Below are 57,671 nucleotides of genomic sequence, written 5' to 3' on the forward strand. Positions count from 1 at the left end.
GTTCGTTAGCATAAGGAAGCACCTCCTTCAATTGATACATCTATCGTACCGGAGGTGCCTGGTTATTTATATGCGTTATTTGAATACGGGCTTACTGTCTACTAATCGAAAAATAGTTCAAATGGGCATTATATTAGAAGTTAACCCATATTCAAAGGAAGCAATGACCATTGTAGAACGAGTTGAACAAGAGGTACAAGCTATCATTAAAAGTGGTGAGCTAAATGGTGCAAAGGTAGCAATCGGCGGAAAAACATCTCAGAACGTGGATCTTGAGGAGCTTGCTAGTGGTGACTTCACTCGAACAGCAACGATTATGCTGATTGGAATTGGAATTATTCTAATGATTATTACTCGTTCATTATTGAAACCGTGTTTTATTATAGCATCTCTAGTATTAACTTACTTTACAGCACTTGGAATGAGTGAATTATTAAGTATTAAGCTATTAAATGTAAGTGAGCTAGGATGGAATGTACCGTTCTTTAGCTTCATTATGATTGTAGCGCTAGGCGTTGACTACAGTATCTTCTTAATGATGCGTTATAGAGAGTTGGATGGTAATCCAACGAAAGCGATTGTGGATGCAGCACGTCATATCGGGGGAGTTGTTATATCTGCAGCCATTATTCTTGGCGGTACATTTGCGGCATTGATTCCTTCAGGGGTCATTACACTGATTGAAGTAGCAATGACTGTTATTTTCGGTCTTTTCTTACTAAGCTTTGTTATATTACCGATCTTCATACCAGCATTATTAGGCAGCGTGGAGCGTATTCGCCAAATAGGACAAAAGAAAAAGTATAAAACTAGGATTAGTGATAATAAGTGATCGTGTTGTTAAGATACCATTCATACTGGTGAAATAAAAGAAAAGAACGTGTTTGCATTAAGCCTTTTTCAAATCACGTTCTTTTCGATAATCATAGTATTTCTATTTGCGTAAAATTAGATTCGGAACTATACGAATATAGATAATTTCCCCTATAATTTCAACAATAGTTTGTGTGACAATAATGGCAGCTACTAATGAATTTAAATGATCTGGCAAAGATAAAGCTAGGGGAAGAACAACAAGTGAATTACGTGTAGAACCACTAAAAATTAATGCTCTACCAGACTCAATATCAAGTTTGAACCATTTTCCAATTAATTTAGAAATAAACGGCATAATAATCATAAAGGCAATATAAATGGGAATGACCCTTATAATCCAATCAATGGATGTAGATAATTTTCCTATTTGAGAAGATACAACAACAAAAAGAGTTAACGCCATAAAAGGAACAGGAAGCCACGCAGAAAGATTAATTAATTTATCTCCAGCAGATGATTTTTTTGCAAATAATTGGAGGACAATGGCAAATAATAGTGGTATAATAATTAGTTCCAAAAATGCCTCTAGGAAAGGCTCAGGTTCAACAATATTTGCTGCTTCATCACCAATGAACAACCATAAAAATAAAGGGAGTAATAGCATTTGAGTGATGAAGAGAATGGGTGTAGAAATAAGCATGGCTTTTTCATTACCACGTCCAAGTGCCGTAAATACTATCACATAATCAATACATGGTGTAAGTAGTACTAAATAGACACCAAGTAATAAAGGTGGATGGTCAGGTAATAGCATTGTTAACAGCCATACAATAATGGGCACAGCAATATAGTTGACAGTAAGTAGAGCCCAAATAAAATGACGGTTAGAAAATGATTCCTTTAAAGACGTAAATGGGATTTGCGAAAACATGCTATACATTAAGATAGCAATTACAAATGAAATCGTAACGTCTAACTGCTTTCCGATAGTAGGTGCAAATAATCCTACTCCTGCTGCTAACAATAAAACAATTACATACAGGAAAACTTGATTATTTTCTAATTTCTCTCTTGAAATCATTATTTTGATAACTCCTATTTTAGTAAAGTTAAAAGAGATTAAATTATACTAAATTAGTAAAATTTCTATACAAGAGTACCATATCTTGTTAGTTAAAACTAGTTTGAAAAATAGGAGAAAAAAGAAGTGCATTTCAATCGAAGTAAAATATTTTTCCATTTTAGCTGCATGTATTTACGTTTCCTCTCAGCCCAAAATTTAATAGGCATAGTGCTATTTATCACAACCATGCCTATTCGTGAAATAATTCTACAGTTTAGTTACTTCTATATATCTATACATTCCATTTAACATAACATTCTCATCTTTTTCAATTTTTATCCTTTCGCTATTTTGATTAATCAGCTCCTCAAAACTTCTACCAATATCAGTCCCTAACATGCTTATAAATGGTCTAAACAGTTTTTTTGGAAGTGTGCTTTTTTGATTCTTAGGAGCAAATTTATCAAAAATCAGAATTTTACCTTCCTTTTTTAGAACGCGTAACATCTCTTGAAAACATTTATTTTCATCCGGGACGACAGAAAGTAATAAGCTAGCTACAATATAATCAAAAGTATCATCTTCAAATAGTAATTTTTGAGCATCCATTTCCAAAAAATTAATTGAAGAGTGCTTGAATTTACTTTTAGCTATAGCAAGCATATCAGGAGAAAAATCAATTGCTGTTATATCATAATCAACATAATTAATTATTTCTAAGTCTGCGCCAGTACCAATACCCACGTATAAAATTTTTTGTTTGCCTATAAAAGGGATTTCTTGAAAGATCTTCTTTCTAGCTTTTAAAAAAATACCTGTGTTAAAAAATTTATCATAAAAGGAAGAGCCAATTTTATATATAATCTTGTTCCACGTATTATTCAATTTACAACCCCCTAACATTGAGTTTATTTCCAAGATTTTTGAATTTAAAAATAAGGAAGCATCCTTAAAATCCTGTGAACCCACCGAAAATAGGAGTGGCGCATGCAATGATTTTAGTCATCTAATTGATTTGAGCGTAAAGACCGTTAATGCTAAGAAGGGGATAGTAACCAATTAATATATTGGATATTACATGGTACACCACTTACACAAGGCTTAAATCCACCAAATCCAGATATTTTCTGTTCAAGATGGTGAATGAGTGATATACTGCCTCCGATAATAGAAAGATGCAAAACAAATTTTTTCACTATAACATCATGCTGAAACATCGCAATCCCTAGAATAAAAACCAAGTGGATATATTAAAATTCTCTGATACCAACATTTTTCACAAGGGATAAATTCTCGAAATTCACTAAAATATAAGCTGCCAAATGTAGCAACTAATGAAACAAGCCAGGCAAAGTAAAGTAGATAAATGTCTTTGAAAATTGCTTTAATTATAATTAAATTCTAAAATTACAATGGAATGTTTAGTTTTACGCAATAAATCTAAAAAACATTTGAAATGAAATATGTAACGATCTAATCCTTAGCGAAAGGGACAGATTTAAAAAGCCATTCTTCGTAAAGAACTAAAATATTTTGTAACACTGCAAAAACTAGAAGATAGCAATACTCGTTGTAGTATTATCTTTTTAAAAATGGTGATAGTAAGCACTATTATTTTTCCTACACATCAATACAAATATCATTCTGACCCCCAATGAACTTATTTTTTGACACACTCAATTAGATAATGCTAATATGTGTGTCAAACATATTAGTAATATCGAATATGATAATAACAAAACATATTAGTAAAGTCTAATATGAATTGGAGGAGATTTTGTGACAGATAATTTCTTTGATTTAAAAATTAAATTAATACATGGATTTTCAAATAAGGTAAGACTTCAAATTTTGGAGTGTATTAAAGGGAAGGAAAAAACTGTATCTCAAATTGTTGAGGAACTAGAGGGAAATCAATCTAACATCTCACAACACTTAGCCTGTTTGAAAGGTTGTGGCATTATTGTTGGTCGGAATGAAGGGAAATATTGCTACTATAGTTTGAGGAATGAACGTATTCAAGAGCTTCTTAATATGTTCGACACCGTTTTAAATGATGTTCAATCGGATGTTGCAAGTTGTGCAAACCATATAGATTAGCTTGATTGAGATGGCAGAATAAAGATCAAATTGAACAGGTAATTAAAGGTTGTGTGATTCAAATAATCATTATGAAAAAAATCAACAGGGGGCAAGATGCAAGTGTTGCTGGGATTTAACACAAAATTCCTCCAAGCCTACTGCAAATGTAGCAACTTCAAAGATTGATGTTCAGTAACAGCTCGAGTTGTAGAGTAGGATCATACTAGATGTTTATTTTATTTGATATATTTTCATCAAACCTCATCAATTTCAATTAAATAGAGATTGAATATATCTAATATGCTGTGTTCGCTAAAATCAGAGATCGAACGTAAGGTGAAAAAATAGGATCTACTGTTATAAAAATATGGTGTTGCTGTTGGATGGATTGCAGTAGTTGAACGAAAAATATCGAAAAACAATAAATGATCTTACAAACAGTTTAAAGGTTAACGTAAATTTTCTAGAGGTTGGAGCTTCAGAAAAATGATGAACTAGCAAATTTAAGCTTTACTATTGGTTGTGTAGATACCGATACAATAAAGACCCAAAAATTAAACTATGGGTCTTTATTGTATCGTTTCATCTCACTATTAGTAGTATACTTTTCATTGATACATAACTTCCTATAATTTATATTATGTAAACTAAAAATATTTGGCGTGGAGGAGGGCTTGGATACGTCAACTACCCATAAACTTTTGTTGTATATGGACAAGAATCTCCAGACAACGCACATTTTTCCGGCTGTCTTAATATTTCTTCTCCATGTTCTGGTACTGTTCCACAGCTATGCACATTAGTGTTGGTTTGGAATAAAGTTTGATTAAAAGTTTGCTGCGAACGTTGATTTTATAATAGAAGAAACCCACGTATTTTGAAAAAGGTTTGATCAAAATGCGTGGGTTTAAAAACCTAAAAATGAATTTAAGCTTCTGTATATTGTCCAATCTTTCTGAATTTCTCATAACGATCCTTAATTAATTGTTCGCCATTTAAAGAATTCAATGCTTTTAGTGTGACGCTTATACATTCTTTTATATAAATTGCTTGCTTCGCAACATTACGGTGTGCTCCACCAGTTATTTCAGGGATTATTCCATCAATAACATCAAGCTCTTTTAAGTCAGGTGCTGTTATACGCATTGCTTCTGCTGCTTGCTTCCCTAGACTACCATCTCGCCATAAGATCGATGCAGCTCCTTCAGGTGAGATAACCGAATACGTTGAGTTCTCTAACATAAAGACTCGATTAGCTACCCCTAATGCAATTGCACCACCACTTCCGCCTTCCCCAATAACAATACTAATAACTGGTACTGTTAGAATCGTCATTTCAGCAAGAATTCTAGCAATGGCTTCACTTGGGCCGCGTTCCTCGGCTGCCTTACCTGGATAGGCACCTTTCGTATCAATAAAACAAATAATTGGGCGCTTAAATTTCTCAGCCTGCTTCATTAAGCGTAATGCCTTACGATATCCTTCTGGGTGTGGCATGCCAAAATTTCGCCGAATATTTTCTTTAGTTGATTTTCCGCGTTGGTGTCCAACAATTGTTATGGGCTGTCCTTCAAAGAGAGCGATTCCTCCAAGAATAGCCGCATCATCACCAAACGAACGGTCTCCATGTAACTCTATAAAATTTTCGCACATAGCTTCTATATATTGTAATGTTGTTGGACGTTCAGGATGTCTAGCAACCTGTACACGATCCCATGGTCTCATATTGGTATAAATGGATTGTTCTAGCTGAGTAAGGCGTGTTTCAAGCTTTTCGATTTCGTCTGTCATATCTACTTTCGCTTTGGTAGCAATTGTTTTTAACTCATCAATTTTTTCACGTAATTGTACTACTGGTTCTTCAAAAGCTAAATTTTTAGACATGTTGCACGCCTCCTTTTGTATGCATTTTTACAAGCATAGCTACTTGGTTTCGTAAATCTTTTCGATGGAAAATTGCATCAAGCTGACCATGCTCAAGTAAAAATTCTGACTTTTGGAAATTATTTGGTAGTTTTTCTCTTAACGTTTCTTCTATTACACGGCGACCAGCAAAGCCAATCAATGCTTGAGGTTCAGCAATATTAATATCTCCAATAGAAGCAAAGCTTGCCGAAACGCCACCGTATGTAGGATGCGTCATGATAGAAATAAACAATAGTCCTTCTTCACTATGATGTTTTAATGCTGCACTCGTTTTTACCATTTGCATTAATGATAGAATACCTTCTTGCATGCGCGCTCCACCACTAGTAGAAAAGATAATAACCGGTACACGTAATTTAATAGCTTTTTCAACGGCACGTGTGATTTTTTCTCCTACAACTGAGCCCATTGAGCCCATACGGAAATGAGAATCCATAATTGCTACAACAATTTCTTCTCCATCAAGAGTACCTAACCCAGTTAGTACAGCATCGCTTAATCCCGTTTGTTGTTTAGCCACTGAAATTTTTTCTACATAATCAGGGAAATTAAGTGGATTACTTGTTTGTAAATGATCATCCATTGAAACAAATGAACCTTCATCTAAGAAATATGTTACGCGCTCCCGTGCAGTCATTTTGAAATGATAATCGCATTTTGTACACACTTTATGATTTTTTTCTAATTCCTTTGTTAACTGAATGTGACGGCATTCTGGACATTTTGTCATAAGTCCTTCAGGAAATCCCTTTTCCTGTCCGTCCTCTTTCTTTTTACTAAATAAGCTACGTATTGCCATGTTCGTCTCCCCCTTTGTTGTTTACATGCTTTGTAAAGTCTTCATCCACTGCTCGTAAGCTTGCAATGCTTCTTTTTCATAGACAAGCTACATCGATTTAAACATAGTTTGAATGATTATTTTTTCTTCTTCTGTTGAGCTTTGATTTACACGCTCACCATCATAAGCCGCTAACTGAAACCAGATTTTTAGTGAAAGACGATTTCCCGCCGTGATTATTATTTCTCGTAATACATCTTGACAATTAATCGTACCTTCTATTTCTAGCCTTACAAAAAAACTGTCCCACACAGGTAGTGTTCGCAGAGTCTCTGTACAACTTATTACGCGAATGGCTTCCTTTTCATGAATTTGTCGCGTTAATTCGACATCTTTTTTCGGTTTTTCTCTTCTAATATAAACATTGACAGTATTTCTACGAACTGATGCATATGTGTAGAAGCTAGAAACGTACCTCTCCCATGTTTCATTTCAATAAGAAAACAATTATAAGCTTGACAATGCCTCCCTCACAGAGGATTGCCCGACACCTAGACGCTCTGAAAGAACTCGTTCAGAAGGAGTTTTTCTCCAGCCTGAATTTCTTCCATTTTAATAAGTTGTTGTAATTGTTGGACGATATCTAAAAACACTCTCTTTTGTTCGGTTTTTTTATCCATACGATCAACTCCTCGTTCTATCGCTTTCGCACAGATAAACATGCGTCCAAAGGCTTTATCTTCATTCAGTAGGTGTTTGGATACTTACTATAAAGAACGAAATCCACTACCTTTAGAGGATGGTGGCTCTTACTGAATAAGTACAAAAGTGGTCTGACCACTTTTGTGCATTTAATCTATCTTACAAAATAGTTATTTAAAAGTAAATAAAAAACTGGATAAAAATTTATGAATTTCCTCCAATTCTATATTCTTTTCGTCGTTAGTGCATGTTTTACTTTCACTTGATGTCTACCAAAGTGCTTTTTAAGCGTCCCCTCAATGTAAAGCAATTCATCTTCTAGTCCATTGAGCCAATACCCAGGGGTATTGATCGTCGCGACTTTATGGGTATTGGTACATCACTAAGTCGCTATTTAAATAGGGATAATAATAAAAAAGTTGATAAGGAGAAATACTCCTTATCAACTTTGTATTCTATATTAAGATATAGTATCGACCAGCTTAGTTTGTTCACTCTTATGAATAATTTTTATGAATATTGGACAAATCTACATTAAACGATAATTAGCATTATTTAAACGAATAATCCCCTTATGAACGATAAATTATAGGACCAACTGATAATAAGAAAGTTGTGACCAAGGTATTTATATTATGTAAACTAAAATTATTTGGCGTGGAGGAGGGCTTAGATACGTCAACTACTTGTACAAGGACACAAAGATGTCTCACTTTGGGACACAAAGTTTACCCAGATATAATTTATTCGTATTTTTTAAAAAATGGGACACAAAGTTTACACAATTTGTTATTCCGAATATTTTATATTTAAAATTAAGTCCACTCTATTTACATTAATTTAAGTTCTTATAAGATGCATAAAAAATGTATATGCTTCTGGATGGTTGAAAAAGAATAAATAGATTAGTATAGATTCTAATCAGTATTGTTAATACATTTATTATACGCATTCGCTTTTGGTAAATTTAATTTATATTAGAACAATTAAATAACAACATTAATCTTTAACAAAGCCAATAAAAAAGAGCATGTTTTAAAACAATCAAAAGCATGCTCTTAAATATTATACAATACTAATCCCTATTTATTAGATTGATTTAAGCTTTCTTCAAGGTTCATTAAAGATTTTTCTAAAATCGATCTAGGACAAGCAAAGTTTATTCTTTGGAATTGTTCTCCCCCTGTACCAAAAATAAAGCCATCATCTAAAGCGAGTTTTGCCTTTTTTTGTATCAATTGCTGTAGTTCAATATCAGTAAAATTATAATTACTAAAATCAAGCCAAGCTAAATAAGTTCCTTCTGGTCTAATTATTCTTACTCTTGGAATTCGTTCATTTACAAATTCCTCAATGAAGTCTAGATTATTTTGAAGATATACAATTATTTGCTCAAGCCACTCTTCCCCATTATTGTATGCTGCTATTTGAGCTAAAGATCCAAATGAACCTGGATCAATATCTATGGTGCATATTAGCAATTAATACACTAATTATAATGAACAATAACCTTAATATCTTGTCCCCATATTTTCATTTAAGAAGATAAAAGTAAATACGGCTGAAAAGAGTTTCAATAGAATGTACTTTCAGAAGTTGTAACTTTTGAGCAAATGGCTTTATTACAAATCCAAAATTTAAGTGTAATTTATCAGCGCTACTAAAAAGCAATCCCTGACTATTTTCTGTAGCTTAGTGATTTCCTTTTTTAGTTAATCGATTCTCGTTGAATTAATATCGGCTTAAAGCGATATAATTTTTGCTCATTGGATATATCCTCTTTTTTAATTTTTGCTAAGAGAAGTGAAGCCGATTTTTGAGCCATGGGTAGAATAGGTTGTTTTAATGTTGTGATAGAAGGATTTACGAATTTTGCATATGGTACATCATCAACAGCTATCACTTGTAAATCATTAGGTACATGCAAGTTTCGTTTTTTTATAAAAATCATTAATTCTTGGAAAATACGATCATTTGCTGCAATTATTCCCTTTGGAGGTTGTTCCAATGCAAATAATTGATTGAATATCTCTTCCATTTCAGGAGGTTCGCCATTTCTTATATATCGTTCATCAATATAGAAATTTCTATTTCTTAAAGCTTGACGAAACCCTTCTAAACGCTCAACACGAGGAGTAATTGGTAGGGTTAAAGATGTTGTCACAATGGCTAATGGTTGTTTTTGAAACATCTCAACTGCCATATCCATTGCTGAATAATTATCAAGCAAAACAGCTGGAATATTTACTCCTTCTATAAAACGATCGATAAAAACGATTGGTATTGCTTGTTGTTGAAGCCTTATATAGAGGTTCTTATTTTCTCCTGTCGGGAAAATAATCAAACCATCCACTTGTTTTTCAAGTAAAGTTTCGATATGTTTTTTCTCTTTTTTTGAATTATCCGCAGAGTTACAAACAATCATATGGAAACCTTCATTATCAAATTCCTCTTCAAGTGCATTAATAATTTTTGTAGAAAAATCGTGGATAATATTTGCTACAATAATACCTATAGTAAAGGTAGATTTCTGTTTTAAACTACGAGCCATTAAATTAGGACGATAATGTAATGCTTCAATAGCTTCTTCAATTTTTTTACGAGTCTCTACACTCATATATTCATATCGCTTATTTAGATATTGAGAAACGGTACTATTAGAAACATTTGCATACTGTGCAACATCGGCAATTGTTGTTTTTTTCACTAAAATCAAACTCCTACCTATATATAAAACTCTCTTTGGTATTATGTAGCATAGCATATTTTTTGGTTAAATTAACTAGTTAATTTAACTATTCAAATATTTATACATTTGTTTAAGTTAATCTATAATTTTTTCATAGTTTCTTACTCAGTTTTTGATCAAAAAATACTGTACTTTTGGTCTTAAATTAAACTTTTTCTTTTGACATCTAACAATTATTTGAAGCATAAAGATAGCCTTCTTCAGATGAGAATTGAAGGAGGCTAAAGGCTCTAAAAAATTATATATTTGAATTTTTGTTTTGATTTATATCCTTATTTTTATCTTCCCAAAAAGTAGCATTCTTTATTCCTAGTTTAGTCGGATTAAAGACTGGATCAACTCCTGCTGCTTTTTGCTGTTCGTAATCCTTAAGAGCTTTTAATACTGGTTTTCGTAAAAGGAAAATTCCAATTACATTAATCCAAGTAATAAGTCCAACTCCTATATCAGCTATTGACCAAATTAAATTAGCTGATACAATTCCACCGTAAAAAGTAGATAAAATGACAATGACCCGTAATACATTCTTAAATATTGCATTATCTCCAAAAATATACACAACATTTGTTTCTGCAACATATGCAATAAACAGTAATGTCGTAACAGCAAAGAAAAATACCGCAATAGCTACAAATACATTACCAAATCCATTAAGCGCAGAATCTACTGCTAATTGTGTATAACTGACCCCAATTTCAACGTTACCTATGTGGTTCACTACAAAGCCACCAGCTGGATTTTCAACATTATATTTTCCTGTTATCAAAATCATAAATGCAGTTGCACTACAAACAATAATTGTATCGATAAATACACCCATTCCTTGTACTAAACCTTGTTTAATTGGATGTGAAACATCAGCTGTTGAAGCAGCATGTGGTGCAGTCCCCTGACCTGCTTCGTTTGAATAAATTCCACGTTTTACTCCCCATGCAATCGCAGCGCCGATAAGACCTCCAAATGTTTCCTGGATACCAAAGGCACTGGAAAAAATTAAAGTGATAATATCGGGTAATTGATTAATATTCATTATCACAATAATTAAAGCTATTAAAATATAAGCTAGTGCCATAAAAGGAACGACAACTTCAGAAAACTTAGCGAATCTTTTGACGCCGCCAAAGATAACTGCAGATACAAGTATACAAATAAATACAGCAGTATAAATAGGCTTAATGTTAAATGCTGTGCTAAAAGATGCAGTTATTCCATTAGATTGAATGCCAGTTAAGAGGAAACCATAAGCAAAAGCAATGGTAATCGCAAACAATGAGCCAACCCATTTTTTCCCTAATCCTTTAGACAGATAGTAGGCAGGACCTCCACGAAATTCATCTCCAACCTTTTCCTTAAAAATTTGTCCTAATGTACTTTCAAAAAAAGAAGTAGCCATACCAATAAAGGCCATAAACCACATCCAAAATATAGCTCCAGGGCCTCCTAAACCAATAGCGGTTGCAACTCCAGCTATATTACCAATACCAACACGTCCAGCGATGGACATTAATAATGCTTGATAAGAGGATACATTATTTTTCGTTACATTTCGGTCAAGTGTTCTTTTGACCATCTCTTTAAAATGCCTAATTTGAACAAATCTAGTGCTAAAAGTAAAATAAAGACCTACTACCAAAATTAATCCGATAAGAGCATAACTCCACACAATAGAATTAATAGCATCAACAATTGCTTGCAAGAAATTTCCCCCTTAAATAGACAATTTAATTAAACTTTTAGTTTATAAATATCAATACTTTCTTTTTACAAAATCTTTAATTCGATTAATAGCTTCTATTAAATTCTCGTCTGAATTGGCAAACGAAAAACGTAAATATCCTTCGCCCATTTTTCCAAATGCCGACCCGGGTGTAACAGCGACCTTTGCTTCTTTTAAAAGTTCTAGAGCAAATTCTTCAGATGGCTTTCCAAATTCTTTGATGTTTGCGAAAGCATAAAAGGCACCTGCTGAATTAATACATGAAAAACCTGGAATTTCATTTAATCCATTTATTAAAATCCCACGTCGACGTTTATAGTGGGTTACCATCTCTTCAACAACGGATTGTGGACCATTAATCGCTTCTACTGCCGCCTTTTGAATGAAGGGAGGTACACAAGAAGCCATTCCTTCTTGAATTTTTGGCATAACAGAAATAATATCTTTATTACCGATGACAAATCCCACTCTCCAACCCGTCATTGCATAAGTTTTAGATAAACTATTTATAATAAGCACATTTTCTTTCACTTCTGGAATTTGAGCCATGCTAAAATGAATTTCATCATCGTAAATAATCTTTTCATAGACTTCATCAGAAATAACGATTAAATTATGTTTTAAAACAACTTCTGCTAGTTCTTTAATATCTTTTTTATTCAATACTGAACCTAATGGATTGCTAGGGGAATTTAAAATAATAGCTTTTGTTTTTGAAGTGATTGCTTTTTCAACGTCTTCAGCTTTCAGTTTAAATGCATTTTCTTCATAGACAGGAACAGGTACTGCTTTTCCACCAAGCATTAAAATTTGTCCTAAGTAATTAGGATAAGCCGGATCAGCAATAATTACCTCATCACCTGGGTTGATTGTTGCCACTAAGGCTAACATAATCGCTTCCATTCCTCCAAAAGCAACCATTACTTGTTCAGGAGTAAATTCTTCTCCGAATTCAACAGTATACTTTTTGGCTACCGCCTGACGAAGTTCATCAGTTCCTGCATTTGATACGTAATGTGTAAGATTCGAATCTATTCCAATCTTTGCAGCCTTCTTTATATAATCTGGAGTTTCAAAATTTGGTTCTCCAACAGTTAACTTGATAATATCTTCATATTGATTAGCCAATTCGAACATACGTCTAATTGCTGATGCGGGATAGTGTTTTGCAACATCTGATAAATAATTCATTGTGAACCTCCTATAGGAAATAAGTTAATTTTTTTTTTGAAAATGGGCTTCGTGAACAAATGTTTCTGCTCGCTTTGTTATGTTTTCTAAAAAATCATTTGAATCTTTTTCTAGAATCGCTTCCTTTGTCAATACTTCTCTGGCTGGTAAACGAAATGTGCACACACTCCCTTTCACATTTAGGATTTGTTTTCCATCCTTCAATGGCTCTGTATCACTGCCATGACCATAACATCTAAATGCCATACTCATTATTCAGTACTTCCTAGTTTGCGAGGTTCTCCATATACGCTTTTGCCCGTTCAACAACACCTGCAAAGCCATTTTTTGCATAGGCTTTATTGAGATCACTGCCAATACCTACTGCAACAGCGCCTGCGTCTAGCCATTCTCTCATATTAGTTAGACCAACACCGCCTGTAGGCATAATTGTTACATTTGGTAAAGGTCCTTTAACGGTTTTTATAAAGCTTGTTTCAAATTGACTTGCTGGGAATATTTTAATAATGTCGCTTCCACCTTCTAGCGCTGTTACCATTTCTTCAATCGTCATACAGCCTGGTAAATATGGTATGCTATAGCGATTACAAATCGTTGCAATAGCAGCATTGTAGCTTGGACTAACAATAAACTTTGCACCATTTAAAATCGCGTGACGCGCAGTCTCAACATCCAATACTGTCCCGGCACCAATTAAAGCATCACTATTACGTAACAATTTAAATGTTTCTTCTACAAAAGGCGTTGTATAGGTTATTTCAATTGCTCGAATGCCTCCTGAAATTGCACCTTTTGAAATTGCGGTTGCTTCTTCAGGTGAATTCCCTCGAATGACAGCTATAACTTTTGCATCTGATAACGCTTTCAAAATTTCAATTTTTTGCATTCCTACCAACTCCTATCGCTCAATTAGTTTTTCTTCACCAATAAATTGTTTTATTTCACTTAATGAAGGAAGCCCCTCATTATCCCCTTTAATGGTAGCTACAAGTGCACCTGCACCATTTGCTAAAAGCAGCCGTTCTGGAATATCATAACCATTTAAATAGCTATATACATAAGCTGAATCAAACGCATCTCCTGCTCCAACTGTATCAATCGCACGAATTGTGAATGCCTCTTGATCATACTGTTCAGTAGTTGTATAAACTGAGGCCCCATGTTCACCCTTCTTAATAATGATTTCATCTATTTTGTAACTTTCTTGAACGTCTTTGACTGTACGCCCTTCAAATAAAAGTTCAAATTCATCCTGTCCTGTTAGAAGTAGATTGATTAATGGATACACTTTTTCGTATGCTGCACAGGCCTCTTCTGTAGTCCATAACTTTAATCGTAAATTCGGATCAAAGGATATAGGAATATTTTTTGCTTTTGCTAAACTAATCAATTTCAATGCAACATTAATGTTATGTTCACACACCGCTAAATACACACCGCTAATATGTAATAAATCAACGTCATCCAGTACTGATTCATCTAAACGATCTGCTGTTAGTTCAAGTAAAGGTGATGGTTTACGGTAATAAAATGATTTACCTGAACCATCTCCCCTAATTTCCTTAAAATAAATAGAGGTTGGAATATGTGGTGTACGTATAACATGCGATACATCAACACCTTCACCACGAGCAAAGTTGTAAATAACCTTGCCAAATTCATCCTCTCCAATACAACTAATCCATCTTGCTTCCATATCTAAACGTGTTGCACCAATAGCAAAATTTAATTCAGCTCCTCCGACAGCTCGCTCAAAGGTAGGAACAAATCGTAGTGGACCAGTTTTAGATGGATTAAACACAACCATTGCGTCACCAATCGTTGCAATTCGTTTATTTCTCAATTATATTCATCCCCTTTAATGGTAAAAATCTTTACTAAAACGATTTAGTAAAACGTTTTACTAATACTATCACAATGTTTTTTGTGTTGCAATAACAATTTGATTATTTAGATTACTTAAAAAACGTTTCCTCAAATGCTATTAAAGAAAAAGCTGAAAGAATCTTCGTCCTAAGATTCAATTTGTACTCTGTCCTTCTTTAAACTAAAAAATCTCCAATTGATATAAATCCATCTAGATTGTTTCTAGCTCCTAGGCAGACCGTGTTTCATAGATCACACTTCCTTTAGATTTTGCATCACTACGAACACTTGTGTGCTAGGCAACATAAAATAAGAGGCTGGTTTTATAAGTCTCTTTTGAAGTAAAATCGCATAAAAGCGAAAAGCAGAAACGCTGATTTAACAACGTTTCTGCCTTTCACTTTTATTTATTTTGGCTAAAAAAACCCTTCTGGGGTAGCCCATTAAAGAGTTAAAATATTTGCGGAGCAGGGTTTAAGTTTGTGATTATAGTATTCAATATACAGTTCAAGTTCACGCTTATTACTCAACAATATTGCCCGATTGTGGAATAAGAAAAAAGCCTACATATCAACACAGGATTTTTAATCAAATTTTATTATAAATGATCAATCTTTATTTAAAATTATCGACCTTTGTTTTAAATAATCAAACTTTTTTATAAAAACTACATCTGTACCAATTTGGGTATTTGTGTAGCCTTTCTTCACAAGATTCATCAACACTACACCACAGAAAATGAAAGATTATTATGTTCTTTCATGGGAGTTTAAGTATATTTCTTCACCATGCCATGTGTAAAGAGCAATACTTTGTTCAATTCGCATTTTACTACCTCAGGATACTGATAGGTACGCTGTAATTGATTAGCTGTTAGATTCTTAAGTAAATATATCCAGCGTTCATGTAGACAATCTTTTTCTTTTCAAACAGTACGACTTTATTTCAAAGACACAACGATCTTACTACCCACTTTTTATTTATCCCACACTCTCATCTGCTAGTACTACTATTTTTTATTACCAAATTAGCCGTTTCACTCGGATGGTTAAGAGGAAAATGATGACCATATGGAACAAAATCAACCTTACCCAGATGCGAAGGAGCAGAATAGCCTCTGTCATAATCCCCCCAAATAATGCGAAGATTATACTTTGTTACTTCATTGAAATCACCTTGAACGTTTTTCAATAGTAAACTGTTAAGCTGAACCGTAGTATTTAAAATTCTAGGAGAAGTAAAACTTTTACTTATTTTTTCAATATAATTTTCAGGGATGCTTTCCGTACTTTCAAATAAACCATTACTTAATAAATAACGCTCTATCAAATTAGTAGTTGCCAATTTCAATGTCCATTTGTTCATAAATTGAGGAACATTTATCGATTTAGCATTTTTTTTAGCAACAGGTGGCTGAAGTAAAGTAATTGTATACTTCTTATCTATGTACTTTTGTACTAATGCTTCCAAAAGAATATACGCACCAAATGAATGGCCAATTAGATGGGCACCATTAGTAGCTTTCTCCAATAACATTTTCAATACATTCAAATAGATATTTAAAAGATTTTTCTCTCGTTTAAAAGGAGAACGTCCCAAACCTGGAAGGTCCATGATCCATACAGGTCGACCTGTTTTTTCATGAAGCTCTTTTCCTAAAGGAAATAAATCCTCTCCATCACTTAATAAACCATGTAATAAAATAAACGGTTTACCCTCTCCTTGTGATTGGTAAATGGTAGTATTATTACATAATGTTCGTTTAAATAAATGACTGTACTGGCCATTTTGATACATCATGCGATAATCCAGATCAGCTATTACGGCTGGGAAAAATTTCATTACATTTGTCTCCTTAAACCAATCTTCTCCCATAATCTTCTTCGCTGAACCATTTGAAAATGTTCGATTTGTAATAAAGTTCAGCCCATCAGCAGGAATTTGGGTTATTTTGCTTACGCCACTATTCATAAGTGCTTTCATAAATGGCAATGGAGCAGAGATTTTAGGTGCAGTCATATTCATACTTTCTGACATAGCATCTAATAATTCTGAAATATTCTGATCATGTTGTTTATCTTCAACAAGTGTATATGTTTGTATAGTTGGTTGCTCCAATCTGAAAACCTGCACAATAAACTTTGCTAGTTCATCGTTTGCAATAAGTGGTAATCTATATTTCTTACCTCCAGGGATCACTGGCAAGAGCCCTTTTCGCATACTCATCACAAGCAAGCCTAAGCCTCCTGTTTGCTCCGTACTCCCTGTTTTACTACTACCAACTACAGTTGGTGGATTAATTACTGAAAGCGGATAACCTACTGTTGATGCCTGCTGACGGATATAAAGATCTGCTAAAAACTTTGTTCTCTCATATGGATTTTTTATTTTCAAAAAATTGTTTCCTTCTTTAAACACATCTATCGCAATCTTGCTATTTTTATCATCAAAGGGACTCATATAGCCTACAACATGAATAAATTGTTGCAATCCCTTCAATTGATGAATATTTTTAGCGAATTCACTAATATGTTGGGCACCATTCAAAAATACGGAAGCTGCCTCTTTGCTTGTCGCTTGAATATCCATGGGGCCTCCTGCGTGAATAATCACATCCGTTTTCAATACCAACTCCTTATCTTCAGCACTTAGACCTAAGTCTATTTTCGTTAAATCACCTTCAATAAAGTGCATAACTGCCTCTTTTAAGATGCCTCTTTCTTGATAAATGCGGGTTGCTTTACTTTTCGATCTCACTAATAGAAGAATTGTAACTTGCTCTTTGGCTAATTCCTTCACTAATTGCTTTCCAATAAAACCTGTTCCACCAGTTAAAAATACTGTTCTCATAAAAATCCTCCTTGTAGTACTATTCAGTACTAATTTGATGTAAAAAAAATGCTTCTTTTATCGAAGCAAGTTAAAAAAATGATCTGCTGTTTTCATAATTACAGTTGCATCCTCCAGTGTTTCTGAAATAAATAGCGCTCCTTCAAGATTTGTAATAAAAAGAGATGCAACCTCGTCAATATTAATTGTCTTTCTAAATTCACCATTCTCTATCCCTTGTTTAAGTAATAGAGAAACTTTCGTTTGTAATCCTTTAAAAAAAAGACCTATTTTTTCTTTTACTTTTGTGGCATTTGTAGGACTTTGAATATAAAGCGTAATAAATGGACAGCTCCCCTTATATTCTCTCGTCTGAACTCCTTGTGATATTTGCTTTAAAAACAGTTGGATACGATCTTCAACTAATAATTGGTTTTGAGATAGTAAGCCATCAATTGCAGATTGATACATTTCAATCCAATAATCAACAACCCCTTCCAACAATTCTTCCTTATTAGAGAAGTGATAATACACATTAGACTTTGAAACTTTGCTTACACGAACTAATTCATCCATGCTTGTATAAGCAAACCCTTTTTCTAAAAATAATGTTGCAGCTACTTCAATCACACGTTTTTGATTCATTAATTTTCCCCTTGTCATAATTAGTACTATACAGTACTATAATAGGTGTTGCAAGTATTTTTGTTAGTTTAATAAAAAAATTGATCAAAAAAGCTATACTTTAATTGATTTTACTGCTAAAAATTAATCTCATTTTGAGCAAAGTTGAACTGAACCCCAAAACTGTTTTGGATGGCTTGCAATTTTTCACTTGTGTTTTAACGCTAGGTTCATATATTTTTAAAAAGAAAACAAATATGTTTTTTTGGAAGATACATACGAATATATTTTTGTAGTCACTAAATTGTTTAGAGGAGATGCTTTTATGCCCATTTCAGTACAGCATATTCGACATGCTACATCAATTATCTCAATAAATGGAAAACGATTACTGATTGATCCGATGTTGAGTGAAGCTGGTAAACTTTCACCTGTCCCTTTCACTAGAAATTATCGCAGAAATCCATTGACTTCATTGACTGTTTCACTTCACATTTTCGAAGATGTAGATGCTATCCTTCTAACACATCGTCATTTTGATCATTGGGATACGAAATCTATATCCATCTTAAATAAGGAAACTCTTGTATTTTGTAGCCCTAGGGACCAAAGCTTTGTTCAAAAAGCTGGATTCAAGAAAATAATAGCAATTAATGACTATTATGAATGGGAAGGAATTCAAATGAGGAGAATTGAGGGACCGCATGCTCCTGGCATTACTGGTAAGATACTCGGGACAGTTTCTGGTTTTTACTTGAATACGATGTCGGAAGGTTCTATTTATATAGTAGGTGACTGTATTTATACACCAAATATTGAAAAAACCTTTCGAGATTTATCGCCTGATGTCGCTCTTTTGAATGCCTCAGAGGCAGAAATGATATGGGGAACTATTATTACAATGACACGCGAGGATATTGCTCGCATTGCTCAGCTATCTCCGAAAACTAAGCTACTTGCAGTGCATCTAGATACTATCAACCACTGTAAATTGAGCCGAAAGGAACTATCCGATTTTCTTAAGGAACAGGATCTAAGTGGTTCAGTATTGATTCCTGAAGACGGTGAAATTATTTCTTTTTAATTGTTTCCATCATTTTTGAAAACTATATTATCTGTCGTAGTACATAAAAATGAAAGAAAAAGACGGCAATTAAGCTTCTTGGTCTTCGTCGTTTATTCATTTGCTTACTTATTAGTAATTCTTCGACCTGTGTTTTTTAAGGCTTAGTTAATCGTTACTTAATTTTCTGAAGTTCCGATTCGCATTTTATAACGAAAAGGATAATGTTTCATTAGTTATATCTGTTGAACTGTTTTTGGTTCTTCTTTGATATGACTTTTAACTTGATCCAAAGTGGAATGGTTAAATTGAACTGAATTATTCACTTGTTTTATAAGAAATTTAAGATTAAATAACTTAATAGGGTTCATTTTTATTTCATCTTCTATTCTAATGAGATGATTTGTTTTATTAACCTTACACCAAACTTCTTGAATATAAATTTGCTTCCTTACTGAATTTTTTAATAGATCTTTTCTATACTTTATGAAGGTTTCCTTGCCATTTTTATTTTTCATCCACATATTAAATAATAGATGAAAGAACTTTTCCATTATGAATTATTTCCATTTTTATTGGTTGTTCACAAAATTCAATAATATCTGGATCTGATTCTATCTGTAACCAATGTTCATATTCTAAATCACTAAATAAATAGACAGTTCTTTTTAATTTATTACTGTATGCCAACCATCTATTATTTCCATATTTTTACTATAATCAGTAATTAAAGGTTTAAACAAAAAATCACCACCTTGTATATTGAATATTCAGAAAAAAGAAGTTCTTGTCCACGTACAATTTATATATGGATAAAAACTATCTACCTTCTTTTTTACGAAATCCCCCTTAGCATTGCGGATTTCGTAATTACTAACTAAAAAATTTTAAGTATCTCTTTACGATAAGCATATTAGACAGACATAAACACTCTTAGTTAATTGTGCTTATGTCTGTCTTGTTATTTTAAACTAGTGTGTTTTAATAATTCCTCTCTAATCTCATTATTTATAGGCATAGATTTCTTATCCTCAAAATTGAAATTAACTAAAACAGCCTTTCCACGAGCAATACAATTTTTATTTTCATCTTCAATTGAATGTTCTACATCAAGGCTAGATTTACCAATTCGGCTAACCCATGTATATACTTTAATTTTTTGAGCATATCCAATTTCCTGAAGAAAATCACAATTAGTCGATGCAACAATAAGGTTCCACGATTTTATACTCAAATTATGATTGAAAATATGAAATAGTCCCTTTCTTGCTTCTTCAAAATAAGTAAAATAAACAGAATTGTTAACATGTCCTAAAGAATCACAGTCATTAAAGCGAACATTCAAATTAGTTTCAAACATATTACCACTCCCTTTTTAAATTATTGAATAGTACTCCGCCCTTTTTCCTCCAGAGTCTTTTGCTCAGGAAGTAAAAAGGTGAAAATTGCACCAATTAATAAAATAATTATCGATAGATAAAAAGAAGAATTATAATTGGCATGGAAATTATACATTAGACCTGGAACATATGCCCCTAATGCAGATCCTATTTGATGACTAAGAAATAGCCAGCCTATAATAAAACCTATTGAATAGTTTTTAAAATGTTGGGTTGCTAATAATTGAGTAGGAGCAACAGTTGCAAAATCAACTAAACCAAAAATCATAGCAAATATTATGAATAGATAAGGATTACTATTTTCTAAAAGTATTAGGAGAGAAAGTGGACGGATTATATATAATACAATTAGAAACTTACGACTACTCCATCGATCAGCTATAACACCTGATATTAATATTCCAATTATATTAAATGCGGCCAAAACACTGACTGCTATTCCTGTTATGCTTGTTGAAAAACCACATAACTGTGCAATAGAGATTAAGTGAGTGTCCATTAATCCTGTTGTAGTAAAACCACAAATCCCGAAAGGTAAAATAATGAACCAAAATTGTTTTTTTCGATAGACTTCCCAATTAAAGAGTGTGTTGTTTTTTTTCTTTTTAATATTTGTAACTTCTTCTTTACTATGGCCTCCTATAGGTTCCAACTCTTTGTCTTCAGGATTATTTCGTAAAAAAAATAAGACTATTGGAGAGATTACTATGGCCAAAGTTAAGCCTAATACACTAACAGTTCCTTTCCATCCAATCCAATGTATTAAAGCAAGAGACCCTGGTACAAGTATCATTTGCCCTGCACCAAACCCAGTTTCTACTATTGCTAAAGCAAGTCCCCTTTTTTTATTAAACCAGTTTGTAACAATTACAGTTGCAGCTACATTTGATGCTCCTCCAACCCCAACTGATACAAAAAGTCCGTAAATAATCAACAATTGCCAAAACTCATTAACAAAAGCCATCAATAAAAAGCTAATTGCCACTAGAATAGTACTTAATGAAAGTATTAAACGCGGACCAAACTTATCAACTATTGTTCCAATAAATGGTTGAGATACCCCATAAACAATAAAGCTAATTGTTGATATAAGTGAAATTGTTCCTCGGTCCAATTGAAAGTCATTTTCCCACGGCTCTATAAATGCACCAAATGATAAACGAACGCCTTGAACAGCTAATAGATTTATAAATATGACTAGTACAATTATCCACGCATAATGAATTTTCAATTTCATAATTTCACTTCTTTTCCGTTGTATAAATATTTTATAAAATATCCTTATCTATGAATCTTTTAATTCGTTGCATGGCTTCATGTAAAAGTTCAAAATGAGTAGCGTAACTACATCTTATATATCCTTCACCACCTTTACCGAATACTGAACCTGGTACCACAGCAACTTGTTCATCTATTAGTAGTTTTTCAGCAAATTCTTCGCTTGATAAGCCTGTAGATGAAATGTCTGGGAATACATAAAAAGCTCCTCCTGGTAAATGACATGAGAGTCCCATTTCATTGAATTCATTAACAATATAACGTCTACGGTCGTTATAACTTTGCACCATTTTTCTAACTTGCCCCTGACCATTTTTTAAAGCTTCTATTGCTGCAAATTGAGACATTGTAGGAGCGCACATTATGGAATATTGATGTACCTTCAACATTCCCTGAATAATATTTGGCATTGAATTTATTGTATAAATAATCAGAAATTTCTTTCCGAAGTTGAATAAGCGCTGCATTAGGAGAATAAGCAGTATAACCTTTCTCTAGTGATAAAATGCTTGCTTCACGAAAATTTAATGGAGTTACGTAATCAGGCTCACCTACTCCCAGAGATATAACATTGTCCATTTGATAAGCTAAATCGAAAAAACGACTAATACCTGATGGCTTAATAGTTTGAATACGATTTGCTAAAAAATTTTTGGAGTCAAAACCTTTATTATTCATAGTTTAAAATCACCATTCTTATCTTTTACAATCTAAAAAATTGTTATTTTTTAAAGTGTTTTCGCTTTTACAATTGTAGATCCGCGATTGAATATAAAACTGCTGAACCACTAATCTTTACTCTAACATCATCGTATTTACAGTATAGTGTTCCACCACGTTTAGAAAGCTGTCTAGCAATCATTTCATTTTTGCCTAGTCGTTTAGCCCATAATGGAATTAAACTACAATGTGCTGAACCGCAAACTGGATCTTCATTTACATTTAATTTTGGCCAAAAGGCTCTAGAAACAAAATCAACTTCATTTCCTTTTGCAGTCACAAAAACAGCCAGTCCTTCAGGAAATTGGGCTAATTTAGTAAAATCAGGAGACAAGTTAAGTACATCTTCTTCTTTTTCAAGTACAAACACTAAATCTCTACCTAAAAAAGTTTCTACAGGTTTTATTCCGAGTGCTTCCACCATCTGTTTTGTCAATCTATATTCGTTAAGCTTTATACTTGGGAAATCTAATTCATAAAGATCATTTTTTTTCGAAACAATCAGTTCCCCACTCTTTGTTTGAAATTTGATTGTTTTAAGTTCTTTGTCATAAAAATTAGTGATAGTATAAGCAGTTGCTATGGTAGCATGTCCACAAAGATCAATTTCTCCTCCAGGGGTAAACCATCTTAAATGATAACTGTCTCTATCTTTTTCTTTTACAGCAAATGCTGTTTCAGAAAGGTTGTTTTCAATAGCTATATTCTCCATCATTTTTTCAGGCAGCCATTCATCCATAATACAAACACCGGCAGGGTTACCCTCAAATATTTTTTCCGCAAAAGCATCCACTACATAATATTTCATTAAAAAAACCTCCTTTTACCTTTTTTCAGAATTATTTAAACAGTACTTAATTATATATTCAATATAAACTCATCCACCCACTCTATACATAGCAAAGCATCCTCCTTGATGTTATAATGTGTTCATTTGAATCACCTTATTTTAAACCTAAACTAGGTATAACACTCAATACACTTCTATAACACTTTATGGAGGATAGACATGCATATTGAAATTCAAAGAAAATCAGAGACTTCTCTTTCTAAACAAATTTTCCAATCAATAGTTGACCATATACGATCAGGTCTATTATCAGAAGGAAGCCAGTTACCTTCTGTCCGAGAATTATCTAAAAAATTAGAAGTTAGTTTTGTTACTGTTGTCAAAGCGTATAAAGAACTCGAAAAAGAAAATTATATTGTTTCTATTCAAGGAAAAGGAACATTTGTGAATATTGACGAAACAGATATAAGAAATTCAAAAACAGATGAACCACCGTTTAATTGGCAGTTATCTATACAAGATTATCTACCAAGAGCTCAGTTTTCTCGCTTTCATCACATTCAAGGCGAAATTCAACTTTCTTCATCTATGATTGACCCTGGGCTTCTCCCTAATCAATATTTAGAAAAAGAAATTCATAAAATGCTTTCTGAAAACCCAAGGATCTTATCCCGATATAGTGAAATCCAAGGTGAGTATGAACTAAGGGAAGCTATGTCTAACTATTTAAAACAATTTGATGTACCTACTACACCTGAAAACCTTTTAGTTACAAATGGATCCCAACAAGGAATAGATCTTATCGCTCGTACATTTATTGGTCCAAATGATGTTGTGATATTGGAAAGTCCTACGTATCCAGGAGCGATAGACATTTTTAGTGGAAGAGGGGCTACCATACTGACTGTTCCAGTAGATAGAGATGGTATGAATTTAAATATACTTCAAAATTTGTGTGATAAATACAAACCAAAGATTATTTATACAATACCTACCTTCCATAACCCCACTGGTGTAGTTATGTCACAAAAGCGCCGTAGACAAATTTTAGAGATCGCAAAAAGTATTCAATGTATCATTGTAGAAGATGATCCATGGAGTGAGATTTATTTTGATAAAAAGCCCCCTGCCCCTATTAAAAGTATGGATAATTATGGTCATGTAATTTATTTAAAAGGGTTAAGTAAAACTCTAGCTCCAAGTTGCAGAATTGGAATTCTCTCAGCATCAGGTTCGATTTTCAATCGTCTATTGGCTGCTAAATCTAATGCAGATTTGGGTAGTCCTTTATTAACACAGAAGTCATTATTACCCTTTATTACTTCAAAGAAAATGATAGATCATATGAAAAAATTAAGAACAGCATTACAAGTAAGACGGGATTTGTCACTCGAACTACTATCAAAATACTCTCCTGAAGGGATTACGTGGATGATACCTAATGGGGGATTAAACTTATGGATTACTCTGCCGATTTGGATAGATACAAATCAACTTCTGATAGAAGCAAAAAAAAATCTTGTATCATTTTTACCAGGTTCTGCTTGTTTTCCAGTAGAACAAGAAAAATGTCATTTACGATTAAGTTTTTCATTTATGAGCGAACAACAATTACAACAGGGAATTAAAACTTTATGTATGATTTTTAATGCTGAAATATCTTCGAAAAAAAATAACACTCCAGATTTTTGATAATATTCTTATGAGTAATAATAGGTTCTTTTAATATAGAAAAGGATTTCCAGAAAGAAACGATTGCTGAAGTCCGAGGTTGACTTTATGGTAAGATTAAATTAGGAGAAGACAAAATCGAAGTTCCATATTACGAAGAGAATTAATTGAGACCAATCAATAGAAGAAGTCTATACGATACTAAACGCCTGTCATGTGTCAATCTAAACAGGCGTTTAGTATTTTAGTTACGTACACTTTAATGCTAATGCTTTTGTACGGCGCCCATTAAATTCTATAATACGTGTTTCATTATTACCACGTTTTCATACGTTCTATTACTTCATCAAGAATAGCAATTTCATTATCATAATCTTTTAATTTACGATAAGCCTTCCCATAAGAACTTTAAAGCGCAGGTGCATTATATCCATTAAAACGTGCCTTATCGAATAATTCTATAGCTCCCACAATGTTGCCGGATTATTACCCTCTATGTAATATGGATAACCCTCATCAAAGCCCTTCTCCCAATTATTTAGATTTTTAATATCTTTTAACGGTACACGATTATGAATAGCATTGATTACTGGTTCCTCTTTAGTAACAGATACAAATTCCCCGAACTTATTCTTTAAATGTTTCCATACATCAATCAAATGATACATTGAAATATGACGTCCTAATTCCACTAAGGCTTTCTCTTGATCATTATTGTAATTTGTGACGTAATCATCACCAATGTATATCCATGCCGTGACGGATTTTGCAAATTTCCTTTTTAGCACCTTATTTCCATTTGCTATTAACGTGTTTGTAACCTCATCTTTATACTTTTCTAAATCCCCACCATATATAATACTAATTTCATCTCGCATACTATGTGTAATAAAGGCTACAGCTTTCAGATTTTATGTAAATATTTTTTTATTAATATTAGGAAGATATACTTTAAACGATAATTCCCACAATTCGTACAAATAATTCCCTTTTGAACTATAAATTATAGGAACCATCCGATAAAAATTGTGAATAAGGTATTTATATTATGTAAACTAAAATAATGGAAAAGAAGTGGTGGCTATCCTATTGTTTGTGTATGGACAAAAAACTTTAGACATTGCATTATATAAATAATCCTTTATTGTACAGGAAATTCTAGGTTTTTTTAATTTCTTAAGCCAGAAAATTTTAGAAATAACGCAATGAGGCGTATCGAGATTCAGTTATACATACCGTTGCCCATCTCGATCGCTCTCACAGCTCATAATAAAAGCCTTCCACAATGATGTTGAAGCTTATGATTGCTTGTGATTTTGTTCAACTTCAGTTAATTAAACCTTTTATCTAACAGCTTGAATAATAGCTGAGACAATATAATTTTCTAAATCATAATTAGGTTCTTATTCACGATTAAATTCTTTGGAATCATTTTTGGTTCAATTGAGATATTTGAAAGCCTGCATCTTTTAAAAGTACTATCTTTCCCATAAATCTTTAGGATTTTATTATATGCACTTATACTATTTCCTTTTAAAAACAGAGAATGGATATATAAAACTGATTCTATTAATAAATTCTTTGAACTTTTATCTAGAAAGTCACTTATTAAATTAATACTATAAAGCATAATATAACAAGAATATTTGATACGAATCATACATATATTAATTTTAGTATTTCATTATAACAGAAGTCTATTATTATCCTAAGATGGATTTATAATATATGCGAAAATTATCTATAAAGATAGGATGATGACAATTATTGAAAAATCGGTTCTTGCTATGGTTATTTTACGTGTATTGTCTGGAAGTATTGAAGTAAGTGCTGGATTGTTGATGCTAAAGTTGAATAATTTAGAAAAAGCATTCTATATTAATACAATGCTTGCATTGGTTGGTCCAACAGTTTTAATCGTAACGACAGCAATTGCATTATTTGGACTAGCTGATAAAATTCCTGTGACGAGAATCATTTGCCTATTTACGGGAATAACACTTATTATTATTAGCTCACATGTTAAGTAATATGGACATGCCATTCTTAATCCTTGTTAGACTCTTTATTATAAACATCACATTTATTAGCCATAATTTTTCGTCCTTTCTGAACAATATCTTTTTGATTATTCATCCTAATAATGTTCATTAGTTTGCTGTAGCCTATGATGACGCTACGTTTTTTTTGAATAAGTAACCTCTACCTTCACAAATTTATATTGAGTGTATCGCATGCACTTATGCAGTTGTGGCGTTGGTTGACCATCATATCCTCCCTCATTCAGGGTCACCTTAACTCAGTGACCCTTTTATAATCTCTATTCGAATTAAAAACGGCTCCACCAGTAATTAAATCTGTCATTTTCCATAAAGCATCTATATGACTTCAATTGCTAAATCTCCCTCCAACTGTGAAATGCTCCTACAAGCACTTTTTTAGAGTTTCATATGTATCATATTTATTTTAATAGTATTTTTCGCATTTGAGCGTACCCCAAAAAGCCTCGATTGCTTTTTTATTTATCCGACAAGTAGGAGGCAAATAATTCCAATCTGTTTTTCTAATAGAGGTTATTTGACTTTTGTGTCTGTACTTTTGTATATGGTCAAGAACTTGCAGACACTTTGGACAAGAATGTCCAGACAAAAGAAATCAATAAATATCAAAAAGCATAAGCTTTTTACGCCTACGCTTTTTCAAAAAATAATGTTAAGACATCGTTATTCTTTTACAAGCTATTTTTGCTGCTGGAATTTGAACACCAGCACTAAGTGCTGCATCTACTGATTCTCCCCAAGAACCACTGCTAGTCTTTATTTCCTTCCCTGCTGTCAAAACTCCCTCTGCTACCATTTCAACACAATCATAATAGTCTGGATTAGGATTACTTTCAAGATACTGTGCAGCTAATTCGTCTGCTTTCTTTTGTATTGAAAGTCGACCTGGTTCAGCCAATGAACTAAAAACACTCTCAGCTTGCCCACCAAAATGTACTATTACGTCGTTAATGTCTCGACCAGTACGATGTATTTCTCCCATTTCAGATGACATATTTAGTCCTCCCAATCCTTTAAATTTGAACTTTTTAAGTTCACAAATATTTTATCCAACTGAGATTGATCTTATCCATCAACAACTATTTCTTATTGGTTTATATAAAAAATTTAACATGTTTGTCTGGACTTTCTTGTCTCTGAATTTGGTCAAGAATATACATACACATTCTTAAAAATCATCCTTTATTAGTTAGTTGATTTAATATATAATATTCGTGTTTTATTCAATCAATGAAGTATCCAGCCGATTAACAAATAGCATTTTCATTGTTAAAGTACGAACATTTTGGTTTTTTAAAGCACAATAGTTCGTTTAATGTCTTCTGTCAGTATTTTTGTAAACCATCGCTCTAACTATACATATCACTTCAATCCTCTTTCTTTCCAAACGATACTTTTGAAGGATATTTGTTTTTGTTTTAATGACCTCTTTTAGATTTAAGTCGTTTTATGTTTCATTATTCTTTATTGCTAATAGTAATAGAAAAGTTGCAGCCAAAATAATTACATTTCCAATAAGCCTAATTTTCCTAGGTATAGCAACAATCTGTGTAAAAAGAGCATTTCTCAAAGAAGTAAAAATGGCTTCACATTTTCAAAACAGAAAGTTAAGATAATGTTTGCTACTTACGTATGTATTGCATATATGAATAATTTTTATTATATTAGGAAAATATATTTTAAACTAATTACTACAATTTGTACGAATAATCCCCTTTTGAACGTTAAGTTATAGGAAACATCCAATAAATTTAAAGTTGCGACTAATGTATTTATATTATGTAAACTAAAACTATTTTGGCGTGGAGGAGGGCTTAATTACGTCTATTCCCCCATAAATCTTTGCTTCTCGACTTGCGATTCCCCATTGAAGTTTAATATTTCGTCAACTTCTGATTAAAAATAAATACAGCAAGTCCATTATCATCTCAATTGACAGTGGACTTGCTGTAGTATAATTGTTTCCTTTTTATTCTCTCTCCACTAATCTTAATTTTTCAAAGCCTTTTACAGCTAATGAAAGAGCTTGTTGTTCATTCCATATACTGTAAGGGAAAACTAAACTAATGATTGTTTGTTGTTCCTCCTCTAAGTATTCAACATTTGCACTATTTGCGTAGAAAGATTCGCCATTTTCATTTACTAATGCTGTTGTAAAAATATCATTTTCATTTTTAATTTGATTATCAATTTTATAAGATACTAGCATGGAACCATTTGATAATGCAGCCTGTTGTAACTCTAGCCCTGGAACTACATTTTCTCCTACAAAAACTTGTGTTTCAACCGTTGTTGATGTTAAATCAAATGCCCATTTGCCATCAACCGAAATAACCTTTCCATCCTTATTTAATAAATTTATAGTTTCAATAACTAATTTAGCACCCTCTAATGAAGGTACAGTGATTCCATTAGACTCACTTAGCATTTCTAATGTTGCAGCATGTTTTTTTACATTCCACAAATTAGACTTGCCGCCACTAAAAATTCCCGGTCCAGCAATTGGCTTCGTATCAGATACAGAAGCATGGATTTCTTCACCTTTTACGTTATAAAGTCGATATTCCACGTTCATATGATGCAAATCGTCCATTTGTATATGATCTGATTTAATATTGAGTTGCATAGCAAATCTATACGCATCCGCAAAAAAGTGTTCAAGTGTAATGGTAATATCTTCTGATTGTTGTGATTGTGCCACATATTGCACATCTCCATGATCACTTGCTACTTCAATTCCAGGATCCTTTAAGCCGAAAAAGGTTTGTAATTTTGCTAGAACTGTATCATTTGTTAACAAAACACCCGAAACTAGCGCAATTGTGGCTACAGCAACTGCCACAGGTTTAATCCTTGATATTTTAGTTTTTTTCTTTGATAGCTGACGAATCTGTTCATAGGATTGATCAAAAGCTATTCGAACTGATTGTGGTAACTCTTGCTCTTTATTCATTTCTTGCTGTAAGCGTTCCTCTCCACTGTTTTTCATAGCGATTGTGCCTCCTCAACATAATAGTTGCTTTTCAAATATTGCTTTGCCCTCGAAATTCTCGATTTAATTGTACCTTCGGGTTCGTGTAGCAATTCACTAATTTCCTTAGTTGTTAGCCCATTCACATAATACAGTGTTAATGCAATACGATAATTTTCTTCTAAGCTATTCAACGCATCGTCTAACTCAAATGGTAAATGATCTTGATGTGGCAATGTATTCAGTGTTTCTGAATCGAGTGATATAACCTGCTTATGCTGCTTCATAAAGCGATAACAATTGTTCAATAAGATGCGGCAAAGCCAAGTATTAAAATATTTTACCTCTTTTAAAGTGCCTATTTTTTCAAATGCAGTTAAAACCGTCTCTTGCAATAAATCTGCTATATCATCATCTTTTAGACCTAAAATCTTTGCCGTACGATAAAGAATCAATTCATATTGGCTAATTAACTGTATAAACGCTTCTCCATCTCCTTTTTGAGCTTTTTTTACTAGAAATTCAGATTCCATCTATAACACCTCTTCTTTCCTTACATACCGTTAGAGTATTTTGAATAGTAATTAGTTGCATTGAAGTTAAATGTTTTTATAAAGCTATTGCACTTAGCATTTAAGTACATGAAAATAATGACGGTGTTTCGGGAAATCAGTCGGTTTAAAAGATATTTGATTAACAAACAAAATAAAAAAACAAGAGTTGGTCAACAAGTGTTGAGTTTGCTCTTGTTTTTTATTCGTATTTTCCTTAGCTAAGGTTTTAATATTATGTAAACTGTAACTGTAAAACCTAAGACCATTCTTAACTATTGAATCCTCTTTGAATCAAGAATAAACATAGATGAATCGTGTCCCATGAATATTTTACTTCCTGTATAAAAAGTTTTGAATTGAATATCCCTATACCCTATTTTAGTCATAATGTCGGCTAGCTCTTCTGGATTAAACCCGTTATGAACAATATCTGAAACTATTTTTTCATTTTTATTAAAATCTACGATTAGTAAATGACCGCCTTCATTAAGAACATCAAATAATCTTGATAAAACTAATTCAACATCATGAATGTGGAGTAGAACCTGAGTCATAAAAATATAGTCGGCTTGTACATGTAAATCTGACAAACTTTCCTTTTCAATATCAAAGCATAATGAATCTACATTTTGAATTTTTAAATCAGTTATTTTTTGGTTTATTTGATTAATCATGTTTTGTGATGTATCCAGAAAAAGTATAGAATTAAACTCGTTTAACAAGTTCATTCCGACAAGACCAGTTCCACACCCAAAATCAATAGCATTCTTACTTTTAGTATCAATTAAAAAATTTTGGATGGCATCTGATGAAATCTTTGCAATTTGGATTCTTTCAGGAGTGTCATATATATTAGCTATCATTTCAAACTTATCAGTATTTCCCATTTCAATCTCTCCCTATCAGCAATATTAAATAAGTCTCATTAGCTTACATTTCTTCATATCACAATTCAACATTTAACTCAATGGTACTCAACAAGTATATTACTTGGTGTTAACTCCATATCAATAACTTTTTTGAAAAATAAATCAGGAAATTTTTATGATGGATCTTATTATCTTTTAAAATTTTATTCCTCATTTGATTTTTTATAAACTTTTACAAAACTGTTCAAGTCTATTTCCTTTGACAATCATATCACAACTGAACGTTTAACATTTATATAAACCTAAAGAAGTAAATTGCACAGTTAGTACAAAAAACGTTTATCTTTTTTTAATTAACGCATACGTTAGTTAACGTTCATTAACTTTCCAATCTTCTTCATACAAAGAACACGCCTGGTTATTGCTCTAATATATATAGTATTGGAAGTAAAATTAAACCTATTAGAACAAGTATAGGAATCGAGGAAAGAATTAAAGCAAAATTTCGTAACTTACCCTTTTGGCTAAAAAATGCAGCTAGAAATGACGTTATAATTAATAAAATGACCAAAATGTCCCCAATTTCCGAGGTTCCGTTCACTACGATTGGTGTAATAAAAGAAAAATTAATGAACAGAGAAAACAGTAACAATGAAATAATACTTAAATATCTTTTTATCATAATTACTTCCTCTCCTCTCTCTTTTATACAATTGACTATATTTAACATAAAAAGTTTCCTTTTGTTTAAATTAAATTTTCCAGTTAAGTTAGCATACCTCATAATTCAATAAATATTAACATAAATATCCAAAAAATCACCTCACCATATAGAAATCACAACAGGTAAGATGATTTTAATCAACTTAAAAATAAAGAAATTTATACTGATGCATTCTTTTACTGAAAACATATAGGAACACTTTTTCTAAGTAATGTTCAAATCAAAAGAATAGACTAAAAATTTTATGCAAGTTTCAAGACCTAAGTAATGATTTTTTACTGGACTAAGATCTTCATATTGCACTTTCTTTCATTTGTATAATAAAATCAGTGCTTTTTTTACAATTTTTGATTGAAAAACTATTGGAAAAAACCTTGATTTCTCATCCTTTAAGAATATGTTTTTGCATCATAAGTTACAATTATACTTCTTCATCATTGAGTTCGTAACGTCTATATTTGACCATTGATATAATTCCTAGAATAGGTCCAATCGCTAAAATTGAAAATCCCCACTCCCAACCAAGGATCTTCTGAATAATAGGGATGAGATTGATAGAAAATATAGTAATTAGGAAACCAATACACATTTGAAAGGTAAGGGCTGTACCTACATATTCAACTTCAGCAATTTCTGAAACTGCTGCAGAGAATTGGGCCGAATCGGAAATGACAGACATCCCCCAAATCATTGCAATTATGAGTGTTAACCAAATAGATTGTCCAAATGTAAAACCTATTAAGATAGAACAGATGGCACTGATTAACATAGAAATAATCGTTAAATTGGCTCTTCCGATTTTATCTGAGATTAGTCCACCTACCACACATCCAATCCCTCCTGCAATTCCTATTGAAATAAATGAGGATAATGCAATGAACCAATGCGGAGTTTCTGATGAATAGGTTAAGAAACTAGCTGTTAAGAAAGCAGGAAGCCATGTCCACATTGCGTATAATTCCCACATATGGCCAAAATAGCCGTAGTTCGCAAGCATTACTGGTTTATTCACTACTACTTTTTTTATTAATTGAAATGAGAATGGCAATTTTTGTGATGTTACAGGAGCATCTTCTAAAATAGTAATGACGATAATAGCCGATAATAGAGACAATACTGAGCTACAAATTATCACGAATTTCCAACTTAATGAAGAAAAGAACACCACAACAAAATGTGGTAATGATGAGCCTAATGTTAAAGCTGCTATTAAGATACCAATCGCCAACCCACGTTTTTTAGGAAACCATTGTGATAAAATTTTTACAGCTATTGGGTATACACCAGCAAGGGTTATGCCAGTTAAAATCCTTAATAGAATTCCGAATAAGCTGGAATTGACTAGAATTAGTAGGGTATTCAATATTGCACCTAGCAATGCTGAAATTGCAAAAACCTTTCTTGGATTAAAACGATCAGCAATCCCAAAGTATGAGCTAAATAATGCTCCTATTACAAATCCAATAGGAACAGATGCAGAAAGCCATGCTTCCGAATCTGAGCTTAGGCTCCAAGCTGTAATTAACTCAGGTGCAATCACTGATGCACTATACCATAAGCTTAAAGCACATAATTCTGATAAACCTATCCATAACAATGCTCTCCAAGAACCTTGAATCATCATATCCCCCCTCTGAAATAATATTGAATAATATAAATTATACAAGGATTAAGATATACTTCTCCATGGTTTTTGCTCTTTCAATAAATTAAATAAAATCTACCACTGATCTCATTATTTGGTTGGATAATAATCGTGTTCACGTGTTTAAAGGTTATCTCTATTCGTTTTCCTTTTTAACGGCCTGAATAATTGCTGAGACAATATAATTTTCTAAATCATAATGAGGTTCCCATTCACGGATAAATTCTTTTGACTCATCTTTTGGTATGATTGAGATATTAGTAAAGCCTGCATCTCTTAAAAGTGTTTTGTATTCTTCAATTGAAATGGCACCAGAGACACAGCCAGAATATAGATTCATATCTAATAAATAACTCTCTGGTAAGGCTGCTGTTAACACAATATCTGAAATTGCTAAACGACCAGCTGTTTTTAAAATACGGTATGCCTCTTTAAATACCTGTGGTTTGTTTGGCGATAGATTGATCACACAATTTGAAATGATAATATCAGCGGTATGATCAGCAACTGGCATGTGCTCAATTTCACCTAAACGAAATTCTACTTGTTCATATCCAGGCTTTTCTGCATTACGACGTGCCTTAGAGATCATTTCAGGTGTCATATCAATGCCAATTACCTGACCGTCTTTTCCTACTTTTGGGGCAGCCAAGAAGCAAACGAAGCCACCACCTGACCCTAAATCGACAACAATTTCTCCAGGCATCAAGTCCGCGATAACTTGAGGGTTGCCACAGCTAAGTCCCATATTTGCTCCGTTTGGGATAGAAGCTAGTTCCTCTTTTGTATAGCCCATTTTTTGCGAAATCTCTTCAATGGAAACATTTTGATTTCCTTTTGGGCTACAGCAGCTAGGAGCTGGCGTACAGCATCCCTGTGTACTGTCTAATTTCAATGCTACCTTCGCATAGCTTTCACGTACATTTGCACGAATATTATCTTCACTTTTCATCTAAAATCCTCCTTATATGGTTTTAAAATATTTTTTCTGCCAGCGTAAAGCAACCCATACAAGTCCAATAAGTACTGGTACTTCAACAAGTGGTCCAATAACAGCAGCAAAAGCCACTCCACTGTGAAGTCCAAAAACACCGACAGCTACTGCAATGGCTAACTCAAAATTATTACTAGCTGCTGTAAAAGATAGGGCTGCTGTAACAGGATAAGATGCACCTGCTTTACGAGAAGAGAAGAATGAAATAGCAAACATGACCACAAAGTAAATAAATAATGGAATAGCAATTCTTACTACATCAAGTGGTAACTCTATTAATTTCTCACCCTTTAATGCAAACATCATCACAATTGTGAACAGAAGTGCTATTAAAGTAAGTGGTGAAATTTTTGGTAAAAACTTTTCCTTATACCACTGTTTTCCTTTTGTTTTCATACTGATCCATCGTGTGAGAAACCCAGCAGCAAATGGTATGCCTAAGTAAATAAGTACGCTCTTGGTAATCTCCCACATGGAGATGGATACATTAAAATTCTCTAAACCAAACCAACCAGGTAATATATTTAAGAAAAAGTAAGCAAAAATCGAATACGTCACGATTTGAAAAATGGAGTTAAAAGCAACTAAACCAGCTACATATTCACGGTCTCCACGAGCCAGATCATTCCATACAATCACCATTGCAATACAGCGAGCTAATCCAATCATAATGAGCCCAGCCATATACTCTGGATAATCACGTAAGAAGATGATCGCTAGAAAGAACATCAAAAATGGTCCAAGTAACCAGTTTTGAAAAAGTGAAAGTAGAAGCACCTTCCAATCCTTAAACACTCGCCACATTTCCTCATATTTCACTTTCGCTAATGGTGGATACATCATCACAATTAACCCTATAGCAATCGGTATCGATGTTGTGCCAATAGACATGGACTCTAATGCTTCACCAATATCGGGCATGATGACACTTAATAAAACCCCTATTCCCATTGCAAGGAATATCCAAAGCGTGAGGTAACGATCTAGAAAAGATAGCTGTTTAGTTAAGGGTTCATTATTCATTTATTTCTCTCCTTCATGGCAACAATCAGAAACACAATTACACCCATTTAAAGGCTGAATTTGGTTTAAAATCCCCTTCATCAGTGGGGTTTGATCTTCCACTAGACGATAATGTTTCCATGTCCCTACTTTTCGCTCAGTAATAATGCCTGCCTCCTTTAATTTTCGTAGATGCTGACTAACTGCGGGTTGTGAAATGCCTAGAACATCTACAAAATCACATACACATACCTCCCCATGTTTCATACATGCAAGTAATTTAATGCGATTTAAGTCAGCTGCTGCTTTTAATTGTTTTTCAATTAGTGTGTTTTCCATTTATCTGCACTCCTTATATAACCATATACTTATATATAATTTTAAATAAAATCCCCTGACTAGTTAGAGGTAATTAAATTTATATATAATTATATACTTATATTAAAGTTACTAAGTAATAATTACAATACATTCCTTCAAAAAAGTTTTAGCAAAGACCTTTTATATATGCATTGATTCTTTATTAATTATTAATACTTCTACAAGATTATTTCAGTTCTTGCTACAATACCATTTGAAAAAGCACATACAATCTATTCATTTATCGCATAAAGTGCAAATGTTTTGGGTACTTAGTGAATAATCTCGATATTCAAACCTATTGCATGGAGTTAATGATTAACTAGAAGTTCTTGTCCTTAATACAGACAAGAACTTCTGCTCATTTAAATTACCCTTTTAATTCCTCTTTGGGTAGTATCGTTTTAGCTAGTTCAGTATCTAAATTCTCGAATTTGTAATAGGAAATCGTGTCATATAATTCGCTTCTAGATTGCATATCCTCAATAGCTTCTTTTTGAGTTCCTGTATTTTTTATTAATTCAAATACGTGTTTATAGGCTTTGGCTGCTACTCTCATGGATGTTACTGGATAAATAATCATAGAATAGCCCATATTTTCGAATTCTTTGGCCGTATAATAGGGTGTTTGTCCGAATTCAGTCATATTTGCCAATAATGGTGCATTTACTTCATTTGAAAATTGTTTAAATTCCTTTTCATTTTGCAGTGCCTCTGGAAAAATTGCATCAGCCCCAGCTGCTATATAGGCTTTTGCGCGTTGGATGGCTAGTTCTAAACCTTCTACAGATCTCGCATCTGTACGTGCGATAATAACTAAGGTTGGAGCTATTTGCTTTATGACCTTTATTTTTTGAATCATTTCCTCTTGAGTTACAAGTGTTTTTCCATTCAAATGACCACATTTTTTCGGTAAATTTTGATCCTCTAATTGAACTGCGGCCACACCTGCCTCTACCATTTCACGAGTTGTACGTGCCACATTTAATACACCACCAAAGCCAGTATCAATATCCACTAGCATTGGTAAATTTGTAGCTCGGATAATATCTCTAGCACGTTCTGCTACCTCATTCGAATAAATCATACCTAAATCAGGTAAGCCACGACTCGCGGTATAGGCGGCTCCAGATAGATATAATGCCTCGAAGCCTACTTTTTTAGCCATTAAACCAGCCATAGCATCATGAGCTCCAGGTATTTGTAAAATATCCTTATGAGCTATGAAAGCTTGAAATTGTTCAGCCAGTTGTTTTTGTGAAACAGTTTCATTCACAATCCATGCCATCTATCAAAAACCTCCCTTCTCTAATTAAATAAATAATTCAACAAATTCATGAACATAGCTATTTTCAATAAGCTCTTGATTCGCGCATAGCTGTTTTATTTTATTCAATTGCTTTGATGAATAATGAGTACTAATATTTCGTTGGAATTTATCAATAATTTTAGGGAATGCTTCCTCACGGCGGAAACGGTGACCTAATGGATACTCACATTCTATTAATTCAGATGATGAACCATCTTTATAGTAAATTTGCACAGCATTGGCAATAGAACGTTTGTCTGGATCTAAGTAATCGATGGTATATTGTGCTTTTTCAACAACAACCATTTTCTTTCTCAGTTCATCTATACGTGGATCTGCAGCCACGTCATCTTCATAATGATCTGCGATAATGTCGCCATACATTAATCCAATTGCTGTAATATATTGAATACAGTGATCACGGTCAGCAGGATTATTGAGTGGTCCCTCTTTATCTATAATGCGAATGGCTGATTCATGTGTTGTAATCACAATTTTTTCAATATCTTCTAAACGGTTTTTCACTTCTTCATGTAAATGCACAGCGCATTCGGCAGCCGTTTGTGCATGAAATTCAGCCGGGAAAGAAACCTTGAAGAGCACATTTTCCATAACATAAGATTTAAGTGATCTTGCCAGCTTTAGTTCTTGTTTTTTGAAGAGTACGTCCTGGAAACCCCATCCAGGTGCTGATAATGCAGTTGCATACCCCATTTCTCCTTTTATTGCCATCATAGCCAATTGTACAGCCCTGCTTGTTGCGTCACCTGCTGCCCATGATTTTCTTGACCCTGTATTAGGTGCATGACGATATGTTCGTAGGCTGGAATTATCAATCCAAGCATTTGATAATGCATTAATAATTTCTTGACGTGTTCCACCTAACGCTTTTGTAACAACAGCAGTAGTCGCAATTTTTACATATAAAACATGATCCAATCCTACACGATTCAAGCTATTTTCCAATGCTAAAACCCCTTGGATTTCATGGGCCTTAATCATCATTTCTAATACTTCTTTGATTTTTAAAGGCTCTTTGCCTTGTGTAATACGTTCACGGCTCAAATAATCCGCAACTGCTAAAATGCCACCCAAATTATCAGAAGGATGTCCCCATTCAGCCGCAAGCCATGTGTCGTTATAATCCAACCATCGAATCATACAGCCGATATTGAAAGCTCCTCTCACTGGATCCAAAACGTAAGAGGTACCTGGTACACGTGTACCGTTTGGAACGATTGTCCCTGGAACAACTGGACCAAGAAGCTTTGTACATTCAGGATATTGTAAGGCTAAAATTCCACAGCCTAAAGTATCTAATAAAACATAACGTGCTGTTTCATAGGCTTCTTCACTGGTAATCGTAGTATTTAATACATAATCTGCAATATCGCTTAATAATTGATCTGTCTTAGATATTTCATTAGTTTTTATCATCTATATCTTCCTTTCACTACCTCTATTTGATATACTAGTAAGTTGATGGACATTGGTCAGAATGTCCATCAGTACTATGGCGAGTTGTTATATGTTGATTACACTGTTACTTCTTCAAGGTTATGACGCTCGCCCATATAATGAACGCGAGGTCTAAACAGCTTGTTATTTTCATGCTGTTCAATCACATGTGCACATAAGCCGACGGTACGAGAGCTAAAGAAAATTGGGGTATAGATTTCAATAGGCAGTCCAAGCATGTAATATACAGGTGCTGCGTAGTAATCTAAATTTGGATACAATCCTTTTTCCTGCACCATTACTTTCTCACCAGCCTCACACATGCGATATAATAGATCGTCACCATGTTCTAAACATAATTTACTTAATGCCTCTTTCATTATTTGTGCACGTGGATCCATTTTCTTCATGTATACACGATGACCAAAGCCCATGATTTTTTCTTTCTTTTGCAGCAATGTTTCAAAGCCTTCCACTGTCTTTGCTTCAAGAAGCATATACATCACAGCCTCGTTTGCTCCACCATGTAAATTTCCTTTCAATGATGCTACAGCTCCAGTTAAAGCTCCATATAAATCGGATTGTGTAGAGGCAATAACACGAGCCGTAAATGTAGAATTAGGCATTTCATGTTCACTATATAGAACAAGGGATTGATCGAAAGTTTCCTCCTCCAGCACTGTTGGCTTTTTTCCAGTAATCATGTAAAAGAAATTCGCACTATAAGAAAGATTACTATCGGGCTCTACTACCTCTTGTCCATTGAGTACACGATAGCTATTCGCTACAATATTTGGCATACTTCCTAAAAGTCTAAAGGCTCTCTTTAAATTCTCCTCTGTAGAACGATCATCGATTTGCTGATCATAGCCTGCTAATACTGATATCCCAGTTCTCAGCCCATCCATTGCATGTGTTCCCTTTGGCAATAGCTTAAAAATATGAAAAATTTCTTGTGGAACCTGATAGTTTGTTTTCAAAATGGCTTTCAGTTCATTCTGTTGCGCAATAGCTGGTATTTCTCCGTTGAATAGTAAATGCACAATGTCTAAATAAGAATATCGCTTCGATAATTCAATCAAGTCATAGCCTCTTATAACAATTTGACTTTGTACTGTGTCTAAAAAAGATAATTTAGTCTCAGTGGCAATGATTCCATCTAGACCTGGTGAATAATTTAACTCCATACATTACAGCCCCTTTGTTTATTCATTCTTGTAAGCGTTAACATTCAAGCGCGAAAGAACAACAAAAAAACAACTTCTATCCTTTTAGAAGTTGTTAATCTACAAATACATGACAGAGTAAAAAACAGCGAATTTACAATAATTCACAATAATCATACTGTAGCTAACACCTCCCTATCCTCGTAGGTCAATTGATGCTTGTTTAGTGGCAGGTCTCCTGACTTATGATCAACGCTACAATATCGCCTTCCCATTTTGATAAACAAAACAGTGGTATTGTTATTGAGCTCCTAAATACAGTTGCGGGACAGTGTTGGACTCTTACCAACTTCCCTTTTAATCAAATGAAATCACTTCACTTGAACCACCAAAATTTAGCATATTCAATTTGTCTTTTAACCTTATCATAGAGATTCAAAAACAATCAATATAGGTAAAATTCAGAAAAGGCAGTTTATCAAAAGCTATTTTCCATTTTTAAAGAACTATTCTATATTTTTTAGCATTATTTCGTACAAAAAAAGATTGTTAAGGGATGAAACTAGCCTACTTTCAAAAGTAATTAAGAAAATAGAGGTTTCTTATTTAGCAAAGCAGAACTATTTATATGAATAAATTTTTAGTAGGAGTGGAAATTTTGGGGTATATTTCAGAATTAAGAAAGCAGTTCGGTAGCAGACCAATTATAAGCGTCGGAGCGACAATCCTTGTGGTAAACAATGACAAGAAAATTCTCTTTCAAAAACGCTCAGATACATTTAATTGGGGATTACCTGGTGGTTCAATGGAACTGAACGAAACTTTAGAGGAGGTTGCTTCCCGTGAACTTCATGAAGAAACTGGACTCGTGGCTAATGAATTTGAATTGATAGGTGTTTTTTCAGGACCGGATTATTATTTTCAATATCCTAATGGTGATGAAACATATACGGTCATACATCTTTATTTAGCTAAACACGTAAATGGTGTATTAGAAATGAAGGATGGTGAGAGTTTGAATCTTACATATTTCAGCAGAAAAGAGCTTCCAGATAATATAGAAAAGAGAACAAAAGCTATTTTAGAAAATCTGGGAGATAAATTGTGGGATTTACATAGTTCTTTTACCAAGCAATCGTAAAATAACAATAACCCCGTTCCAAATTAGGGATGGGGTTAAATGTGTTATTCAAAATGGCAAATGTGATTTATCTTTGGCGATTTTTTCAAATACACTTTATATAATAGATAGTATGGAAAGCTCATTATTCTCTATTATTCTTACTACTTCTTACCTGGGGGTGCGATGGCAAAATAGCATTGGAAAGTTCAAGAGAAGCGGGATGCTGGAATGTTTCCCCCTTCCTGATTTCTTCCACTAGCTGACCATGCTGCATGACAAGTATGCGGTCTGACATAAAACGTGTTGCCTGTAAATCATGAGAAATAAAAATATATGCAAGTTGCAAATCTCTTTGAAGTGTTTGTAATAGCTGGATAATATGCTTCTGCAATATCATATCAAGACTACTAATGGCCTCATCTAATACAATCAATTTTGGATTTAAAGCAAGCGCTCTAGCGATGTTAACACGCTGCTGCTGCCCTCCACTTAGCTGCGAAGGATACTTTTGAGCAATTGTACACTCTAACTCCACACAGTCTAGTAATTCCCTTACCTTATGTTGTCTCTCTGTTTTACTGAATTGCTCGAAATTAAGAAAAGGTTCTTCTACTATGTCAAAAATTGTCTGCTTCGGATTAAATGAATGATAGCTACTTTGAAAGACAGCCTGTAAATCTCTTCGTATCATTTTTTTGTGCTTATTTGTTGCCTCATAAAGATTAACACCTTGAAATAGAACTTCTCCGTTAGTAGGTCGGTCAATTCCTAAGATAATACGACCTAATGTGCTTTTACCTGAGCCACTTTGTCCGACTATTCCTAAGCATTCGCCCTCCTGAAGTGAAAATGTTACTTTCTGTAATACAGGAGCTTCCTGCCTTCGTTTGAATATGAACGGCCTTTGAGAATAATACTTCTCAATATTTTTCACTTCTAACAGCTTCATCTTTTTTCACCTCTAAAACATAATTCTTGATTGTAAAAGTTTCTTGGAATAGGGATGCTGAGGGGCATCAAAAAAATCAAAGACATTCGTCTGCTCAATAACTTCACCTTGATACATCACAGATACATCGTCAGCTAGTTCAGCAATAACTCCTAAATCATGTGTCACAAGAATAATAGTAGCCTCTGTTTCCAAGCGAATTTGGTCAAACAATGTTAATACTTGTTTTTGATTGACTGTATCTAGCGCTGTTGTTGGCTCATCTGCAATGTATAGGGTTGCCTGTATGGCCAATGATAAAGCGATCATCATTCGCTGTAACATTCCTCCACTTAATTGAAAAGGATAGTAATGCAAAAGTTGCTCTGGATTAGGTAAATTAACTTTATTCATGGCATCAATGGCGATCTGCCTTATTTCTTTTTTAGTCATAACGAAGTGAGCTTTTAATGTCTCCCGAAAATGCCCTTCGATGGTTTGTATACTATCAAAAGCTGAAGACGGATTTTGCATAATCATAGACAAATGTCTCCCACGATAAGCTCTCAATTTAGCTGCTGAGACTGTCAATAAATCTTCTTGCTGGTAGAGGATTTGACCTTGTGTGATCTGTGCCGAAGTGGGTAATGTTTGCATGATAGCTTGGCAAAGCATTGTCTTACCACTTCCACTTTCCCCTATAATCCCTAAAACTCGTCCTTGATAGGCAGATAGATTGATAGAGGTTAATACATTCTTCTCGCCGATTTTTACTGTTAAGTCTTTCACTTCTAAAATTTTTTTCATAACTTCACCTTTACTGGTTCTTCAGACTACTGGCTAAACGATTAAATAATAGCACTACAAGGGCGATGGCAAGTCCAGGATAAAGCATTAATTCAGGATGCTGGCGGATGTATTGTTTTCCTTCATTCACCATCATTCCCCATTCAGGGATGGGAGCCTGTACACCAAGTCCAATAAAGGAGAATCCGGCAATTTCCAAAATAACCTTCCCTATATCTAACGCAACAATTGTTATGATAGGTGGTAGAATATTGGGGAGATAATGACGGCTGATTAATTTAATCCCTGAAGTTCCACTAATTCTAGCAGCTTGAATAAACTCTTTTTCATTCATCCCAATAAATAAGCTTCGGATCATTCTTGAATAATAAATAAGTTGTGTAAAAATAAGTGCCAATAACACATTTTTTAAGTTAGGTCCTAATAATCCTAAAAGTCCAAATGCTAGTACAAGTGTAGGAAAAGCTAATAAAATATCACATATTCGAATAAATAGGAAATCTATTAGACCTCTTTTCAGTGCGACAAAAGCACCCACTAAGACAGCTAACAAAATAGCTATCATTTGAATGACGATAGCTGAGCCTAAAGAATAGCGAATACCTAAAAGCATGCGTGACAAGACACATCTTCCTAAATGATCTGTACCTAATGGATATTCCCATGAAGGGTCTAAAAATTTCTTTGATATATCTACTGCTAAAGGGTCATGTGGCATTATAATTTGAGCAAACAGTCCCAGTAAGCCAATGACTACAAGTATCGATAGACTAAATAATCTTTTAACATGTACATGTTCTTTTCGTTCTAGGCTCACTTAATTTCTCCTATCCTTCATCATCAGATGAGGATCCAATAGACGATGTAATAAATCGGTACATAAATTTACAAGCACGTAAATAACGGCAATAATTAATACATAGCATTGTACAACTGGGTAATCTCTGTTGATTATGGATTCTATTAAATACCTGCCAAGTCCTGGCCAACTAAAAACCTGCTCCACTATTACTGCACCACCTAGTAAATTACCAAGTGTCATCCCTAGCAATGTTGTCAACGGTATAACAGCATTTCTTAAAACATGACGTATAAGGATAACAGAATTTTTTAATCCTCTTAGTTGTGCATATTGAACATAATGCTGCTGTAATTCCTCAATAATTGATGAACGAATAACCTGAACGAACAGTCCAATGGTGGGTAAAGCTAAGGCTAGTGCGGGTAAAACTAGATGAGTCAGTGTTCCCTTTCCATTTGTCGGGAAGATACCTAGTTTTAAGCTGAATAGATAGAGTAATAAAAATCCTAGCCAAAATGTAGGAATCGAAACACTCATAATGGTAAACAAACTAATTATTTTATCGATAATGGAATGCTTATACAGTGCGCTTATGATCCCTAATGGAATACTTAATCCTAAAATGAATACAAATGCCGCGGTAGCTAATTCAATGGTTGCGGGTAATTTAGCAAATAACTCATGTGCCACAGGCAATTTACTAACAAAGGATGTACCAAAATCTAGCTGTAAAACGCCTTTTACCCATAGCAGATATTGAATAAGAAAAGGTTTGTCTGTTCCAAGCTCTTCGCGTAATGTCTCAATGGCCTCTGTTGTTGGCGCAACTCTAGCCAATCTAAGAATAACCTCCGCAGGCTCCACTGGAACGAAACGAATAAATACAAAGGTCAGGATAGATACGCCTAATAATACAAAGGGCAATGTGAAAATTCTTTTTAAACAAAACATCCATAGCGATTCGTACATGCTGTCACTTCCTAGTCAATCCTATGATAAAAAGAGAGATGCCCTTGATAGACACACTCTCTCTTCTTCACTTATTTTTCTTTATCCATTTGTGCATAAGGAATATCATATTCAGATGCACGTGGAGCAAAATCCTTCATATATGGATGATAAATCACATTATTTGTTTCATAAGATATAGGATAAAATAGTGCTTGGTCATGGAATGTTGTTAAAATATCCGTATAAAGCTGAACGCGCTCTTTTTCATCTGTACCAATTAATAATTGGTGAATTTTGTTATCAATGTCTTTGGCATTTGGTAAGCCTAATTTCGCTTCATAGACACCGCTAGCATTTGGTGTAGCTGATTCATTAGCAAAGCTATGTGGATCTGTTGGTGGTCCATTTGTACGCCAGAAATTAATATCAACCTGATCATCCATTAACTTTTGAAGACCAACCATTACATCCGCGCCTTCTAAATTCAACTGTATCCCTATTTTTGCTAGTTCACCCTGCATTAATTCTGCCATTGGCTTTTGAATGGCATCTGTTGCAATATAGATTAAATCTAATGATAAAGGTTGTCCGTTTTTAGAACGAACTTTTTCACCCTTTTGTAGTGTCCATCCTGCTTCGTCTAGTAATTGTTGCGATTTTTCAGGATTATATATAAGTGGCGCTAAATTAATATTGGCATAAGGTATCGCATCCCAGAAAAGTGTATTGGCAACCTTTTCTGTTCCATGTGTAATACTGTCCACCATTTGCTCCTTATTGATGGCATATTGAATAGCTTGACGCACCTTTAATTCGGCTAACGGGCCAGAATGTGTATTGAACAGTAGTGCTTTCGTAGACAAAGGTTCAGAGGTAGCGGTTTTATATTTGCCACTATCTTTTAAATACGTATAGTTATCTAAACTAATAATGCCTCGACCATAAATTAAATCTAATTCTTCGTTTTCAAATGCCAACGAAATCGATTCTGAATCAGGGATTATTTTTACTTTTATTTGGTCTACGAGAGGTTTTTCTCCCCAATAGTTTTCGTTTCGACTAAATAAAGCATATTCATCCTTTTTGTAGTCCGTTAATACCCATGGACCAGTCCCAATAGGTGCTTTGATAGAATCCTTTGTTGCATCTCCTTGCGGGAACCCATTATCCCCTAAAAAACGGAAAGGTCTTACAAAGGCTAGCTCGTTTAAGACAGGGTAATAGGGTTCATCCAATTGCAAGCGAATGGTAAACTCGTCCACTTTTACGACCTCTACAATATGGTTAACCATGCCCATCCAAGAATGCATATCACGATTCGCTAATACTGCATCAAAGTTACGTATCACATTGTCTGCGTTAAAAGCAGTTCCATCTGAATACTTGACATCATCTCTTAAATGAAAAGTATAAGAAGTTTTATCTACTGAGATGTCCCAACTTTCTGCTAGTTTAGGCGTAACAGTTCCATCATCGTTATATTCAACCAATGATTCATAGACCATTGCTTGTGCAGTCATTTGATTTGGTAAATATGTATGGGGATTTAATGGACCCACATCTAAGGGCCACCCAATCGTTATCATTTTTTCGTCAGTTGCTTGTTTAGAAGCTGTTTTTTCCTTTTCATTGCTTGTGCAGCCAGCAAGTATGCTGAAAGTTAATACAAGCAAAAAAGGAAGTAAATACTTTGTCAATCTCATTTTCTGTCTCCTATCTCTGTTCGTGTTACAAAATGGATCTACAGACAGATTGAAAGAAGGCATAAAAAAAACCTTATTCTAAAAGAATAAGGACAGAAAAACTTACTATGAGTGAGCCTCCATCCATCTCCCTATCTTTCGTAGATCATCAATGAATCTTCTTACAAGTAGGTATTCTGGCTCATGAATCATTATTTTGCTCCCACCTCTTTTAGTGGTATCTGAAACAAAACTCCTCATTTACAGCTGCGGGACAGCATGGGATTTACACCCATTTTCCTTTTAATTAAGTGAAATATTTCTCACTCAAACTTGTAATGATTGCTATGAAATTAGTAATAAACATAACATGCTCGATTGTTCACGTCAATTTTATTTTCTGAATATAATATAAGCCTTTCATTTCTGTATAATCACAAAATTTATTAAGTAATTGTAGTTTTCGAATAAAGTTAGATCAAGGGGATTTTCTTCACAATATAATTGCCTGTCGTAAAGCTGCATAAATCCATCAAATTATATTAGGAAATTAATTATTTAAATGATGAATACAAAATATCTACATTAAGTACCAGACTTCCTGCAAACTAGCGAATCAGATTAAATACATCATTGACAGCTATTCAAACCCATCTCTCAAAAGGTTTAAGGTATGATTTATTCCCTTCTTTCGAGCTATAATTGAAACTCCAACAAACGGTTCAGTTCCAGACGATTCCGTTACTTTTTCAAAAAATTATAAGTTGGAAAATATGTGCCATGTAAACACTCAGAACATTATATCCTAGCACTTAACAAGTTCTTCCTTATTATTAATAAACTACTTTTTAGGGTGATTATATGAATCAAAAGAAAATAAGTGCCCTCCAGCTAATTATGTGATAGTTGGATTCCAAATCACTTTATGATTCAAAGGAGATTTTTTGTGTCTTTATATTAAGTTTAAAAAGGAATCTATTTTATCCCACATTAACGAGCAGTAATTTATTAACTCAACTTTCACAGAGCAAAATAGGAAGGCAGGCCTGATATAGCTTTGCAAGCCTTTAATCAAAGCTTTTTCCCTCACTTAGAGATTGCGCCAATGCAACAAACTTTTTTACTCCTTCACTTAGTTGCTTTTCATTTGCGTAAGAATAGCTCAAACGTATCCAGGATGATTGTTGTTTTAATGGATCAAAAACTTGACCTGGCACAAAGGATATAGATTGTTCGATACTTTTGGTTAATAATAATTCAGTTGGAATTTTATCTGGAAGCTGCACCCATAAATTAAGACCACCTTTTGGACTGGTCCATTTCCAATCTGTTACCTTCAGCTCTTTCTCCATGATTTCTTTTCGGATCTGTAGGGCGATCCGGATTTTCTCCAAGTGCTGCTGCAATCTTAGTGATGAAAAGTAATGGAGAAAAATTTTTTGATTGAGAAGTGGTGAGCCATTATCAGCTAACGATTTTACTGTTAGCAGTGAATTCATTAGTGATGATTGACAAATAACAGCTGCAATTCGCAAACCAGGTGAAATATATTTGCAAAAGCTTCGGATATAAATGACTGTGCCAGCAGTATCATATGTGTAAATTGGTGGCGGCGGGGCATGATCAAAATATATGTCGTGATAGGCATCGTCCTCAATTAATAGAAATCGATATTGTTCAGCTAACTCTACTAATTTTTTGCGCTGCTCGACAGAAACAGTATAACCAGTCGGGTTATGGAATGTGGGATTGAGATAAAATAGGCGTGGCTTGTATTGTTTAATATAGGTTTCAACCTGTTCTAAATCGTACCCCTCTGGATGGATATCAACCGTTATAATCTGTGCTCCTTGTGCTCTAAAAATATCAATCGCAGCACTATAGCTTGGACGTTCAAATAAAACGACGTCTCTTGGCTTAATAAAAATTTGAGCGATTAAGTGAATCGCTTGCTGTGAGCCAGAAGTGATTAACAGATCGTCTGCACCCAGATGAGTTTTATACTGATTGATAAAATATTGAGTAAGTGTTTCGCGTAGCTCTAAATCACCTTGCACAGTTGAGTAGGTTGCAAGTACTTTTGGATAAAGGTCAAACACTTCCTTCACGTAATCTGAAAAATAATGATTAGGCAAAAGATTTGGATCAATTAACGCCTGAGAAAAATGATAGGAAACAGGTGATTGATGGATTTCAGATAAATGATTTTTCTGTACGTATGCAGAAACAATTGGATTGTCCAGATCAAGATCTTTCGTTACAGTTGATTGGACAAAATAGCCTGCTTTATCTTTTACATAAACTTTGTCATGCTTTTTCAATAATTGATAAGCCTTTAAGACAGTTAATCGATGAACATTCATTGCAGTTGCTAATTGCCGGACTGAGGGAATCCTTTCATGTTCTTTCCATTCTTTCCGTTCTATTCTGTGCAGTACATAATCATATACTTTCTTAAAAAGATAGTCTCCATTTTGAATCGCTTTGCCCACATCGATTCCTCCTATTCAAAACGATTGTACCACGTTCTAATCTAATCTGTTCTATCTTTTTCAATCTGTTCTACTGCCCTTCTTTTATGATAGAAAAAGAGGAGGAGTTTTATATGGTTATTATTAATTATTTCTTTATGTGTTTGATTTTTGGAACGACATTTTTAGCGATTAAAATTGGTGTTGATGCAGGAGTACCTCCATTTTTATCAGCTGGACTTCGTTTTTTCATTGCTGGTTTGCTACTATTTAGTTTTATGGTTTGGAGAGAAAAAACGACAATAGGGTTTTTATTTCGGAAAGAAATGTTTTTTACAGGAGTAGGTTTAACCTTTGGGACGTTTGCCGCATTATATTGGGCAGAACAGTATGTGACATCAGGAATTGCAGCTGTCTTATCTGCTACAGGTCCAATGATGATCATAGTTATTCAGATATTCATATTGAAGCAAAAAGGAAATCGGAAATCATTCATTGGTTGTATAGTCGGAGTTATTGGTGTCACGCTCTTGATCTTACCTAGTTTTTCAATTGAGATTAGTCCCTTCTGGATGGTTGGTTGTTTCGCCATTATATTGGGTGAAGTTTTTTACGCATCTGGAACGATTTATACGAAGCATGTCATCCAAAAATTTGAAACGACATCCCCGATTGCTTTAAATGCAGCACAAATGATGCATGGTGGGGTTTTATTAATCATTTTATCTTTTTTTACTGAGAACATTCAGCTTGATTATCTTTTAAGCCCAGCTTCAATTGGCTCTCTACTTTATTTAACTATTATTGGTTCAATGATTGGCCATAGCATTTATTATTGGCTTGTCTCACGGACAAATCCTGTTTTTCCTTCTACATGGCTGTATATTTCACCAATCATTGCCGTTATACTAGGTGTTACCTTCTATCATGAATATATTTCTTGGCTAACAGGTATAGGAACTTTGACGATTATAGTAGGAACGATTTTAGTCAATTTCGAAACATTACGGAAGCTGTTTTGGAGGAAGGAGACTGTTCTTCAGGATATTAAAAATTAACCTGCTAAATTTTGTTCTGGTAAATTATAAATTTAATAATAAATAAGATAGCAGAAAAACTCGGAATTGAATTAGATTGTTGAAGTACAGCAAGAACTTCTATGAAGCAAATCTAAGTTAATAGCGTGTTTGTGCTATCCAATTAATTTTCAGGTTAGCTTTGGTAATGAGTAATTAGTGATACGCGTATATATTACAAAATTTGCTTTACTCTTTCGACTTTCTAATGTAACTAAACTTTTACATCGATAAAATCTAATGATAAAGGAGATTAAAGTGATGGAAATTTCTAAGGGAGTAGAGATGCTCCAGCTTGAATTTCACGGAAATATTATTCATCCCACTCTTTTATGGGATCAAGAAATGGCTGTTTTAATAGACACTGGGTTCCCTAGTCAATTTGAAGATTTACGGGTGGCAATGGAGAAGGTCGGGGTGTCGTTCGACAAGCTAAAAGTTATCATTTTAACGCATCAGGATATAGATCATATAGGTAGTCTTCCTGAGATATTACAGAAGTGTGGAAGCAATATTAAAGTATACGCTCACAAACTAGATAAGCCTTATATTCAGGGGGATTTACCTCTTTTGAAAGATGGTCACATAGAGAATCCACCAAAGGGAAAAGTGAATGATACCTTGATTGACAGCCAAGAACTGCCGTATTGTGGAGGGATTTGTATCATTCATACTCCTGGGCATACTCCTGGCCATATCAGCCTCTATTTGAAACAAAGTAAAACATTGATTGCTGGGGATTCGATGTACAGTGTGAACGGAATAATTGAGGGAATTCATGTCCCAACCGTACTGGATTTAAAAGAGGCCCGACTCTCTTTGAAGAAATACCTAGACCTCGACATTGAGTCTGTGGTTTGTTACCATGGAGGATTAAGTAAGGTAAATATTAATGATCAGATACAAAAAGTAATTTCATAATCAATTATGCCTCGGCATAATCGACTCTGGAAGCTTTAACTTCTATCAGCGGGTGTTTGAACACCCGCTGAAAATTCTACAACTTTCTTCAGTTATCAGTCACAATAATTGAACAACTGTTATTTTTAAATGATTAGAAACTCTATTTTAAAAAAAGTTAAGGAGTATTCAATAATGGAAAATAGTAATTTATTAAGGAATGACTTTATAATTATTACAGGTGGACCTGGCGCCGGTAAAACGACTCTATTAGATGAATTACAAAAAAATAATCATAAATATGTTCCTGAGGTTGCTAGGAAAATTATTCAAACACAGATTTCTTCCAATGGCGATGCGTTGCCTTGGGGAAATGTAACAAATTATCGTGATCTAATGTTGGATCAATCTATAGAAAGTTATATTTCAGCCTTGTCGAATCCTTTAGATCAACCTCTTTTTTTCGATCGGGGTATTCCAGATGTCCTTGCCTATTCACATTTAATAAAAATTCCTACTTCGGAAAAAATTGAAACTGCCGTCAAAAGATACAGATATAACAAAAGGGTATTTATTTTACCTCCTTGGAAGGACATATACAAAACTGATGATGAGAGAAAACAGGACTTTGAAGAAGCCGTCGAAACTTATAAAGTCATGTTTAGAACTTATGAGAAACTTGAATATGAGCTTATTGAGGTACCCAAAATAGGGGTGAAGCAAAGAGCAAGCTTTATACTTAAAAATATTATACCGTTAAGGCACTTTCAAAGTTAAGCGTTTGCCGCAAACGGGCAAGATTATTGAATAAAACTTTATTTTACCCAATCCAAAAAAGGATAGGGTTTTGTTATGGAAATATTTCGTTTTTAATGACTTATTATAACATTGACATTATCTAACTGTGGGTGGTGTCAGCTTCGCTAGTACTCCCTATTAGTTGCTTTACTTTACTCCCTTTGTTTAACCATTAATAGAACTTTGAATGGATTTTCCCAGAGTAGAGATTTCCCTTATTATTGCAGATTAAAAGCTTAATCCCCTTTTCAATTTCTTCTTCATCTCTTTCTAAGACGGCTCTCCTGTAAAAAGACAATAAAGTTATTTTTTTTATAACCTAAAACAAGTAACCCCATTCTAAATTTAGACCAGGGTTAAAATATAGTTGTTTAATTTTCGATATAAGATAGTTCACTGTACTAAAAAATACTACAATAAGATCGTTTGAAAATCTAAGGTTTTTTCAACAACAGCGCCCGATTGTTGAAGTACACAATGTTTTTATTCTTCAAAGTAAATTTGTACAATCGCGAATTGCCTATTTTCAATTTTTACGTCAACACTTATTTTTGCCTATTTTTCTCGAACAAAAGGGGGTTCAAGTAATTCCAATTTTCCTGATTAATTGTTTCTATAATCTCATTTTCGTTAACATATTTTGTTAATGTTAAATATTTTAATGGTTTTTCAGTAATTTTCACCATCTTTTTATCGCTAGTATATAGTTGCCAAACTGCCACCGTTACTGCTGAAACACCTCCATCACCCCACTCATAGAAATCAGAGAACATGAGAGAAAGCATTCCTGCAAATCCCATAAATATAGAAAATATTATTAATAGACGCCGTTTGGAAGATAATCTAGCATTTCTTAGTGCCAAACTATTTTTCTTATATTGTTCTTTTATATCATTCTTCACTTCTTGTTTTCCCCCTCTGTTTTAGTAAGATAAAGATATATTGCTTCGGCTATAATTTTTTCTGTAAATAGGATCCAATCAACATACTTTTATTACATAGGTTACAATTTTTCTTGATATTCTTTCTCCACTAAATGGTCCTTTAATGGAAAAAAACGCATTCTTTATTAAAGAATTGCGCCTGATTGTGGAATTTTATTTTTAAGGGAGAACTGTTGATAGCTTTGGCTAAAACGATTCTATTATTCACCTAAGGTTGTAACAGCAATGCTCCATACAATTAATACAAAAGATATTGTTAACCAAATTGTGTTAGCAGTAGTTGGTTGTTCTTTTTTTACTTTCTTTATTATTTCTACAAGGTTTATACAAAATATAATAGCTAAAATCGGCATTAAATAAACACTAATGAACACAAATACTATCATATATGAAACGTTCACCTCCATAATGATTATACCAGATTCCTACAATGTCACTTAGCTTTTATTAAAGAATATGGCCCTTTAAAAGAAAAAGACGCGTTCCTAAATAAATGCGCCCGTCAATGGAATAACTAAACTTCATTTTGTGGCTTTTAAGTGTGGTTCCAAACTTGTATTTGGGAACGTTATTTGTTTTAAATTTGCATTCTTTATAAAGTCATTTTGATTACTAAGGCTCAATTCTTCAAACAAAACCAATTAGTGCATCATTTGATTAAATATGTAAATTTGATAAATTGCAGGAACTCCAAACGCAAGAAAAAATGTAATGACAGCAAAAATTTTTGATTGTTTTATCAAGCGCTTATCGTCTTGTTTTAAATGTTCAAAATATGAAAGAATGAAATAAAGACACACAGCTAACATTAGAACTGTAAATATCCCCATGCCACTTCCTATTAGCCCGTTTAACGTAAATGAATCCATCTACAATCATTTCCTTTCTATTACTCAACGTTCAAATTATACTATTTATTTTTGCGGATTTTAAGCGTGGTTTTGTTACCTAACTTTCTTTTAGGAAAGTTTTTGAAATTATTTTGTATAATTTATACAACGATAAAATTCTGTTATAGTAACTTAGGGTTTCTAACTAATTCCTCCATATATATCACAATGAAATTCCATCTCTACGATATGTGAAGAAATAATACCACTTTGCGAGTATTTTCCTCCCACCGCAATTTTATATACAGTATTACCATCAATTAAAGACTCCTCATAGCCTAGTTGTGTCCAACTTCCATTAGTGTCCGCAGCTTCCGAAGAAATACCGTTAAATACTGAAAATAGTTGTCTTCCCTTTGATGTATTTTCGTTTAATTGTGTATCAAAAGAACCTTTAAAAATAATGTTTGCTTCTTTGGAACCTATTTTTAACGTTACTGTCTTCGGTACTGACATCGGATTATAACGTTCATTATTTTCTACAACAACAATTGACGCATTAGCTCGCTTTTTTGCTAGCTGTTCAAAGTCTTCTATTTCAATCCAATATTCATCAAGAAGATCTGTTATAGGCTCCAACTCTAGTTCAAAGCCTTCGTTATTTTCTGCATTTACTCTTTCTATGATAGCTACATATTTTTTATAATATTCTTGTTTTTGCTCTTGCGTTAAGTTCAAAGGAATCGGTTCTACTTCTTCTGTTTTTGTAGTATTAGCCTCGTTGTTAATTGTTCTGGAACGTTCAGTAGCCAACGATTCTGCTGTAGCTTCTGTGTTATCAGTTTCATCATTAATACAACCTGATAAAGCCAATGTTCCTAATAAAATGCTTATGTAAAAATATCTTTTCAACATTTCCACCCCATTTAATATTATTAAAAAAGTTAATTTAATAATACCATAAATGGATTTTATCGGGTTTTAAGTGTTTTAAATTCCCAAAGCGTCGTTTGGAAACATATCATAAAAGGTTGTTATTCAATAATATGGCCCGATTGTCGAATAAGAAAAAAGCCTACATATCAACACAGGATTTTTAATCAAACTTTTTTATAAAACTATACCTGCTGAGGGACCTAGCTTGATCGATGTGCTCATAAAGATTAAAATCAATGACTCATTATTATTATTTTCTTCCAATTCAAATTGTTTTTTATTGAATATATAGTGTTCCTTGCAAGGCCGGTTTCTCGATGAATATTCATGACTTTTTGCTTTAATAATTGGACTACTACGTTATATATAAGACGATCCTTGCCCTTTGCTTCAGCATGATACTTTTTAGTCTTACCCTTGAAAGCTCCACGTTCTTTTGCAAGAGCAATTCCTTCTCGCTGGGCTGCTTTTATCCTTACCCCTTCTTCTATCTGTCACTTTAGGAGTTATTTTGCACATCCAACTTGAGGTAGTGTCAGGAACTGTATATTTACAACGTTAAGGAAATTACAATATTAAAAAGTCTAATTTCTCAGTATTAAAATTGAGAAATTAGGCTTTTTTCGTTTCAAGAATTGCGCCCGATTGTTGAACAGCATTTTCTGTTTTCCAAAACCTTTTTTTGGGAACATTTTATAGTTTTACTATGTATAGGTTATAAATTTTTGTTGTACTAAATTATGCACAACACTAAAAAATCTGTGTATAATGCTTAATTATTTGAAATTCAAGCTCTCTAATAATTATATTTGTTTCTGCATCTAAAATTTTTATTTCAATTATTGTCTTGTCCCATTCTTCTAAATATGAGCGCTTTACGCATTTTTGAAAACTTCTAACCCCAGAAAATTTATCTAAATACAGAAGTTTTTCAGAAGATAGATTATAGATACTGTCATCAATTTGCCATTGACCGAATTGAATATTTATATTTCTATCAATTTTATTTTGTGTATCAAAATTTAAAAACATTTCTTCAGTCTCTTCGTTAAAGTAAATACAGGTTATTTTTAGATAAAAATCGCTATCACTTATCAACAACAGTTGTATACCATCGTGGTCCTTTTCTTCACCAACAAATTCCTGCCACTGTTCTTTAGTCCACGATTCCATTTTAGTTGTATCATATGTTCTCATTGGTAAAACGACGTTAATAATTTCTCTTGACATTCCCAAGCACAACCTCCCTAATATTTGGTATTTAAATTGTATCATACTCGAAGATATAGGTCCCAGGGGTTGTTTAGTTAACTTTCATAAAAGAATGTTATTCAACAATATAGCCCTTTAATAAAAAATACGCATCTCTTTATTAAAGAAATGCGCCCGATTGTGGGAGATCATAAGCATATTTCTTGTTTAACTATAGCCCTCTGTTACTTCAATAAGTACATACTTTTTTTCAATAAAGGTAATAATACAATTGATTATATAAAGATCTTATAGAGGTGTATTTAGGAAAATGAAAAAGATATTACTCGTTTTTATCCTCTCCCTTGCTCTAATCACATCTTTTCAAACAAGAACCGTTTCATTTTCTGAACCCACGGAGGATTCTAACGAGCTTAGATTACAGGATATGCTTATGCTAATGCTTACTCCTTATATTGAAAAAGATTTGAATAGCTATTATTATCCGAAGATTTTAAAGGATTTTTCACCTCAGGTTACTCCATGGAAAATTGAAGTTATTGAAACTAGAAGAGTAAATAATTTTCGTGGCTTTATATTGCAAATTACATTTGAAATTGAACCTACAGGCAGTCAGTATAATCCTGTAGGGAAGGATCGAATGACCTATGAAATATCTTATGGGCCTGATGTTAAATTGATAAATCACACTCACCTAAAGACGTATAAATATCCACCAGAATAATTTGTGGTTTTGGAATATAGTTTGATTAGAAAAAACTCACAACTTCTTGTTTAATTATTATAATGATAAAAAAGTTCCGAAAAACACTTTGCGAGCTTGCACTAACTAAATCCTGTTACATTTTTTTGAATACCCTGTGATCATTTACTTTAAACAGCTTCAGATCTATTACCCTCTTCATCCTATGAATTAGTCATTTACTTTTTCCTTACAAAAGAAAAAACATCCTATGTAAGCGAGCAGACTAGTCCAATTTTGAAATGGATAGTTTGAACATTTACATAGAGTGTTTTAAGTACTTCTATATAGATGGTTGAGGTTATGAAAGATATTTAATGACGTTTTTTATGTTTAGACAGTTTTTTATGTTTAGACAGCTTTTTATGCTTATGCTTGTAACGCCTCAATTGTTTGAGCTACTTGCTCTTCTGTTAAATTGTGACGCACAATGTAGCGGTTGCGAGCATGCTTTGTACATTCGATTGTACAGCCACCTAAATGCTTTGCTTCATTTTCTTCAGATGCGATGATTTGTTTGTTACATTCAGGATTTGCACAGTTAATGTAACGTTCACAAGGTTCGCCGTCATAGTGATCACGACCGATAATCACATGCTCTACTTGATTGATCGGCACCGTTAAACGCTCATCAAACACGTACATTTGACCGTCCCATAATTGGCCTTTCGCAACAGAGTCTTTTCCGTATGTTGCAACACCGCCGTGTAATTGACCGACATCGCCAAAGCCTTCACGTTTCATCCAGCCCGAAAACTTCTCACAACGAATCCCACCCGTGCAATATGTTAAAACATTTTTCCCTTCGAATAGCTCGCGGTTTGCACGTACCCATTCCGGTGTATCACGGAAGTTTTGTACATCTGGTCGAATCGCGCCACGAAAATGGCCGACATCGTATTCATATGTGTTACGCACATCTAATACTACTGTATTTTCATCTTGCATTTCAGCAAGGAATTGTTCTGGTGACAGGTATCGACCTGTTAATTCATGTGGGTTTACATCTTCTTCTAAGCCTAAGTTTACTAACTCAGGTCGTGGGCGTACGTGCATTTTTTTGAATGTATGCCCATCTACCGCATCAATTTT

52 protein-coding genes, 2 pseudogenes and 2 riboswitches (1 of these 56 running past the window's edge) are annotated in these 57,671 nt (G+C 33.6%); of the genes and pseudogenes, 10 read left to right on the forward strand and 44 right to left on the reverse strand.

Going from position 1 to position 57,671, the window contains the following annotated elements; all coding sequences use genetic code 11:
* The first annotated feature begins 70 nt into the window (after positions 1-70).
* A complete protein-coding gene (locus tag ACQKIM_RS08990) occupies positions 71-832 on the forward strand; it encodes an MMPL family transporter (protein ID WP_427542199.1) in 762 nt (253 codons plus the stop codon).
* A gap of 102 nt (positions 833-934) precedes the next feature.
* On the opposite strand, the gene ACQKIM_RS08995 is transcribed toward ACQKIM_RS08990, so the two are convergent.
* The 3 genes and pseudogenes from ACQKIM_RS08995 to ACQKIM_RS09005 all read right to left on the reverse strand — a co-directional run bounded on the left by ACQKIM_RS08995 (position 935) and on the right by ACQKIM_RS09005 (position 3,259).
* Entirely contained in the window at positions 935-1,897 is a 963-nt protein-coding gene (locus tag ACQKIM_RS08995) for an arsenic resistance protein (RefSeq protein WP_427542202.1), read from the reverse strand.
* 249 nt (positions 1,898-2,146) lie between these two features.
* The gene (locus tag ACQKIM_RS09000; RefSeq protein WP_427542205.1) at positions 2,147-2,764 is read right to left on the reverse strand and encodes a class I SAM-dependent methyltransferase; all 618 of its coding nucleotides are present in this window, start codon (positions 2,762-2,764) and stop codon (positions 2,147-2,149) included.
* A 117-nt stretch (positions 2,765-2,881) separates the two neighbouring features.
* Positions 2,882-3,259: pseudogene (locus ACQKIM_RS09005) on the reverse strand (disulfide oxidoreductase).
* A 399-nt stretch (positions 3,260-3,658) separates the two neighbouring features.
* On the opposite strand from ACQKIM_RS09005, the gene ACQKIM_RS09010 reads away from it, so the two are divergent.
* A complete protein-coding gene (locus ACQKIM_RS09010) occupies positions 3,659-3,979 on the forward strand; it encodes an ArsR/SmtB family transcription factor (protein ID WP_427542208.1) in 321 nt (106 codons plus the stop codon).
* A gap of 909 nt (positions 3,980-4,888) precedes the next feature.
* On the opposite strand, the gene ACQKIM_RS09015 is transcribed toward ACQKIM_RS09010, so the two are convergent.
* The 12 genes from ACQKIM_RS09015 to ACQKIM_RS09070 form a co-directional block, all read right to left on the reverse strand.
* Entirely contained in the window at positions 4,889-5,845 is a 957-nt protein-coding gene (locus tag ACQKIM_RS09015) for an acetyl-CoA carboxylase carboxyltransferase subunit alpha (protein ID WP_427542211.1), read from the reverse strand.
* Positions 5,838-6,686 (reverse strand): acetyl-CoA carboxylase, carboxyltransferase subunit beta, encoded by an 849-nt coding sequence (gene accD / locus ACQKIM_RS09020; protein WP_427542214.1) that lies wholly within the window; start codon positions 6,684-6,686, stop codon positions 5,838-5,840. The genes ACQKIM_RS09015 and accD overlap by 8 nt, the downstream gene beginning before the upstream one ends.
* A gap of 530 nt (positions 6,687-7,216) precedes the next feature.
* A complete protein-coding gene (locus tag ACQKIM_RS09025) occupies positions 7,217-7,345 on the reverse strand; it encodes a hypothetical protein (RefSeq protein WP_427542217.1) in 129 nt (42 codons plus the stop codon).
* 1,104 nt (positions 7,346-8,449) lie between these two features.
* Entirely contained in the window at positions 8,450-8,848 is a 399-nt protein-coding gene (locus ACQKIM_RS09030; RefSeq protein WP_427542219.1) for a hypothetical protein, read from the reverse strand.
* Positions 8,849-9,075: 227 nt separating this feature from the next.
* A complete protein-coding gene (locus ACQKIM_RS09035) occupies positions 9,076-10,074 on the reverse strand; it encodes a LacI family DNA-binding transcriptional regulator (protein ID WP_427542222.1) in 999 nt (332 codons plus the stop codon).
* 280 nt (positions 10,075-10,354) lie between these two features.
* Positions 10,355-11,812: an alanine/glycine:cation symporter family protein gene (locus ACQKIM_RS09040; protein ID WP_427542225.1), complete on the reverse strand. Its 1,458-nt coding sequence runs from the start codon at positions 11,810-11,812 to the stop codon at positions 10,355-10,357.
* 51 nt (positions 11,813-11,863) lie between these two features.
* On the reverse strand, positions 11,864-13,024 hold the full coding sequence (locus ACQKIM_RS09045) for a pyridoxal phosphate-dependent aminotransferase (protein ID WP_427542228.1): 1,161 nt from the start codon (positions 13,022-13,024) through the stop codon (positions 11,864-11,866).
* Positions 13,025-13,048: 24 nt separating this feature from the next.
* Positions 13,049-13,276, reverse strand: coding sequence for a hypothetical protein (locus ACQKIM_RS09050; RefSeq protein ID WP_427542231.1), 228 nt, complete (start codon positions 13,274-13,276; stop codon positions 13,049-13,051).
* A gap of 13 nt (positions 13,277-13,289) precedes the next feature.
* Positions 13,290-13,910 carry a bifunctional 2-keto-4-hydroxyglutarate aldolase/2-keto-3-deoxy-6-phosphogluconate aldolase gene (locus ACQKIM_RS09055; RefSeq protein WP_427542233.1) on the reverse strand — a complete coding sequence of 207 codons (621 nt, stop codon included), beginning with the start codon at positions 13,908-13,910 and terminating at the stop codon, positions 13,290-13,292.
* 12 nt (positions 13,911-13,922) lie between these two features.
* The gene (locus ACQKIM_RS09060; protein WP_427542236.1) at positions 13,923-14,867 is read right to left on the reverse strand and encodes a sugar kinase; all 945 of its coding nucleotides are present in this window, start codon (positions 14,865-14,867) and stop codon (positions 13,923-13,925) included.
* A 1,016-nt stretch (positions 14,868-15,883) separates the two neighbouring features.
* On the reverse strand, positions 15,884-17,740 hold the full coding sequence (locus ACQKIM_RS09065; RefSeq protein ID WP_427542239.1) for an alpha/beta fold hydrolase: 1,857 nt from the start codon (positions 17,738-17,740) through the stop codon (positions 15,884-15,886).
* A gap of 57 nt (positions 17,741-17,797) precedes the next feature.
* A complete protein-coding gene (locus ACQKIM_RS09070; RefSeq protein WP_427542242.1) occupies positions 17,798-18,364 on the reverse strand; it encodes a TetR/AcrR family transcriptional regulator in 567 nt (188 codons plus the stop codon).
* 304 nt (positions 18,365-18,668) lie between these two features.
* On the opposite strand from ACQKIM_RS09070, the gene ACQKIM_RS09075 reads away from it, so the two are divergent.
* The gene (locus ACQKIM_RS09075) at positions 18,669-19,427 is read left to right on the forward strand and encodes an MBL fold metallo-hydrolase (RefSeq protein WP_427542245.1); all 759 of its coding nucleotides are present in this window, start codon (positions 18,669-18,671) and stop codon (positions 19,425-19,427) included.
* A 504-nt stretch (positions 19,428-19,931) separates the two neighbouring features.
* Here ACQKIM_RS09075 and ACQKIM_RS09080 read toward each other — a convergent pair.
* From ACQKIM_RS09080 to ACQKIM_RS09105, 6 genes and pseudogenes are all read right to left on the reverse strand, one after another.
* Positions 19,932-20,096: a hypothetical protein gene (locus tag ACQKIM_RS09080; protein ID WP_427542248.1), complete on the reverse strand. Its 165-nt coding sequence runs from the start codon at positions 20,094-20,096 to the stop codon at positions 19,932-19,934.
* Positions 20,097-20,367: 271 nt separating this feature from the next.
* Entirely contained in the window at positions 20,368-20,766 is a 399-nt protein-coding gene (locus ACQKIM_RS09085) for an acyl-CoA thioesterase (RefSeq protein WP_427542251.1), read from the reverse strand.
* A gap of 20 nt (positions 20,767-20,786) precedes the next feature.
* The gene (locus tag ACQKIM_RS09090; RefSeq protein ID WP_427542254.1) at positions 20,787-22,043 is read right to left on the reverse strand and encodes an MFS transporter; all 1,257 of its coding nucleotides are present in this window, start codon (positions 22,041-22,043) and stop codon (positions 20,787-20,789) included.
* 31 nt (positions 22,044-22,074) lie between these two features.
* A pseudogene (locus ACQKIM_RS09095) lies at positions 22,075-22,473 on the reverse strand (aminotransferase class I/II-fold pyridoxal phosphate-dependent enzyme); the annotation flags it as partial.
* On the reverse strand, positions 22,379-22,762 hold the full coding sequence (locus ACQKIM_RS09100; RefSeq protein ID WP_427542257.1) for a hypothetical protein: 384 nt from the start codon (positions 22,760-22,762) through the stop codon (positions 22,379-22,381). The gene ACQKIM_RS09100 and the pseudogene ACQKIM_RS09095, both read right to left, overlap by 95 nt.
* Positions 22,763-22,829: 67 nt before the next feature.
* The gene (locus ACQKIM_RS09105) at positions 22,830-23,612 is read right to left on the reverse strand and encodes a PhzF family phenazine biosynthesis protein (RefSeq protein ID WP_427542260.1); all 783 of its coding nucleotides are present in this window, start codon (positions 23,610-23,612) and stop codon (positions 22,830-22,832) included.
* 201 nt (positions 23,613-23,813) lie between these two features.
* Between ACQKIM_RS09105 and ACQKIM_RS09110 the strand changes: the two genes are divergently transcribed.
* Positions 23,814-25,286 (forward strand): PLP-dependent aminotransferase family protein, encoded by a 1,473-nt coding sequence (locus ACQKIM_RS09110; protein ID WP_427542263.1) that lies wholly within the window; start codon positions 23,814-23,816, stop codon positions 25,284-25,286.
* Between the two features lie 437 nt (positions 25,287-25,723).
* Here the strand turns inward: ACQKIM_RS09110 and ACQKIM_RS09115 are convergent, their stop codons facing one another.
* Entirely contained in the window at positions 25,724-26,143 is a 420-nt protein-coding gene (locus ACQKIM_RS09115) for a hypothetical protein (RefSeq protein WP_427542266.1), read from the reverse strand.
* Positions 26,144-27,019: 876 nt separating this feature from the next.
* Between ACQKIM_RS09115 and ACQKIM_RS09120 the strand changes: the two genes are divergently transcribed.
* A complete protein-coding gene (locus ACQKIM_RS09120; RefSeq protein WP_054611762.1) occupies positions 27,020-27,295 on the forward strand; it encodes a YqhV family protein in 276 nt (91 codons plus the stop codon).
* A 682-nt stretch (positions 27,296-27,977) separates the two neighbouring features.
* Here the strand turns inward: ACQKIM_RS09120 and ACQKIM_RS09125 are convergent.
* The 11 genes from ACQKIM_RS09125 to mmgD form a co-directional block, all read right to left on the reverse strand.
* Positions 27,978-28,319: a hypothetical protein gene (locus tag ACQKIM_RS09125; protein WP_427542269.1), complete on the reverse strand. Its 342-nt coding sequence runs from the start codon at positions 28,317-28,319 to the stop codon at positions 27,978-27,980.
* Between the two features lie 975 nt (positions 28,320-29,294).
* A complete protein-coding gene (locus tag ACQKIM_RS09130) occupies positions 29,295-30,314 on the reverse strand; it encodes a DUF4179 domain-containing protein (protein ID WP_427542272.1) in 1,020 nt (339 codons plus the stop codon).
* Positions 30,311-30,829, reverse strand: a complete 519-nt coding sequence (locus ACQKIM_RS09135; RefSeq protein ID WP_427542275.1) for a sigma-70 family RNA polymerase sigma factor — start codon at positions 30,827-30,829, stop codon at positions 30,311-30,313. The genes ACQKIM_RS09130 and ACQKIM_RS09135 overlap by 4 nt, the downstream gene beginning before the upstream one ends.
* A gap of 293 nt (positions 30,830-31,122) precedes the next feature.
* Positions 31,123-31,737, reverse strand: coding sequence for a class I SAM-dependent methyltransferase (locus ACQKIM_RS09140; RefSeq protein ID WP_427542278.1), 615 nt, complete (start codon positions 31,735-31,737; stop codon positions 31,123-31,125).
* Between the two features lie 1,127 nt (positions 31,738-32,864).
* The gene (locus ACQKIM_RS09145) at positions 32,865-34,064 is read right to left on the reverse strand and encodes an MFS transporter (protein ID WP_427542281.1); all 1,200 of its coding nucleotides are present in this window, start codon (positions 34,062-34,064) and stop codon (positions 32,865-32,867) included.
* Between the two features lie 160 nt (positions 34,065-34,224).
* The gene (locus ACQKIM_RS09150; RefSeq protein WP_427542284.1) at positions 34,225-35,040 is read right to left on the reverse strand and encodes an arsenite methyltransferase; all 816 of its coding nucleotides are present in this window, start codon (positions 35,038-35,040) and stop codon (positions 34,225-34,227) included.
* Between the two features lie 12 nt (positions 35,041-35,052).
* Complete coding sequence (gene arsB, locus ACQKIM_RS09155; RefSeq protein ID WP_427542287.1) at positions 35,053-36,105, reverse strand: ACR3 family arsenite efflux transporter; 1,053 nt, start codon at positions 36,103-36,105, stop codon at positions 35,053-35,055.
* Entirely contained in the window at positions 36,106-36,423 is a 318-nt protein-coding gene (locus ACQKIM_RS09160) for an ArsR/SmtB family transcription factor (RefSeq protein ID WP_427542290.1), read from the reverse strand.
* Positions 36,424-36,814: 391 nt separating this feature from the next.
* The gene (prpB, locus tag ACQKIM_RS09165; RefSeq protein WP_427542293.1) at positions 36,815-37,732 is read right to left on the reverse strand and encodes a methylisocitrate lyase; all 918 of its coding nucleotides are present in this window, start codon (positions 37,730-37,732) and stop codon (positions 36,815-36,817) included.
* 24 nt (positions 37,733-37,756) lie between these two features.
* Positions 37,757-39,190, reverse strand: coding sequence for a 2-methylcitrate dehydratase (gene prpD / locus ACQKIM_RS09170; protein ID WP_427542296.1), 1,434 nt, complete (start codon positions 39,188-39,190; stop codon positions 37,757-37,759).
* A 98-nt stretch (positions 39,191-39,288) separates the two neighbouring features.
* Positions 39,289-40,398, reverse strand: a complete 1,110-nt coding sequence (mmgD, locus tag ACQKIM_RS09175; RefSeq protein ID WP_427542299.1) for a citrate synthase — start codon at positions 40,396-40,398, stop codon at positions 39,289-39,291.
* A gap of 190 nt (positions 40,399-40,588) precedes the next feature.
* Positions 40,589-40,782, reverse strand: a riboswitch (cobalamin riboswitch).
* A 253-nt stretch (positions 40,783-41,035) separates the two neighbouring features.
* On the opposite strand from mmgD, the gene ACQKIM_RS09180 reads away from it, so the two are divergent.
* Positions 41,036-41,518 carry an NUDIX hydrolase gene (locus tag ACQKIM_RS09180; protein ID WP_427542448.1) on the forward strand — a complete coding sequence of 161 codons (483 nt, stop codon included), beginning with the start codon at positions 41,036-41,038 and terminating at the stop codon, positions 41,516-41,518.
* 124 nt (positions 41,519-41,642) lie between these two features.
* Here ACQKIM_RS09180 and ACQKIM_RS09185 read toward each other — a convergent pair whose 3' ends face one another.
* The 6 genes from ACQKIM_RS09185 to ACQKIM_RS09210 all read right to left on the reverse strand — a co-directional run bounded on the left by ACQKIM_RS09185 (position 41,643) and on the right by ACQKIM_RS09210 (position 49,162).
* Positions 41,643-42,449, reverse strand: coding sequence for an ABC transporter ATP-binding protein (locus tag ACQKIM_RS09185; protein ID WP_427542302.1), 807 nt, complete (start codon positions 42,447-42,449; stop codon positions 41,643-41,645).
* A 12-nt stretch (positions 42,450-42,461) separates the two neighbouring features.
* Complete coding sequence (locus ACQKIM_RS09190; RefSeq protein ID WP_427542305.1) at positions 42,462-43,235, reverse strand: ABC transporter ATP-binding protein; 774 nt, start codon at positions 43,233-43,235, stop codon at positions 42,462-42,464.
* Between the two features lie 10 nt (positions 43,236-43,245).
* The gene (locus tag ACQKIM_RS09195) at positions 43,246-44,052 is read right to left on the reverse strand and encodes an ABC transporter permease subunit (protein WP_427542308.1); all 807 of its coding nucleotides are present in this window, start codon (positions 44,050-44,052) and stop codon (positions 43,246-43,248) included.
* A complete protein-coding gene (gene nikB / locus ACQKIM_RS09200) occupies positions 44,053-45,006 on the reverse strand; it encodes a nickel ABC transporter permease (RefSeq protein ID WP_427542311.1) in 954 nt (317 codons plus the stop codon).
* A gap of 71 nt (positions 45,007-45,077) precedes the next feature.
* The gene (gene nikA, locus ACQKIM_RS09205; protein ID WP_427542314.1) at positions 45,078-46,691 is read right to left on the reverse strand and encodes a nickel ABC transporter substrate-binding protein; all 1,614 of its coding nucleotides are present in this window, start codon (positions 46,689-46,691) and stop codon (positions 45,078-45,080) included.
* 149 nt (positions 46,692-46,840) lie between these two features.
* A riboswitch (cobalamin riboswitch) is annotated at positions 46,841-47,022 on the reverse strand.
* 715 nt (positions 47,023-47,737) lie between these two features.
* Positions 47,738-49,162 (reverse strand): PLP-dependent aminotransferase family protein, encoded by a 1,425-nt coding sequence (locus ACQKIM_RS09210; RefSeq protein WP_427542317.1) that lies wholly within the window; start codon positions 49,160-49,162, stop codon positions 47,738-47,740.
* 113 nt (positions 49,163-49,275) lie between these two features.
* Between ACQKIM_RS09210 and ACQKIM_RS09215 the strand changes: the two genes are divergently transcribed.
* The 3 genes from ACQKIM_RS09215 to ACQKIM_RS09225 all read left to right on the forward strand — a co-directional run bounded on the left by ACQKIM_RS09215 (position 49,276) and on the right by ACQKIM_RS09225 (position 51,894).
* Positions 49,276-50,199, forward strand: a complete 924-nt coding sequence (locus ACQKIM_RS09215; RefSeq protein ID WP_427542320.1) for a DMT family transporter — start codon at positions 49,276-49,278, stop codon at positions 50,197-50,199.
* Positions 50,200-50,478: 279 nt separating this feature from the next.
* Positions 50,479-51,138, forward strand: a complete 660-nt coding sequence (locus ACQKIM_RS09220) for an MBL fold metallo-hydrolase (RefSeq protein WP_427542323.1) — start codon at positions 50,479-50,481, stop codon at positions 51,136-51,138.
* A 174-nt stretch (positions 51,139-51,312) separates the two neighbouring features.
* Positions 51,313-51,894 carry an AAA family ATPase gene (locus tag ACQKIM_RS09225; protein ID WP_427542326.1) on the forward strand — a complete coding sequence of 194 codons (582 nt, stop codon included), beginning with the start codon at positions 51,313-51,315 and terminating at the stop codon, positions 51,892-51,894.
* Between the two features lie 566 nt (positions 51,895-52,460).
* On the opposite strand, the gene ACQKIM_RS09230 is transcribed toward ACQKIM_RS09225, so the two are convergent.
* The 4 genes from ACQKIM_RS09230 to ACQKIM_RS09245 all read right to left on the reverse strand — a co-directional run bounded on the left by ACQKIM_RS09230 (position 52,461) and on the right by ACQKIM_RS09245 (position 55,855).
* Positions 52,461-52,817, reverse strand: coding sequence for a hypothetical protein (locus ACQKIM_RS09230; protein WP_427542329.1), 357 nt, complete (start codon positions 52,815-52,817; stop codon positions 52,461-52,463).
* Between the two features lie 242 nt (positions 52,818-53,059).
* The gene (locus tag ACQKIM_RS09235) at positions 53,060-53,245 is read right to left on the reverse strand and encodes a hypothetical protein (protein WP_427542332.1); all 186 of its coding nucleotides are present in this window, start codon (positions 53,243-53,245) and stop codon (positions 53,060-53,062) included.
* A gap of 645 nt (positions 53,246-53,890) precedes the next feature.
* Entirely contained in the window at positions 53,891-54,601 is a 711-nt protein-coding gene (locus tag ACQKIM_RS09240; RefSeq protein WP_427542335.1) for a hypothetical protein, read from the reverse strand.
* A 774-nt stretch (positions 54,602-55,375) separates the two neighbouring features.
* Positions 55,376-55,855 carry a hypothetical protein gene (locus ACQKIM_RS09245; RefSeq protein WP_427542338.1) on the reverse strand — a complete coding sequence of 160 codons (480 nt, stop codon included), beginning with the start codon at positions 55,853-55,855 and terminating at the stop codon, positions 55,376-55,378.
* A 292-nt stretch (positions 55,856-56,147) separates the two neighbouring features.
* On the opposite strand from ACQKIM_RS09245, the gene ACQKIM_RS09250 reads away from it, so the two are divergent.
* A complete protein-coding gene (locus ACQKIM_RS09250; RefSeq protein ID WP_427542341.1) occupies positions 56,148-56,561 on the forward strand; it encodes a DUF3888 domain-containing protein in 414 nt (137 codons plus the stop codon).
* Between the two features lie 387 nt (positions 56,562-56,948).
* Here the strand turns inward: ACQKIM_RS09250 and ACQKIM_RS09255 are convergent, their stop codons facing one another.
* Positions 56,949-57,671: the 3' portion of a rhodanese-related sulfurtransferase gene (locus ACQKIM_RS09255; RefSeq protein WP_427542344.1), read on the reverse strand. It continues 219 nt past the right edge of the window; the window shows 723 of its 942 coding nt (coding positions 220-942); its start codon lies beyond the right edge, outside the window; it ends in the stop codon at positions 56,949-56,951.

Origin of the sequence: Lysinibacillus sp. NPDC047702 (assembly GCF_050272555.1) — a bacterium.
In the GTDB taxonomy this organism is placed as follows: domain Bacteria; phylum Bacillota; class Bacilli; order Bacillales_A; family Planococcaceae; genus Lysinibacillus.

Excerpts from the sequence above, each read along its gene's own strand:
- ACQKIM_RS08990 (WP_427542199.1), top strand. The coding sequence starts at position 71 with ATGCGTTATTTGAATACGGGCTTACTGTCTACTAATCGAAAAATAGTT.
- ACQKIM_RS08995 (WP_427542202.1), bottom strand. The coding sequence starts at position 1,897 with ATGATTTCAAGAGAGAAATTAGAAAATAATCAAGTTTTCCTGTATGTA.
- ACQKIM_RS09015 (WP_427542211.1), bottom strand. The coding sequence starts at position 5,845 with ATGTCTAAAAATTTAGCTTTTGAAGAACCAGTAGTACAATTACGTGAA.
- accD (WP_427542214.1), bottom strand. The coding sequence starts at position 6,686 with ATGGCAATACGTAGCTTATTTAGTAAAAAGAAAGAGGACGGACAGGAA.
- ACQKIM_RS09025 (WP_427542217.1), bottom strand. The coding sequence starts at position 7,345 with ATGGATAAAAAAACCGAACAAAAGAGAGTGTTTTTAGATATCGTCCAA.
- ACQKIM_RS09045 (WP_427542228.1), bottom strand. The coding sequence starts at position 13,024 with ATGAATTATTTATCAGATGTTGCAAAACACTATCCCGCATCAGCAATT.
- ACQKIM_RS09050 (WP_427542231.1), bottom strand. The coding sequence starts at position 13,276 with ATGAGTATGGCATTTAGATGTTATGGTCATGGCAGTGATACAGAGCCA.
- ACQKIM_RS09055 (WP_427542233.1), bottom strand. The coding sequence starts at position 13,910 with ATGCAAAAAATTGAAATTTTGAAAGCGTTATCAGATGCAAAAGTTATA.
- ACQKIM_RS09065 (WP_427542239.1), bottom strand. The coding sequence starts at position 17,740 with ATGAGAACAGTATTTTTAACTGGTGGAACAGGTTTTATTGGAAAGCAA.
- ACQKIM_RS09070 (WP_427542242.1), bottom strand. The coding sequence starts at position 18,364 with ATGAATCAAAAACGTGTGATTGAAGTAGCTGCAACATTATTTTTAGAA.
- ACQKIM_RS09075 (WP_427542245.1), top strand. The coding sequence starts at position 18,669 with ATGCCCATTTCAGTACAGCATATTCGACATGCTACATCAATTATCTCA.
- ACQKIM_RS09085 (WP_427542251.1), bottom strand. The coding sequence starts at position 20,766 with ATGTTTGAAACTAATTTGAATGTTCGCTTTAATGACTGTGATTCTTTA.
- ACQKIM_RS09090 (WP_427542254.1), bottom strand. The coding sequence starts at position 22,043 with ATGAAATTGAAAATTCATTATGCGTGGATAATTGTACTAGTCATATTT.
- ACQKIM_RS09100 (WP_427542257.1), bottom strand. The coding sequence starts at position 22,762 with ATGAATAATAAAGGTTTTGACTCCAAAAATTTTTTAGCAAATCGTATT.
- ACQKIM_RS09105 (WP_427542260.1), bottom strand. The coding sequence starts at position 23,612 with ATGAAATATTATGTAGTGGATGCTTTTGCGGAAAAAATATTTGAGGGT.
- ACQKIM_RS09110 (WP_427542263.1), top strand. The coding sequence starts at position 23,814 with ATGCATATTGAAATTCAAAGAAAATCAGAGACTTCTCTTTCTAAACAA.
- ACQKIM_RS09115 (WP_427542266.1), bottom strand. The coding sequence starts at position 26,143 with ATGCGAGATGAAATTAGTATTATATATGGTGGGGATTTAGAAAAGTAT.
- ACQKIM_RS09120 (WP_054611762.1), top strand. The coding sequence starts at position 27,020 with ATGATGACAATTATTGAAAAATCGGTTCTTGCTATGGTTATTTTACGT.
- ACQKIM_RS09125 (WP_427542269.1), bottom strand. The coding sequence starts at position 28,319 with ATGTCATCTGAAATGGGAGAAATACATCGTACTGGTCGAGACATTAAC.
- ACQKIM_RS09130 (WP_427542272.1), bottom strand. The coding sequence starts at position 30,314 with ATGAAAAACAGTGGAGAGGAACGCTTACAGCAAGAAATGAATAAAGAG.
- ACQKIM_RS09135 (WP_427542275.1), bottom strand. The coding sequence starts at position 30,829 with ATGGAATCTGAATTTCTAGTAAAAAAAGCTCAAAAAGGAGATGGAGAA.
- ACQKIM_RS09140 (WP_427542278.1), bottom strand. The coding sequence starts at position 31,737 with ATGGGAAATACTGATAAGTTTGAAATGATAGCTAATATATATGACACT.
- ACQKIM_RS09145 (WP_427542281.1), bottom strand. The coding sequence starts at position 34,064 with ATGATTCAAGGTTCTTGGAGAGCATTGTTATGGATAGGTTTATCAGAA.
- ACQKIM_RS09150 (WP_427542284.1), bottom strand. The coding sequence starts at position 35,040 with ATGAAAAGTGAAGATAATATTCGTGCAAATGTACGTGAAAGCTATGCG.
- arsB (WP_427542287.1), bottom strand. The coding sequence starts at position 36,105 with ATGAATAATGAACCCTTAACTAAACAGCTATCTTTTCTAGATCGTTAC.
- ACQKIM_RS09160 (WP_427542290.1), bottom strand. The coding sequence starts at position 36,423 with ATGGAAAACACACTAATTGAAAAACAATTAAAAGCAGCAGCTGACTTA.
- prpB (WP_427542293.1), bottom strand. The coding sequence starts at position 37,732 with ATGGCATGGATTGTGAATGAAACTGTTTCACAAAAACAACTGGCTGAA.
- prpD (WP_427542296.1), bottom strand. The coding sequence starts at position 39,190 with ATGATAAAAACTAATGAAATATCTAAGACAGATCAATTATTAAGCGAT.
- mmgD (WP_427542299.1), bottom strand. The coding sequence starts at position 40,398 with ATGGAGTTAAATTATTCACCAGGTCTAGATGGAATCATTGCCACTGAG.
- ACQKIM_RS09185 (WP_427542302.1), bottom strand. The coding sequence starts at position 42,449 with ATGAAGCTGTTAGAAGTGAAAAATATTGAGAAGTATTATTCTCAAAGG.
- ACQKIM_RS09190 (WP_427542305.1), bottom strand. The coding sequence starts at position 43,235 with ATGAAAAAAATTTTAGAAGTGAAAGACTTAACAGTAAAAATCGGCGAG.
- nikB (WP_427542311.1), bottom strand. The coding sequence starts at position 45,006 with ATGTACGAATCGCTATGGATGTTTTGTTTAAAAAGAATTTTCACATTG.
- nikA (WP_427542314.1), bottom strand. The coding sequence starts at position 46,691 with ATGAGATTGACAAAGTATTTACTTCCTTTTTTGCTTGTATTAACTTTC.
- ACQKIM_RS09215 (WP_427542320.1), top strand. The coding sequence starts at position 49,276 with ATGGTTATTATTAATTATTTCTTTATGTGTTTGATTTTTGGAACGACA.
- ACQKIM_RS09220 (WP_427542323.1), top strand. The coding sequence starts at position 50,479 with ATGGAAATTTCTAAGGGAGTAGAGATGCTCCAGCTTGAATTTCACGGA.
- ACQKIM_RS09225 (WP_427542326.1), top strand. The coding sequence starts at position 51,313 with ATGGAAAATAGTAATTTATTAAGGAATGACTTTATAATTATTACAGGT.
- ACQKIM_RS09235 (WP_427542332.1), bottom strand. The coding sequence starts at position 53,245 with ATGATAGTATTTGTGTTCATTAGTGTTTATTTAATGCCGATTTTAGCT.
- ACQKIM_RS09245 (WP_427542338.1), bottom strand. The coding sequence starts at position 55,855 with ATGTCAAGAGAAATTATTAACGTCGTTTTACCAATGAGAACATATGAT.
- ACQKIM_RS09250 (WP_427542341.1), top strand. The coding sequence starts at position 56,148 with ATGAAAAAGATATTACTCGTTTTTATCCTCTCCCTTGCTCTAATCACA.